This is a genomic window from Actinomadura sp. NPDC048955 (assembly GCF_040649435.1).
In the GTDB taxonomy this organism is placed as follows: domain Bacteria; phylum Actinomycetota; class Actinomycetes; order Streptosporangiales; family Streptosporangiaceae; genus Spirillospora; species Spirillospora luteofluorescens.
In genome coordinates this window covers 112,579-170,249 of record NZ_JBEZJI010000011.1, presented here as the reverse complement: position 1 = coordinate 170,249, position 57,671 = coordinate 112,579, and the positions used below count along the sequence as shown (strand labels likewise).

33 protein-coding genes (2 of these 33 only partly in view) are annotated in these 57,671 nt (G+C 73.7%); 10 read left to right on the top strand and 23 right to left on the bottom strand.

Features of this window, described 5'->3' with window-relative positions; translation table 11 throughout:
- Both AB0C84_RS14335 and AB0C84_RS14330 read left to right on the top strand, forming a co-directional pair.
- A protein-coding gene (locus AB0C84_RS14335; RefSeq protein ID WP_361065435.1) for a M28 family peptidase crosses the window boundary here: on the top strand, positions 1-245 show its 3' end. It extends 1,888 nt beyond the left edge of the window; 245 of the gene's 2,133 nt are visible here — the last part of the coding sequence; the start codon falls outside the window, past its left edge; its stop codon occupies positions 243-245.
- Between the two features lie 109 nt (positions 246-354).
- Positions 355-1,653: a serine hydrolase domain-containing protein gene (locus tag AB0C84_RS14330; protein ID WP_361065432.1), complete on the top strand. Its 1,299-nt coding sequence runs from the start codon at positions 355-357 to the stop codon at positions 1,651-1,653.
- A 75-nt stretch (positions 1,654-1,728) separates the two neighbouring features.
- On the opposite strand, the gene mtnA is transcribed toward AB0C84_RS14330, so the two are convergent.
- Complete coding sequence (mtnA, locus tag AB0C84_RS14325) at positions 1,729-2,850, bottom strand: S-methyl-5-thioribose-1-phosphate isomerase (protein WP_361065429.1); 1,122 nt, start codon at positions 2,848-2,850, stop codon at positions 1,729-1,731.
- Between the two features lie 145 nt (positions 2,851-2,995).
- Here mtnA and AB0C84_RS14320 point away from each other — a divergent pair, with 145 nt between their 5' ends.
- The 4 genes from AB0C84_RS14320 to AB0C84_RS14305 all read left to right on the top strand — a co-directional run bounded on the left by AB0C84_RS14320 (position 2,996) and on the right by AB0C84_RS14305 (position 10,766).
- Positions 2,996-3,778, top strand: coding sequence for a hypothetical protein (locus AB0C84_RS14320; protein WP_258943497.1), 783 nt, complete (start codon positions 2,996-2,998; stop codon positions 3,776-3,778).
- The gene (locus AB0C84_RS14315; protein ID WP_361065424.1) at positions 3,775-5,298 is read left to right on the top strand and encodes a DNA polymerase Y family protein; all 1,524 of its coding nucleotides are present in this window, start codon (positions 3,775-3,777) and stop codon (positions 5,296-5,298) included. Before AB0C84_RS14320 ends, AB0C84_RS14315 begins: the two co-directional genes overlap by 4 nt.
- Positions 5,299-5,331: 33 nt before the next feature.
- Complete coding sequence (locus tag AB0C84_RS14310) at positions 5,332-8,601, top strand: error-prone DNA polymerase (protein ID WP_361065421.1); 3,270 nt, start codon at positions 5,332-5,334, stop codon at positions 8,599-8,601.
- Between the two features lie 128 nt (positions 8,602-8,729).
- Positions 8,730-10,766, top strand: a complete 2,037-nt coding sequence (locus AB0C84_RS14305; RefSeq protein ID WP_361065418.1) for a protein kinase — start codon at positions 8,730-8,732, stop codon at positions 10,764-10,766.
- Positions 10,767-10,788: 22 nt separating this feature from the next.
- Here AB0C84_RS14305 and AB0C84_RS14300 read toward each other — a convergent pair whose 3' ends face one another.
- Complete coding sequence (locus AB0C84_RS14300) at positions 10,789-11,718, bottom strand: Ppx/GppA phosphatase family protein (RefSeq protein ID WP_258943501.1); 930 nt, start codon at positions 11,716-11,718, stop codon at positions 10,789-10,791.
- A gap of 65 nt (positions 11,719-11,783) precedes the next feature.
- On the opposite strand from AB0C84_RS14300, the gene AB0C84_RS14295 reads away from it, so the two are divergent.
- Positions 11,784-12,212, top strand: a complete 429-nt coding sequence (locus AB0C84_RS14295) for a PH domain-containing protein (RefSeq protein ID WP_361065414.1) — start codon at positions 11,784-11,786, stop codon at positions 12,210-12,212.
- Position 12,213: 1 nt separating this feature from the next.
- Here the strand turns inward: AB0C84_RS14295 and AB0C84_RS14290 are convergent, their stop codons facing one another.
- The 21 genes from AB0C84_RS14290 to AB0C84_RS14190 form a co-directional block, all read right to left on the bottom strand.
- A complete protein-coding gene (locus AB0C84_RS14290; RefSeq protein WP_361065411.1) occupies positions 12,214-13,098 on the bottom strand; it encodes a ribokinase in 885 nt (294 codons plus the stop codon).
- Between the two features lie 61 nt (positions 13,099-13,159).
- Entirely contained in the window at positions 13,160-13,378 is a 219-nt protein-coding gene (locus tag AB0C84_RS14285) for a hypothetical protein (protein WP_361065408.1), read from the bottom strand.
- Between the two features lie 79 nt (positions 13,379-13,457).
- Entirely contained in the window at positions 13,458-14,249 is a 792-nt protein-coding gene (locus AB0C84_RS14280) for an aldo/keto reductase (RefSeq protein WP_361065478.1), read from the bottom strand.
- Positions 14,250-14,433: 184 nt separating this feature from the next.
- The gene (locus tag AB0C84_RS14275; protein WP_361065405.1) at positions 14,434-17,628 is read right to left on the bottom strand and encodes a family 78 glycoside hydrolase catalytic domain; all 3,195 of its coding nucleotides are present in this window, start codon (positions 17,626-17,628) and stop codon (positions 14,434-14,436) included.
- Between the two features lie 43 nt (positions 17,629-17,671).
- The gene (locus tag AB0C84_RS14270) at positions 17,672-19,729 is read right to left on the bottom strand and encodes an alpha-L-rhamnosidase C-terminal domain-containing protein (RefSeq protein WP_361065402.1); all 2,058 of its coding nucleotides are present in this window, start codon (positions 19,727-19,729) and stop codon (positions 17,672-17,674) included.
- 93 nt (positions 19,730-19,822) lie between these two features.
- Positions 19,823-22,765: a glycosyl hydrolase gene (locus tag AB0C84_RS14265; protein ID WP_361065399.1), complete on the bottom strand. Its 2,943-nt coding sequence runs from the start codon at positions 22,763-22,765 to the stop codon at positions 19,823-19,825.
- Positions 22,762-25,947 (bottom strand): family 78 glycoside hydrolase catalytic domain, encoded by a 3,186-nt coding sequence (locus AB0C84_RS14260; RefSeq protein WP_361065396.1) that lies wholly within the window; start codon positions 25,945-25,947, stop codon positions 22,762-22,764. The genes AB0C84_RS14265 and AB0C84_RS14260 overlap by 4 nt, the downstream gene beginning before the upstream one ends.
- Positions 25,948-25,958: 11 nt before the next feature.
- A complete protein-coding gene (locus AB0C84_RS14255) occupies positions 25,959-28,673 on the bottom strand; it encodes a family 78 glycoside hydrolase catalytic domain (protein WP_361065393.1) in 2,715 nt (904 codons plus the stop codon).
- Positions 28,674-28,760: 87 nt separating this feature from the next.
- Positions 28,761-32,483 (bottom strand): glycosyl hydrolase, encoded by a 3,723-nt coding sequence (locus AB0C84_RS14250; protein WP_361065390.1) that lies wholly within the window; start codon positions 32,481-32,483, stop codon positions 28,761-28,763.
- Positions 32,480-36,442: a family 78 glycoside hydrolase catalytic domain gene (locus tag AB0C84_RS14245; protein WP_361065387.1), complete on the bottom strand. Its 3,963-nt coding sequence runs from the start codon at positions 36,440-36,442 to the stop codon at positions 32,480-32,482. Before AB0C84_RS14245 ends, AB0C84_RS14250 begins: the two co-directional genes overlap by 4 nt.
- 64 nt (positions 36,443-36,506) lie before the next feature.
- On the bottom strand, positions 36,507-37,925 hold the full coding sequence (locus tag AB0C84_RS14240; RefSeq protein WP_361065384.1) for an L-fucose/L-arabinose isomerase family protein: 1,419 nt from the start codon (positions 37,923-37,925) through the stop codon (positions 36,507-36,509).
- 13 nt (positions 37,926-37,938) lie between these two features.
- Complete coding sequence (locus AB0C84_RS14235) at positions 37,939-40,146, bottom strand: alpha-L-rhamnosidase C-terminal domain-containing protein (RefSeq protein WP_361065381.1); 2,208 nt, start codon at positions 40,144-40,146, stop codon at positions 37,939-37,941.
- A gap of 11 nt (positions 40,147-40,157) precedes the next feature.
- The gene (locus tag AB0C84_RS14230) at positions 40,158-42,698 is read right to left on the bottom strand and encodes an alpha-L-rhamnosidase C-terminal domain-containing protein (RefSeq protein WP_361065378.1); all 2,541 of its coding nucleotides are present in this window, start codon (positions 42,696-42,698) and stop codon (positions 40,158-40,160) included.
- A gap of 148 nt (positions 42,699-42,846) precedes the next feature.
- Positions 42,847-44,898 (bottom strand): bifunctional aldolase/short-chain dehydrogenase, encoded by a 2,052-nt coding sequence (locus AB0C84_RS14225; RefSeq protein ID WP_361065375.1) that lies wholly within the window; start codon positions 44,896-44,898, stop codon positions 42,847-42,849.
- 43 nt (positions 44,899-44,941) lie between these two features.
- Positions 44,942-48,178, bottom strand: a complete 3,237-nt coding sequence (locus tag AB0C84_RS14220; RefSeq protein ID WP_361065371.1) for a family 78 glycoside hydrolase catalytic domain — start codon at positions 48,176-48,178, stop codon at positions 44,942-44,944.
- On the bottom strand, positions 48,175-49,341 hold the full coding sequence (rhaI, locus tag AB0C84_RS14215; protein ID WP_361065368.1) for an L-rhamnose isomerase: 1,167 nt from the start codon (positions 49,339-49,341) through the stop codon (positions 48,175-48,177). Before rhaI ends, AB0C84_RS14220 begins: the two co-directional genes overlap by 4 nt.
- A gap of 28 nt (positions 49,342-49,369) precedes the next feature.
- The gene (locus AB0C84_RS14210; RefSeq protein ID WP_179847793.1) at positions 49,370-49,699 is read right to left on the bottom strand and encodes an L-rhamnose mutarotase; all 330 of its coding nucleotides are present in this window, start codon (positions 49,697-49,699) and stop codon (positions 49,370-49,372) included.
- 58 nt (positions 49,700-49,757) lie between these two features.
- On the bottom strand, positions 49,758-50,843 hold the full coding sequence (gene rhaS, locus AB0C84_RS14205; RefSeq protein ID WP_179847792.1) for a rhamnose ABC transporter substrate-binding protein: 1,086 nt from the start codon (positions 50,841-50,843) through the stop codon (positions 49,758-49,760).
- Between the two features lie 80 nt (positions 50,844-50,923).
- On the bottom strand, positions 50,924-51,913 hold the full coding sequence (locus AB0C84_RS14200) for an ABC transporter permease (RefSeq protein WP_339153922.1): 990 nt from the start codon (positions 51,911-51,913) through the stop codon (positions 50,924-50,926).
- Entirely contained in the window at positions 51,910-52,998 is a 1,089-nt protein-coding gene (locus AB0C84_RS14195; RefSeq protein ID WP_361065365.1) for an ABC transporter permease, read from the bottom strand. Before AB0C84_RS14195 ends, AB0C84_RS14200 begins: the two co-directional genes overlap by 4 nt.
- A 4-nt stretch (positions 52,999-53,002) precedes the next feature.
- Positions 53,003-54,541 carry a sugar ABC transporter ATP-binding protein gene (locus AB0C84_RS14190; RefSeq protein ID WP_179847789.1) on the bottom strand — a complete coding sequence of 513 codons (1,539 nt, stop codon included), beginning with the start codon at positions 54,539-54,541 and terminating at the stop codon, positions 53,003-53,005.
- Between the two features lie 302 nt (positions 54,542-54,843).
- Between AB0C84_RS14190 and AB0C84_RS14185 the strand changes: the two genes are divergently transcribed.
- The 3 genes from AB0C84_RS14185 to AB0C84_RS14175 all read left to right on the top strand — a co-directional run.
- The gene (locus AB0C84_RS14185; protein ID WP_258943520.1) at positions 54,844-55,926 is read left to right on the top strand and encodes a substrate-binding domain-containing protein; all 1,083 of its coding nucleotides are present in this window, start codon (positions 54,844-54,846) and stop codon (positions 55,924-55,926) included.
- Complete coding sequence (locus tag AB0C84_RS14180; protein ID WP_258943521.1) at positions 55,923-56,636, top strand: (Fe-S)-binding protein; 714 nt, start codon at positions 55,923-55,925, stop codon at positions 56,634-56,636. The genes AB0C84_RS14185 and AB0C84_RS14180 overlap by 4 nt, the downstream gene beginning before the upstream one ends.
- Before the next feature lie 83 nt (positions 56,637-56,719).
- Positions 56,720-57,671, top strand: the 5' portion of a protein-coding gene (locus AB0C84_RS14175) for a LutB/LldF family L-lactate oxidation iron-sulfur protein (protein WP_361065360.1). The gene runs 470 nt beyond the window's last position; only the first 952 of its 1,422 coding nucleotides appear in the window; it begins with the start codon at positions 56,720-56,722; its stop codon lies off the right edge, out of view.

Sequence of the window (57,671 nt, the reverse complement as noted above, 5' to 3'; positions counted from 1 at the left end):
GCCTCAACGACAAGATCATGCGGACGGAGCGGGACCTTCTGACCGCGGCCGGGCTGCCGGGCCGCCCCTGGTACCGGCACCAGATCTACGCGCCCGGGATCGACACCGGCTACGCCACGCAGCGGCTTCCCGGGCTGCACGACGCGCTGTTCTCGGACCGCGACGTCCGCGCCGCCAGGGCGCAGGAGGCCCGGCTGTTCGCGAGCCTGCGCGCGGCCGCCCGCACCCTCGCCCCGGAGGAGTGACCCGCGCGCGTTCCCGCCGGAAACCGGCCATATCGCCCCCAAGATCATGTTATTTTTCCCGCTCACCCCCATGTGGATCATGTGGGGAGGGTGATCGGGAGGGGACGCGATGGCGCAGGGGCTCAGCCGGCGGGACTTCGGCAGGCTGATGGGATCCGCGGGGCTCGGCCTCGCGGCGCCCGCACTCGCCGGCGGATGCGGGACGGCGTCCCGGAAGGCGGCGACGCGGGCCGGCACCCGGACGTGGCGGGTCTCCGGGACGGCGGGCGCCGGGCTCGGCGGCTTCGACACCGCCGTCAAGTCGCTGATGCAGGCCCGGAACATCCCGTGCGGTTCGCTCGCCGTCATGCGCAAGGGCAAGCTCGTGCTCGCGCGCGGATACACCTGGAGCGACGACGCGGCGCTGAGCGTCCAGCCGACGTCGCTGTTCCGGCTCGCCAGCCTCAGCAAGGCCGTCACGGCGACGGCGGTCACCCGGCTCGTCCAGGACGGCAGGCTCAGCCTGTCGGCGCGCGTGACGGACCTGCTGACGCTGACGCCGCCGCCCGGCCAGTCCGCCGACCCGCGCCTCGGCCAGGTGACGGTGCGGCGGCTGCTGCAGCACCTCGGCGGCTGGGACCGCGACATCTCCGGCGACCCCACCTACCGCGACCGCACCACCGCGAAACTGCTGGGCGTCCCGCTGCCGATCACCCGGGAGCACATGGTCCAGTACGGGACGGGCCTGAAACTCGACCACGACCCCGGCTCCACCTTCGCCTACAGCAACTACGGCTACCTGCTGCTCGGCCAGATCATCGCCAAGGCCGCGGGGACGAGCTACGAGCAGTACGTCCAGAAGAACGTGCTGGCCCCCATGGGGATCACCCGGATGCGGCCCGGCAGGTCGCTGGCGGCCGGCCGCGCGGCCGGGGAGGTGCCCTACTTCTCGCAGCGCACCGGCCCGTCGGTGTTCGACGAGGCAGGGACGACGCTCCCGGCCCCCTACGGCACGTTCAACGTGGAGAACCGCACCCCGATGGGCGGGTGGCTCGCCTCCGCAGTCGACTACGTCCGCTTCACCCAGATCCACGACGGCGGGACGAGCGTCCTGAACTCCTCCTCGATCGCCTCGATCTTCGCCAAGCCGGAGACCGGCCTGAACTCGGGCGGGTCCTACTACGGCTTCGGCTGGTACGTGCGCGACGTGACGGGAGGCCGGAACACCTGGCACTCCGGCGCCCTCGACGGGACCAGCACGATCGTGACGCGCCGCTACGACGGCGTGACCTGGGCGCTGCTGTTCGACCAGCGCGACGACCCGTCCGGGCTCACCTACGAGTACGACGACTTCAGCGCCCCGCTGCACAAGGTCGCGAACGCGCTGACGACCTGGCCGTCCACGAACCTGTTCAGCACGTACTTCTGACAGTACCGGCCCACTTCGCTCGCCTTGCGGCTCGCTACGTGACCGGCACTGGGCGAACGCGGCATCGCTTCGCGATCAGCCCGGCTCCGCTCGCCTCCGGCCTCGCTCCGCCGGGCAGCTCACGTGTTCGCGCTCATGGCCGAAGCCACTTCGAGACAGGCCCTGAACCCGGGTGGCGGCGGCTGCGGGCGTCGTGCCCGCCGCGACCTCCAGCACGCCCGTCTCGGTGACCAGGGCGGTCACGAGGCGGGCGGGCGTGACGTCGAAGGCGGGGTTGAACGCGCCCACCCGTTCCGGGGCGGTCCGCGCGCCGCCCCAGGACAGGATCTCCCCGGCGTCGCGCTCCTCGATCGGCACGCCCGCGCCGTCGGGGAGCGCGAGGTCGACGGTGCTCCACGGCGCGGCGACCACCAGCGGAACGCCGGCCTCCCGGCAGGCCAGCGCCACGCCGACCGAGCCGATCTTGTTGGCGGTGTCGCCGTTGGCGGCGATCCGGTCGGCGCCGATGACCGCGACGTCCACCAGGCCCCGCAGGATCGTGCTCGGCGCGGCCCCGTCCGCCTGCACCACGCAGGGGATGCCGGCCCGGTCGAGCTCCCACGCGGTGAGCCGCGCGCCCTGCAGCAGGGGGCGGGTCTCGTCCGCGTAGACGATCTCGACGCGCCCGCGTCCGTGCAGTTCCCGGACGACGCCGAGGGCCGTCCCCCAGCCGGCGGTGGCGAGCGATCCGGCGTTGCAGTGGGTCAGGACGCGCAGGGGCCGGTCCCCCGCCCGGGCGAGGATCCAGTCGGCGCCGTGGGCCCCGATGGTCCGGTTGCCGCGCACGTCCTCGTCCAGCAGGGCCTGCGCCTCGGCCGCGACCGCGTCGGCGCCCTTCACGACGAACGGCAGGACCCGGTCCACCCCGGCGGCGAGGTTCACCGCCGTCGGGCGGGCCTCCCGGACGCGGGCGATCGCGGCGTCGCGCCCGGCGCCGTCCCAGCCCTCGCGCTCGGCCTGGCGGACCGCGATGGCGACGCCGAAGGCGCCCGCCACGCCCAGCGCGGGGGCGCCCCGCACCACCAGCCGCCGGATCGCGTCCACGAGCGCGTCGACGTCCTGGACCGCGAGGAACTCCACCCGGTGGGGCAGGACGGTCTGGTCCAGCAGCCGCAGGGCATCGCCCGTCCAGGCGATGGTCGGCACATCGGTCGTCATCTCCCCATCATGCCCAAAAACGCCGTGAAGCCCGCCCCTATCGGGCTTTCGGCCCTGCCCGACTCCACCGTGTGACCTGCGACAACTTGACACAGGTCGAACTTGTGTTCGAGATTGTGCGGGAGGGTGTGAGAGGAGGGCGAGCGTGCCGGAGGCGGCCCTGCGGGATCTCGCGTCGGCGCTGGAGGCCGGACCCGGGACGGCCCCGCACGCGACGGTGCCGGTGCTGCCCGCGCTGCGGACCGTGGTCCCCGGCGGCGGGCTGCGTCCCGGCTCGGTCGTCGGGCTGGACGGCCCCGGCGCCGCCTCCCTCGGCCTCGCCCTCGCCGCGGGCGTGTCCCGGCACGGCGGCGAGGACGGCGCCGGCGGCTGGTGCGGCGTCGTCGGCCTCCCCGGCTTCGGCGTGGCCGCCGCGGCGGGCATGGGCGCCGAGCCCGAGCGGCTGCTGCTCGTCGACGAGCCCGGCGACCGCTGGCCGGACGTGGTCGCCGCCCTGGCCGAGGCCGTCGAGCTGGTCCTGCTGTGCCCGCCGGAGCGTCCCGGCGCCGCCGCGGTCCGCCGGCTGTCGGCACTGGCCCGCAAGCACGGCTGCGTCCTCACGCTGACCGGCGCGTTCGCCCGCGACTGGCCCGGCACCCGGCTCCGCCTCCGCGTGCAGGACCCGGTCTGGGAGGGGCTCGCCGACGGGCACGGCCGGCTCACCGGCCGGCGCGTCCAGGTCGTCGCCGAGGGGCGCGACGCCCCGGGTTCCGGCCGCCGCGCGAGCCTCTGGCTCCCCGCGCCCGACGGCGGCGTCCGTCCGGTGGAGACGGCGCGGCCGCCGCTGGAGCTGGTGCCCGGCGCCGTGGCCGCGGGCGCGCCCGTCCACCCGCGGCCGTCCGGCGTCCCGCCGCTCGTGCGGGTGCGGGCCGAGGAGGGGATCGCGTGACCAGGGTTCTCGCGGCCTGGTGCCCGGACTGGCCGGTCACCGCGGTCGGGATCGACGCGGCGGCACCGGGCGCCGTGGTCGTGCGGGGGCAGGTGGCCGCCTGCTCGGCGGCGGCGCGCGCCGAGGGGGTGCGGCGCGGGCAGCGGATCCGCGACGCCCAGCGGCGGTGTCCCGAGCTGGAGGTGCGCGAGCGCGACACCGACGCGGAAGGACGCCGCTTCGAGGCGGTCGCGCAGGCGGTCGCGGAGCTGACGCCGCGCGTGGAGGTGGTGCGGCCGGGGCTGTGCGCGATCCCGGCGCGCGGGCCCGCCCGGTTCTACGGGGGCGAGGACGCTCTGCGCGTCCTGGTGCAGGACACGGTCGTCGAGGCCGGCCACGACTGCGGGACGGGCGTCGCGGACGGGCTGTTCGCGGCCGAGCTGGCGGCGCGCGCGGGGCAGGGCGGCGTCGTGGTGCCGGAGGGCGGCGCGGCGGCGTTCCTGGCGCCGTACCCGCTGTCGGTGCTCGACCGCCCGGAGCTGGCCGACCTGCTGCGGCGGCTCGGCGTCAGGACCCTCGGCGACTTCGCGGCGCTGCCGTCCGGGCACGTCGCGGGGCGCTTCGGGACGGACGGGGCGCTCGCGCACCGGCTGGCGCGGGGCGAGGAGCCGCGCCCGCTCGCACCGGTCCGCGCCGCCGCCGACCTGTCGGTGCGCGGCGGCTTCGACCCGCCCGCCGAGCAGGCGGAGCGGGTCGTGTTCGCGGCGAAGCGGCTCGCGGCCGAGCTGCACGAGGGCCTCGCCGCGGGCGGGCTCGCGTGCGTCCGGCTGGAGGTCGCGGTCGGGTTCGCCGACGGGCACGTCCTGCGGCGGCTGTGGCGGCACGACGGGCTGTCGGCGCTGGCCGTCGCCGAGCGGGTGCGGTGGCAGCTGTCGGCCCACCGGCCGGCCGAGCGAGACGGGGACGGCGAGGACGTCTGGGGCGGCGTGACGTGGGTCGAGCTGGCGCCCGACCAGCTCGTCCCCGACCTCGGGCGGCAGGAGGGGCTCTGGGGGCGCACCACCGTCACCGACCGCGTCGCGCGGGCCGCCGACCGGATCCAGGCGCTCCTCGGCCACCACGGGATCGCGCGGCCCGTGCTGGTGGGCGGGCGCGGCCCGGGCGAGCGGGTGATCCGCGTCCCGGTCGGCGACCTGGCCCCCGCCGAGCCGCGGGAGGGGCCGTGGCCCGGGAGGGTGTCCGGGCCCGCGCCGTCGGTCGTCCCGGCGTCGCCGGCTCCCGCCGAGCTGGCCGACGCGTCCGGCGCGGCGGTCGTGGTGTCGGCGCGGTGCGAGGTGTCCGCGCCGCCCGCGACGCTCCGGGTGCGCGGGCGTCCCGCCGCCGTGACCGGCTGGACGGGCCCGTGGCCCGCCGACGAGCGCTGGTGGGACCCGGCCGCCGCGCGCCGCCGCGCCCGGTTCCAGGTCACCACCGACGACGGCGCCGCCTACCTGCTCGCCGTGGAGGGCGGGCGCTGGCACGTCGAGGCCGTCTATGACTGAGCGGCCGTCCATGACCGAGGAGGGCTCCCGCTGATGGGATGGCACAACCCGCCGATCCCGTGGCGCGAGTTCGAGGAGCGGCTCTCGTGGCGGCCCGGGGAGCGGGCGCCCGCGCCGCCGCCCGAGCCGGCCGGCGTCCCCCGCCGCGCCGAGGCGGCGGTGCCGTGGGCGGAGCTGCACGTCCACTCCTCGTTCAGCTTCCTGGACGGGGCGAGCGACCCCGGCTCGCTGGTCGCCGAGGCGGCCCGGCTCGGCGTGCGGGCGATGGCGGTCACCGACCACGACGGCATGTACGGGGCGGTGCAGTTCGCGCAGGCCGCGGGGGAGGCCGGGATCGGCACGGTGTTCGGCGCGGAACTGGGCCTCGGCCTGCCCGGGCCGCGGACCGGCGAGCCCGACCCGGCGGGCCGGCACCTGCTCGTCCTCGCCCGGGGCGCCCCCGGGTACGCGCGGCTCTGCTCGGCGATCACGTCCGCGCAGCTCGCGGGCGGCCGCAAGGGCCGTCCCGTGTACGACGCGGAAGCGCTGGCCGCCGCGCACGACGGCCGGTGGGCCGTCCTCACCGGCTGCCGGAAGGGCCCGGTCCCGGCCGCGCTGGAGGCCGGCGGCCCGGACGCGGCGGAACGGGAGCTGCGCGAGCTGATCGCCGCCTACGGCCGCGACAACGTGTTCGTCGAGCTGATCGACCACGACCAGCCCGACGACGACCTGCGCAACGACGCCCTCTTCACGCTGGCGCGCCGGGCCCGGGTGGACGTGGTGGCGTCCAACAACGTGCACTTCGCCGCGCCCGGAGCCGACGCGCGGCTCGCGCAGGCCATGGCCGCCGTCCGGGCCCGGCGCGGCCTGGACGACATGGCCGGCTGGCTCCCGGCGGGCGGCACCGCGCACATCCGCGGCGGCGCGGAGATGGAGAGACGGCTGGCACGGTTCCCCGGAGTCCGCGAGCGGACGGTCGCGCTGGCGGAGGAGTGCCGGTTCGACTTCGACGTGGTCGCGCCCCGGCTGCCCGACTGGCCCGTCCCGGACGGGCACGACGAGGCGAGCTGGCTGCGGCGCCTGGTGAAGGAGGGAGCGCTCCGGCGGTACGGGCCGCCCGAGCGGGAGCGGGTCACCGGGGCCCATGAGCAGATCGCCCGGGAGCTGGACGTGATCGAGCAGCTCCGCTTCCCCGGCTACTTCCTGATCGTGCACGACATCGTGGAGTTCTGCCGGAGCAAGGGGATCCTGTGCCAGGGGCGGGGGTCGGCGGCCAACTCGGCGGTCTGCTACGCGCTCGGCATCACCGGGGTCGACGCCGTCCGGCACGGCCTGCTGTTCGAGCGGTTCCTGTCGCCCGGGCGGGACGGCCCGCCCGACATCGACCTGGACATCGAGCACCGGCGCCGCGAGGAGGTCATCCAGTACGTCTACGGGAAGTACGGGCGGACGCACACGGCGCAGGTCGCCAACGTCATCAGCTACCGCCCGCGCATGGCCGTCCGGGACGCGGCGCGCGCGCTCGGCTTCTCCCCCGGCCAGCAGGACGCGTGGTCGAAGAGCATCGACCCGCGCGACCCCGTCGGGACGGAGACCGGCATCCCGGCGCCGGTGCGGGAGCTGGCGGGCCGGATGCTGACGCTCCCCCGCCACCTCGGCATCCACTCCGGCGGCATGGTCATCGCGGACCGGCCCGTCGGGGAGATCTGCCCGATCGAGTGGGCGACGATGCCGGGACGGACCGTCCTGCAGTGGGACAAGGACGACTGCGCGGCGGCGGGGCTCGTCAAGTTCGACCTGCTCGGCCTCGGGATGCTCGCGGCGCTGCACGACTGCTTCGACCTGGTGGCCGAGCACCACGGGCGCCGGCACGACCTCCAGTCGATCCCCCCGGACGACCCGCAGGTCTACGACATGCTGTGCGACGCCGACACGGTCGGGGTGTTCCAGGTCGAGTCGCGGGCGCAGATGGCGACGCTGCCCCGGCTGCGGCCCCGCGAGTTCTACGACCTGGTGGTGGAGGTGGCACTGATCAGGCCGGGCCCGATCCAGGGCGGGTCCGTGCACCCCTACCTGCGGCGGCGCAAGGGCCTGGAGCCCGCCGACTGCCCGCACCCGCTGATGGAGCCGGCGCTGTCCCGGACGCTCGGCGTCCCGCTGTTCCAGGAGCAGATGATGCAGCTCGCCGTCGACTGCGCGGGCTTCACGCCGGCCGAGGCCGACCAGCTCCGGCAGGCGATGGGCGCCAAGCGGGCCCCCGAGCGCGTCGAGCGGCTGAGGCGGCGGCTGCTCGACGGGATGGCCGAGCGCGGCATCCCGGCCCCCATCGCGGAGAGCGTGTACGAGAAGATCCTCGGCTTCACCGGGTTCGGGTTCCCCGAGTCGCACGCGCAGAGCTTCGCCCATCTGGTGTACGCGAGCGCCTGGCTGAAGCGCCACCACCCCGCCGCGTTCACCGCCGCCCTGGTGCGCAACCAGCCGATGGGGTTCTACAGCCCGCAGAGCCTCCTCGCCGACGCCCGGCGGCACGGTGTGGTGGTCCGGGGCGTGGACGTCAACGCCAGCGGCGTCCATCCCACCCTGGAGGAGCCCGTCGAGGTCGACTCCGCCCATCCCCACGCGCCCGCCGCGCCGCAGCCGGCGATACGGCTGGGGCTGTCGGGCATCCGCAACCTGGGCGACGACACCGCCGAGGCCGTCGCGGCCGGGCGCCCCTACACGGGCATGGAGGACCTCGCCCGCCGCGTGCCGCTGTCGGCCGGCGCCCTGGAGGCGCTCGCCACCGCGGGCGCGTTCGACCGGTTCGGCCTGTCGCGGCGCGAGGCCCTCTGGGCGGCGGGCGCGCTGGCGGGTTCGGGCCCGGGACGGATCGAGGGCGTCACGCCGGGCGCGTCCGCCCCGGCGCTCCCGGCCATGACGCCGATCGAGGAGACCCTCGCCGACCTGTGGGCGACCGGCGTCTCCCACACCCACCCGGTCGCGCACGTCCGGGAGGCGCTGGACGAGCTGGGCGCGCTGCCGTCCGCGCGGCTCGCGGCGACGCCGGGCGAGACCAACGTCGTCGTCGCGGGGCTCGTCACCCACCGGCAGCGCCCGCCGACGGCCGGCGGCATCGTGTTCATGACCCTGGAGGACGAGACCGGCATCATCAACGTGGTGTGCCCGCCGCAGGTGTTCCAGCGGCACCGCGCCCTCGCCGTCGACTCGCAGGCGCTGCTGGTCAGCGGCCGTCTGGAGCGCGTGGACGGGGTCACCAACGTGCGCGCGACCCGGCTGCGCCGGCTGCCGGTCCCCGGCCGGGTCCGGGCCCGGAACTTCCACTGAGACGAGATCGTGCGGCCCGCGCTAGAACCTCGCCGCCTCCTCTGTCATCGTATGGAGGCGTTGGGGCCGCGTGCCGCCGTGGGGCGGTCGCCAAGACGTGGCTCCGTGGGGGCGGAAGGTGAGACCTCATGGACGCGACCTCCCTGGGTGAGCTGCGCCCGGACGACCCCTCCCGGATCGGCCGGTACCGCATCGAGGCCAAGATCGGCGAGGGCGGGATGGGCGCCGTCTACCTCGGCCGCGACACCGGCGGGCGGGCCGTGGCCGTGAAGGTGGTCCGGGCCGAGCTGGCGGGCGACAGGACGTTCCTCGCGCGCTTCCACGACGAGGCCGCCAACGCCCAGCGCGTGGCGTCCTTCTGCACCGCGCAGGTCCTGGAGCACGGCGAGGACCTCGGGCTCGCCTACATGGTGACCGAGTACATCGACGGGCCGTCGCTGCTCCAGCACGTCAGCGCGAACGGGGCGCTGTCGCCGGGGATGCTGCACGGCGTCGCGGTCGGCGTGGCCGCCGCGCTCGTCGCCATCCACAGCGCGGGCCTGGTACACCGCGACCTGAAGCCGAGCAACGTGCTGCTGTCCATCTCCGGCCCGCGCGTGATCGACTTCGGGATCGCCCGTGCGCTGGACATGGCCTCCTCCCACACCCGGACCGGGCAGGTCGTCGGCACGCCCGGCTGGATCGCGCCCGAGCAGATCACCACGCAGCAGGTCACCCCGGCCGTGGACGTGTTCGCCTGGGGCTGCCTGGTGGCGTTCGCCGCCAGCGGGCGCAACCCGTTCGGGCAGGGCTCGTTCCAGATCATGGCGGCCCGCGCCGTGCACGCCGACCCCGAGATCGGCGACCTGCCGCCGTCGCTGGCCGGGCTCGTCCGGTCGTCGCTGCGCAAGGACCCCGCGCAGCGGCCGAGCGCCCGCGACCTGCTCCTGGCGCTGGTCGGCGGGTCCGGCGAGGCGGCCGTGACGACCGAGCTGGGCGAGATGTGGACCTCCCCGCCCGCGGGCGCCCCGGTGGTTCCGCACGCCGCGAACCCGTCGGCCACCTCCCAGGACGTTCCGGTCCCGCAACCTCGGCCCCAGCCCCAGCCTCAACATCAGCCGCAGCCTCAGCCGGAGCCGGAGCCGCGGACCGAACCCGTGTACGAGAGCCGCACCGACCCGCCCACCGCGCGGGAGTTCCCGGCGGCCCCGCCCCCGGCCCGGGGCCGGGGGCGGGGGCCGTCGCGGCGCGGCGTCCTCGCCGCGTCTACCGTGGCGGCCCTGCTGACCGCGGGGATCGTGGCGGGGGCCGTCTACCTGTCCGGCCGGGAGTCCGGCGGCGCGCGGAACGCGGCGGCGGGCTCGGCGGCGTTCCCGACCGCGCCGATGTTCGTCCGGATCGACACCGCGCCCGGCTGGCCGACGTCGTGCAACGCCGACATCGGCGTCTACAGGCCCGGCGACGCGTCCGCGAAGACGCTGGTGGGCGGGCCGAGCTGCGACGTCCTCCCCGAGCGTTCACCGGACGGCAGGCGCGTCGCGTTCACCAGGATGGGCGACAGGAGCGCCGAGGCCTGGGTGGCGAACGCCGACGGGTCCGGAGCCCGGAAGGTGACCGGCATCGTGCGCGGCACCCGCGTGACGTGGTCGCCCGACGGCACCCGGCTGGCCTACGTGGACGAGAGGGACGGCGTCCGGCAGATCTTCGCCGTGGCCGTGGCGGGCGGCCCGGCCACCCAGCTGACCACCGACGACTCCCTCAAGGACGACCCGATGTGGTCGTCCAAGGGCGGGCTCGTGTTCTGGAGCAAGCGCGACTCCGACGTGGAGCAGATCTACACCATGGACGCGGACCGGCCCGGCGGCGCCTGGACGCGGCTGTCCAAGGACGGTGTCCGCGCGGTCGACCCGGAGTGGTCGCCCGACGGCTCCAGGGTCGCCTACGTGCGGGGCCCAGCCACCGGGAGCGACATCTGGATCATGAACGCGGACGGGTCCGGCGCGCACGCGCTGACGTCCGGGGCCGCGCGCGACATGGACCCCGCGTGGTCGGGCGACGGCCGCTGGCTCGCGTACGTGCGCGGCACGGTCACCGACCCGGTGATCCGCGCCCTCCGCGCGGACGGCACCGGCGACCGGGCCGTCACGCCCGAGGGCCGGGTGCTCGGCCACCCGAACTGGTCGTAGCGGGCCGCACCGGCCCCGGCGCTCAGCCGGTGATCATGTCGAGGCGGCGGAGGATGACGCCCTCGCGCAGCGCCCACGGGCAGATCTCCAGCTCCGGCAGCTCGAACAGGTCCATCGCGGCGTCGGCGACGATCGCGCCCGCGAGCAGCTGCGGGGCGCGCCGCTCGGACACGCCGGGCAGCTCGGCGCGCTCGGCGGCGGGCATCGCGGCGAGCTTGTCGGTCCAGTCGGTGAGGTCCCCGCCTGCGAGCACGCGCCGCTGGAAAGGGCCGTCGGCCGTCGGGGCGGCGCCGCCGATCCGGGCGAGCTGCTTGAACGTCTTGGACGTGGCGACCGCGTGGTCGGCCGCCCCGTACCGGGCGACGTCCCCGACCCGCCGCGCGATCTCCGCGCGGACGTGCCGGCGCACGTTGCGGACCTCCTCGGCGGGCGGCGGGTCGGCGGTGAACCAGTCGCGGGTGAGGCGCCCGGCGCCGAGCGGCAGGGAGAACGCCGCGTCCGGCTCCTCGTCGATGCCGGAGGCGACCTCCAGCGAGCCGCCGCCGATGTCCACCACCAGCAGCCGTCCCGAGGACCAGCCGAACCAGCGCCGGACGGCGAGGAAGGTCAGCCTCGCCTCCTCCTCGCCCGACAGCGCCCGGATGTCGATCCGCTTGTCCTCGCGGACGCGCGCCAGCACGTCCTCGCCGTTGGAGGCGTCGCGGACGGCGGAGGTGGCGAACGCGACCAGGTCCTCCACGCCCTTGTCCTCGGCGACCTGCAGCGCCTCGTCGACGAAGTCGCGCAGCAGCGCCTCGCCCTCGTCGGAGAGCCGCTCGCCGTCCTCCAGATGATCGGCGAGCCGCAGGTCCGCCTTGTGGGAGTACGCGGGGAGGGGCCGCGCGCCCCGATGGGCGTCCACCACCAGGAGATGCACCGTGTTCGAACCCACATCCAGTACACCGAGTCGCATAATCCCGACGCTATCGGACCGATCCATGGCGCGGGCAGGCCCCGGCTGCGGCTATGGTCTGCGGCATGGAGCCGGGTCAGGAGCGGCGGTGGCGCGTACCGCCAGGTCACGTGGTGGTCAAGTGCGCCGCCGCGGCGGCCGTCACGGCGCTGCTCGTGCTGTACTCGCACGACCCCCAGTTCCTCTTCCTGGCGGGTGCGGCCGCGATCGGCCTGAACGTGCTCGCGCTGCGCGACCTGGTCGCCCCGGTCCGGCTCGCCGCCGACGGCGACGGCCTCACCGTCGTGACCGGCTACGCCAGGCGCCACCGCCTGAGCTGGGAGCAGGTGGTCTCCATCCGGGTCGACGAGCGGCGCCGGCTCCTGCTCCACACGCGGATCCTGGAGATCGAGACCGCCGACGACCTGTACCTGCTCAGCGCGTTCGACCTGGGCTCGGACGTGCACGACGCCGCCGACGAGCTGTACCGCCTCCGCGCCCGCACCGACCGGTGACTTACAGGGTGGGCAGTTCGGCCGGGGTGGGGAACGAGGTCTGGGCGCCGGGGCGGCGGACGGCGGCGGCGCCGGCGCGGGTGGCGTAGCGGGCCGCGTCCCGCAGGGAGTCGCCGCGCGCGAGGCGCAGGCACAGCGCGGCGGTGAAGGCGTCTCCGGCGCCCGTGGTATCGACCGCCTCCGACCGCGGCGACGGGATGGCGGCCGCGCCCCGGCCGTCGGCGACGACGACGCCGCCGGCGCCGACCGTGACCGCGACCGAGCGGGGCCCGGCCCCGGCGAGCTCCGCCGCCATCCGGCTCGGGTCGCCGTCGCCGCCGAGCAGGAACGCGGCCTCGTGCTCGTTGACGACGAGGGGGTCGCAGAGGGCGAGCAGCCCGTCCGGGACCGGCGCGGCCGGCGAGAGGTTCAGCACGACCCGGCGGCCCGCGCGGGCGGCGACGCCTGCGGCGGCCTCCACCGCGGGCAGCGGCACCTCCATCTGGAACGACACCACCGCGGCGTCCTCGATCAGCGCGCGGGCCGCCTCGACGTCGGCGGGGCCGAGCCTGGCGTTGGCGCCGGGCGAGACGATGATGCTGTTGTCGCCGTCCGGCCCGACCGTGATCAGCGCGACGCCGGTCGGGACGCCCGGCGTGGTCGCCAGGTGCGCCAGGTCCACCCCGTCGGCGGCCAGGGCCTCGCGCAGCAGGGCGCCGTGCCCGTCGTCGCCGACCCGGCCGACGATCGCGGCCCGGCCGCCGAGCCGCGCCGCCGCGACCGCCTGGTTGGCGCCCTTGCCGCCCGGATGCGTGGCCAGGTCGGACCCGAGCACGGTCTCCCCCGGCGCGGGCCGCCGCTCCACGCCCACCACGAGGTCGGCGTTGAGCGACCCCACCACGGCCACGTCACACCTGCGCTGTCCCACCTGTAACCGACTACACGCGCGGGGGCCGTCCGCGCAACCGCTACTCCGAGCGCAGTTCCGCCAGGTCGACGATCTCGGCGAGGTCCTCGACCGACGGGTAGTAACCGCGGCCGACGGGCACGCCGTCCCGCGTCACCAGCAGCGCGGTCGCCCCCCGCACGCCGGCGAAGTCCGCCCACACCGCGTGCGAGCCGGTCAGCCGCACCGCGGTCACCCGCAGTCCCCCGGGCCCCGTCCAGCTCCCCCGCCCCTCCCCCATGCACGGAACGTTACGCCTCGTGACTCCCGGTCATGATCTCGGGGGTGCCCGCACCGGGGCGAGCGGTTCGCGGGACTCGCTAGTCCGTCTCGAACGTCGCCGGGTCGGGGCCGAAGCGGACGCCCTTGTCCATCTCGCCGAGCGTCTTCATGTCGTCCGGCGTCAGCCGGAAGCCGAAGACGTCGATGTTCTCGGCGATCCGGGACGGCGTCGCCGACTTCGGGATGACCACGTTCCCGATCTCCAGGTGCCAGCGGAGCGCGATCTGCGCGGGGGTGCGGCCGTGGGCGCCGGCGATGCGGTCCAGGGCGGGGTCGTCCAGCAGCCCGTGGCCCTGCCCGAGCGGCGCCCACGCCTCGGTGCGGATGCCGTGGTCGCGGTGGAACGCGCGCATCCCGTCCTGCTGGAAGTAGGGGTGCAGCTCGATCTGGTTGACGGCGGGGACGACGTCGGCCTCGTCGAGGACGCGCCGCAGCGTCGGCACGGTGAAGTTGGAGACGCCGATCGACCGGACCCGGCCGTCGTGCTTGAGCCGCTCCAGCGCCCGCCAGGTCTCCACGTACATGTCGCGGCCCGGCATCGGCCAGTGGATCAGGTAGAGGTCCAGGTACTCCAGGCCGAGGCGGCGCAGGCTCGCCTCGTAGGCGCGCAAGGTGGCGTCGTAGCCCTGGTCGCTGTTCCACACCTTGCTGGTGATGAACAGCTCCTCGCGCGGCAACTCCGACGCGCGCAGGGCGCGCCCCACGCCCTCCTCGTTGCCGTAGACGCTGGCGGTGTCGATGCTGCGGTAGCCGTTGCGCAGGGCGACCGCGACGGCGCTCTCGGCCTCGTCTTCCCCCACCTGGAAGACCCCGAAGCCGAGCTGCGGCATCGCGGTCCCGTCGATGAGATCCACGTTGGGTACGGTCACGGTGTCCCTCCTTCCCGGCTGTGCGCCGTGTGCTTCTCCTGCCCAGCGACGTGCGGTCAAACATGGCCGAGTCGCGCGGGGCCCGCGGGCCGGGGCGTGGAGCCCCGGCCCGCGGGCCCGTGATCCGGCGGTGGTCATCCGGCCGTCATGACACGCTCCCCTCGAACGTCCAGTCGCCGGAGCCGACCTCGAAGACGGCGCGGCCGTTCTGGACGCCGATCCACCTGGCCTCCTGCGGTGCCTTCGGCCTCGCGGATCCGCCGAGGAGCGGGTACTCCACGCGGGCCCGCGTGTTCGGCGGGACGGTGACGTCCAGGCGGAGCTTCCTGCCGGCGCGGCGCCACGAGGACGCGGCGTGCCCGCGCGGCGTCTCGTAGGTCGCGGCCGCGCGGGTGACGTCGCCGACGATCGCCGGCCGGACGAGGAGGGTCGCGAACCCGATCGAGTCGTCGGTCTGGCCGAGGCCCGCGAGGCCCGCGTGGAACCACTCGTCGATCGCGCCGAGCATGAAGTGGTTCTGCGAGGCGCCCGAGGTGGGGCCGTCCCAGTTCTCGGTGAGCGAGGTCGCGCCGTGCACGACCTGGTAGCCGTAGCTGGGGTTGCCGGTCTGCGTCGCGACCGCGTGGATGACGTCGTCGCGCCCGGCGGCGGACAGCACGTGGAACACCGACGGCAGCGCGATCTCGCCGACCGTCAGGTGGTAGCCCTTCGCCTCGATGCTCTTCACCAGGTGGGCGAGGACGGCCGCCTTCCTGTCCGCCGGGACGACGCCCATGTCGAGGGCGAGCGCGTCGCACGCCTGGCTGCCGGACCCGTAGGTGTCGCCGGTGGCGTACTCGGCGTTGAACGCCGAGCCGATCTCGTCCGCGAGCGCCTCGTACCGCGCGGCGTCGGCTCCCTTCCCGACGACCTGGGCGATCCGCGCGAGGGCGGTGACGGCGCGGTGGTAGCCGAAGGTGGCGGTCACCCCCTTCGGGGTGCTGTTGTCGAAGGTGATCCAGTCGCCGAGGCCGTAGTCGAGCAGGTTCCCCTTCGCCTTCGCGGACAGGTAGTCCACGTAGCGGACCATGTTCGGGTAGTAGGTGCGCAGCGTCGCCTCGTCGCCGTACGCGCGGTACATCTGCCAGGGCGCGAACACGATGACGTTGCCCCAGTTGGGGTCGTCCCTGAACCCGCCGGAGAACACCGTGAACTCGGGCGCGATGTCGGGGACGAGGCCGTCCTCGGTCTGGGCCTCGGCGATGTCGCGGACGAGTTCGCCGTAGTAGGCGGTGACGTCGTAGTTGCGGGCGACGGCGGGGAACACCAGGTTGGCCTGCTCCAGCCAGCCGAGCTTCTCGCGGTGCGGGCAGTCGGTGAGGACGGAGTACATGTTGCTCTGCACGGCCCGGTCGATGATCTTGTGGATGTCGTTGAGGAGGCCGTGCGAGCTGGTGAACGAGCCCGCCCTGGCGTTGTCCGCGCGCAGGACGATCCCGGTGACCGTGCCGTCGTCCGGCTCCCCCGGCAGCCCTTCGAGCTGCAGGTAGCGGAAGCCGTGGTAGCAGAACCGGGGATGCCACGTCTCGGTGCCGTCGCCGGAGAGGGTGTAGGTGTCCCAGATGGGCGAGCCGGTGGTGTGCTGGCTGACGGTCCCGTCGGCGTCGAGCAGCTCGCCGGGGCGCATCGTCACCTTCGTCCCGGCCGGGCCGCTGACGCGCAGCAGCGGCCAGCCCGCGAAATTGACGCCGAGGTCCACGACGTGGACGCCGGCCTTCGGGCTCGTGATCTTCTTGGTGCGCAGGGTCTCGACCGGGACGATCGGCGGCGCCATGCGGGCGGCGAGCCGGTCGGTCGGCGCCGCGACGCGCACCGCCGCCGTCCAGTCCCGCCGGGTGCGGCGCGCGTCGTGGTCCTCGCCGCCGTACCAGTTGGTGAAGGTGGTCGCGCCGAGGGCCGTGCGCCACGAGGTGTCGGACGCGACGACCTCGCGCGACCCGTCGGTGTAGGTGATCTCCAGCTGGCCGAGGAACGCGGGCTTGCCGTCCGAGCGGGTCAGCTTCTCGTAGCGGCCGGGCGTCGGCGGCACGTGCGCCATGCCGGTGCCCAGCTCCACCTCCACGGTGTTGCCGCCGCGGTGGAGGAGCCTGGTCACGTCGTAGGTGGTGTAGACGATCCGCTCCTTGTACTTGCTGTAGGGCGGTTCGAGGACGGCGTCGCTGACGGGCCGCCCGTTCACGGTGACGTCCAGGACGCCCAGGGCCGTGGCGTAGAGGCGGGCCGTGCGGACGCGCCTGCCGATCGTGAACTCGCGCCTGAGGACGGGCAGGGCCTCGGGCTGGCGGCGCAGCGGCGGCGGCGCCTCCTGGCCCTTGACCGCGGCGGCCGTGTCGAACGCCGTGCCGTCTCCGGAGGTCTGGACGGTGAAGTCCTCCGGGAAGTTGGGGGTCCTGCCGTCGTCGGTCGTCTCGTCGGTGCGCGGGTAGAGCCGGATCCGGTCGAACCGCTGCTCCCTGCCGAGGTCGATCTGGATCCAGATGGGCGCGGCGAGGTCCTGGTCCTTGCGCTCCAGGCTCGTGTAGCCGAAGGGCGCGGCGTCGCTGGTGAGGTTGCCGTCGGTGACGGCCTTCGGCTCCCACTGGCCGCCGACGGTGTAGCTCTCCGACGCGGTGACCGGCGCCTTCGCCGCCAGGTTCGGGCCGGACGCGCCGTCGAGCACCTGGATCTCGGCGAGCTGGAGCCGCGACACCTTGTAGGGCCAGCCCTCCTTGATCGGCAGCCCGAGCCGGGTCACGTTCAGCCGGACGTACCGGGCGGTGCGGGCGGCGAACGCGACCGTCGCGGGCGCGGGTTCCGGGTCGGCCGACCACACCGCGTTCCCGATCCACCCGGCCGTCCAGTCGGCGGGGGCGAGCAGGCCCATCTCGAAGTGCGACGGTTCGCTCCACGCGGACGCGCTGCCCTGCCCGTCCCACACGCGGACCTGCCACGAGGCCCGCTGCCGGGACTTCAGCGCGCGTCCCGCGTACACGGCCGAGACGGCGCCCCCGGCGACCTTGCCGGAGTCCCACAGGTCGGGGCGGTCGAGGCGGGCGTCCGTGCTCGCCACCCGCACCTGGTAGGCGCTCTGGACGGCGTCGCGCGGCCCGGCGGCGAACCGCCAGCCGAGCGTCGGCGCCGTGTCGTCGATGCCGAGCGGGGACGGCAGATGGTCGACCCGCAGGTCGGTGGGGCGCAGCTCCCGGTGCGGGGCGGCGGCGGGCGCGGCGAGGGCGGGAGCGGCGACCGCGCCGCTCGCCGTGACCGCCGCGGCGGCGATCCCGCCGGCCTGGACGAACCTTCTCCGCGACAACTCGTTCATGCCGTGCTCCTCAGGGGGTGGGTGGAGCGGGTTGATGGGGCGGTCATGCGCGGTCGCTCCGCAGGCGGTGCGAGCCGCGCAGACCGTCGATGTACACGTATTCGCCGTCGCTGTGGACGCCCAGTTCCAGGCCGGCCGCGCCCCGTGCGCGGGCGCCGTCCCAGACGAGGCGCCCGTCGACGCGGACCTCGACCCGGGCGCCGAACGTCGGCACGCCCGCGCGGCCGACGGTGGTGCCCGGAGCCTTCAGGTGCGCGGTGTAGGTTCCGCCGGCGACCTTCCAGGAGGCGTCGACCGCCCCGGCCGGCGTGGTGATCCTGCCCTGCGCGAACGTGAGGTCGGCCGGGTGCGGGACGAAGTCGAACGACCGTCCGCCCGTCCCGGTGGGGTTAAGGCCGAGGACGGAGAACGTGAGCGCCGGGGTCGGGCCCGTCGCCCAGGCGTGCGCGAGGCTGACGTAGGAACTGCAGAAGACGCACCCGTCCCCCGGGTTGCGGAATGACTCCCAGAAGGTGCTGCCGGTCCCCTCCGGGTGGTCCAGCATGTAGCCCCACTGGCGGCGGATGATGTCCACTCCGGCCTGGTCGGCGGCCTGGCCGCCGGCGGCGAAGTGGGCGTTCACCTCCATCGATCCTGAGAAGACTCCCGGGTTGCCCTTGTTCTCGGGGGCGGTCGAGGTGATCGCGTTCCAGTTGCCCTTGAGGGACGCGCTGATGCGGCGCGCCTGCGTCTGGTCGGCGAGGCCGTACCAGACGGCCAGGGAGTTGTCCGCCTGCGGGTGGATCGTCGAGTTCGGGTAGAACTTATACGCGCCGGCGGCCTCGTCCCAGAAGTTCGTGTTGATGGCGGTGCGGAGCGCGGCGGCCCGCTCGGCGTAGGACGCGGCCAGGGCGTCGTCGCCCTGCGCCTTGGCGAGCCGCGAGCCGGTGTCGAGGACGCGCCACATCAGCACGTTCGCGATGAGGTTCTCGCCCTTGGCCAGGATGCGGACGGAGTCGGACGTCCCGGTGATGGACACCAGGCCCTTGTCGTCCATCTTCCGCGTGATGAAGTCGACGCCCTTGCGGTACCGGTCCCAGACGCCCGACAGCCAGCGCGCGTCGCCGGTGTAGCGGTAGTAGTCCCAGCTCGCCGCGAGGGTCCACAGGTGGTAGGTGTCCGAGCCGTACTTGTTCAGCTCGGGCCCGGCGTAGGGCAGCTCGCCGGTGTCGCGCTGGTGCTGGTACACGGTGGTGAGCGCGTTGCGGGCGGACTCGGTGTCGTTGAACGCCGCGTAGGCGCTCGGGATCTCGATGCCGAGGTCGCCGGGCCAGACCGTCCGGTCGCGCTTGGCGCCGTCCACGAGGATGGTGTCGCCGACGCCGATGTCGCCGGTGCTGTTCCACAGCGCCGCCGGGGGCTCCCAGACCCGGCCGGTCTTCGGGGAGATCGTGTTGAGCTGGACGGTGTAGGCGCCCGCGTACCAGACGCGGTTGAGCAGGTCGTCGCTCGAATAGAAGTAGTTGGCGTACTTCGACGGGTCCTTCATCGTCGGCGCGGGGGTGTAGTACAGCGACACCTTGTCCAGGTCGACCCGGCCGCCGGAGGACAGGAAGATCGTCAGGTAGCGGAAGCCGCCGCGGAGCAGTTCGGCGGGCGTGGTGTAGGACGTGGCGCCGTCGACGTCCACGGACAGGGCGCCGTCGCGGCTGCGGGGCCCTCCGGTGGACGCGTCGCTCGTCGTGTCCACGTACGTGGACGACTCGGAGAACGCGACGCCGACCTTCTGCGGGCCGTCCGACCCGGCGAAGTGCAGCGTGGTGAGTCCGCTGACCTCCTTGCCGAAGTCCAGCGTGACGGACGATCCGGCCCCGGTCAGGCTGGTCGTGCCGCCTTTCAGGACGGCGCCCGGGTCGGCCACGGAGCCGCTGGATCTGAAGACGGACACCGGGTGCAGCGTCCGCGACGACGGGGAGAAGTTGTACCGCTCCCACGGGGCGGGACCGCGGCCCGGCTGGGCGTAGGCGGTGGCGAGCGGGGCCGCCTGGGCGGCGGTCAGGGCGGACAGTCCGAGAGCGACGGCGACTACGCCGCGGCGGCGCCTGGATACGCTGGTGCGCATGGATTCCTCGCGTTTTCCGGTCTTGAGCAGGACGTGGGATGAGGGGTCCACCGTGCGGGAGGGCGGGCCAACGCCCTCCCGCACGTTCGGGGTTCAGCGGGTGGAGACCACCGCCTCGCCGTAGGGGACGAGCCGGACGGGCCCGATCAGCCCGTACCGCTGGCGGGACGCGCCGCCGTACACGCCGGGGTCGCAGACGCGGAGCCGGTTGTTCAGCGTCGTGGCGACCTCGACCTCGATCGTGTTGTTGCCGCGCCGCAGCCACGGGCCGATGTCCACGACCGGGACGATCACGCTGACCGGGAGCCGGTGGCCGTTGACGGTGACGCGGCAGGTGTCGAGGACCTCGCCGAGCTCCAGCAGGGCGCCGCCGCCCGTCCAGTCCACGGTGGTGGTGTAGGTGCCGATGCCGGAGACGTCCGCGAGTTCGGGGATGTCCGGCCACGCCTTGAGGCCGTCGAGTTCCAGGTCGTGCCGCTTCACGCCGTCCGGCGTCATGTCCTCCACCTGGAGCCGCCAGGAGGTGAGGGTGCGCGCCTCGGGCACGGCACCGATCTCCGTCCGCACGGTGCGTCCGCCGGGCAGCGTGGTCGTGTAGGTGCCGGCGGAGGTCGCGCGGGCGACCAGGCGCTGCCGGTCGACGCGGAGCCCGGCCTGCGACGCGGTGGCGGACGGGGCGTGCCCGCCGCGCGCCAGGATGATCACGGTGGCCTCGGACGGCTGCAGCGCCACCCGGAGCGTGACCGTGTCGCCCTCCTCGCGGTACACGGCGATCCGCTCGGTCTCGCCCGTCCACAGGTTCAGCCGGTACGGGACGGCCTCGCGGTCGGACCGGGTGAAGGTGACGTCGTGGTCGATCGCGGCGACCGGCGGCTTGACGGTCTCGGCGTGCTTGCCGTTGCACAGGTAGAAGTAGTCGGCGCGGCCGTCCCGCCGGTGGGCGGTGAGCAGCGTGGACGCCTCCGCGTTGGAGACCGCCGGGCGCAGGCCCAGGTCGGCCAGCGCCCCGGGCACGTCGGCCTCCGCGGCGACGACCCGGACGCGCGGCTGCGCGAACAGCTGCTTCAGGACGGCGCGCAGCCGCTCGTTCTCGCCATCGCGCGCGAGGCCCGGAACGGTCGCGGCCGACCAGTCGCCCAGGAACACCAGCGGCAGGCCCGCCTTCGTCAGCTTCAGCATGGTGCGGGCCGTCCCGAGGGGCAGCGTGCACTCGTTGCCGCCGAAACGGTCGCCCTCGACGAACACGACCTTGTAGGCGGGGCCGCCGGGGGCGAGCCGCCCCCCGGACACGGTCGCGGACGGCAGGTCGAGCAGCGGCGCGCTGATGAGCTGGTGCGTCCAGCCCAGCGGGACGCCGCTCTTGGTGAACCATCCGGCGCCGATCCCGGTCTTGGTGTAGCCCTTCTGGCGGAACACGGCCACGTCGATGCGGCTCTTGCCGGCCTGCATGGCCAGGTGGACGCGCGACAGATAGCCGGCCACGTCGGGGACGTGCCGCCACGTCGGCTGGCGCGGTCCCCACGACTCGGAGAACCCGACGCCGCCGTTGTAGGGCGTGAACGCCGCGAATCCCGGCCACGCCGCTCCCGGCGCGATGGCGTAGGAGAAGCCGTGCAGGACGGTCTGGTTGAGCCCGGCCGCGTAGGCGCCGCCCATGGTGCGGAGGAACTTGCCCCAGGTGGTGTTGTAGGCGCCGCCCTGGTAGGCGCCTGCCTCGCAGGAGAGGATCGTCCGGCCGCCCATGTCGCGGCCTCCGGCGAGAGCGCGGTAGTCGTCCAGGTTCTTGAACCCGAGCGACTCGCCCTCCGGGACGTCCAGGATCGCGGCGGTGTGGATGGCGTCGGTCTCCAGCCCGTACGGCTGCGCGCGGTACTCCAGCCCGAGCGAGTGCGCCCACTTCGCGAGCGCCGCGAAGTGGAACTCGTTGAACAGGTCGGAGACCGTCTGCCAGAAGTCGTGCCGCACGTGCGAGGTGGTCGCCGCGTCGTAGGCGAACTTCGTGTTCTCCTTGAGGCGGACGATCACCGGCAGGTACGGCATCAGGTCGTAGCCGCGGCGCCGCCTGAACTCGGCGGGCAGGTCGGGCGTCCAGTTGAGCGCGTCCGTCTCCAGCTCGATCGAGTCCTCGAACAGCGTCGCGCCCGCCCGCTTGATCAGCCCGCGGACGTCGCGGGTGAGCAGGCGCGCCTCCCAGAACGCGGTGACGGCGCGCGTCCCGGCGCGGCTGAAGTGGTCGACGACGCAGTTGTCCGGGGAGGAGTGCGGGCCGGACTCTGGCCGCTGCCCGCTGCCGCGCCGCCAGTAGGAGAACAGCAGCCAGTCGCCGCCCTCCGGGGCCGTCCAGGTGATCCGCTCCCCCTCGGCCTTCGAGGTCAGGTCGGTGAACGACGCGGGGTCGAGGCCGGTCTCCTTGCGGGTGGTGTTCGCGGCGTCGAGCCGGACGGCGTGGACGGCGACGAGGTGGCGCTTCGTCACGCCGTCCTCGGGCGCGGCGACCGGCTCGGGGACCGGGCCGTCGTGGGTGGCGCCGCCCGCGACGGCCGCCGTCCCGTACGCGAGTTCCTGGACGGCGGCCTCGTCGTCCGGCGTGATGGTCGGGACGGCGGCGGGCCAGGCCGGGCCGATCGTCAGGTCGACGGTCACGCCGCGCCGGGCCGCCTGGTCGAGCGCGGCCTCGACGCCGGCGTTCCAGGCCGGGGTCCCCCAGCCGTGCCCCGCCGGGTCCAGGACGGACTTGTCGCGGATGCTGTGGTGCACGGCGACGATCTCCGCGCCGCCGAACCCGGCGTCCGCGATCTGGTCGATCTCGCGCCGGATCTCCGCCGGGTCGACCAGGCCGTCCGGCCACCACCAGCGCAGCCGCGGCCGCACCGCCGCGCCGGGCCGGGCGAACCCGCCCGGTCCCGCCTGCGGCGCGGCCTGGGCGGCCGCCTCGCCTCCGAGGACCGGGACCGCGCCCGCCGCGACGGCGGCAGCCGTGCCCATCTGGAGCACGCGCCTGCGCGTGTACCCCTGCCCCGTGCGTTCGTCGTTCACTGTCTTCTCCTGATCACTGTGATGCGGCCGGAGCCGACCGGGCCGAGGGTGAGGAGCCGGCCGGTCGCGTCCCGGCCCGTGGCGCGGGGGGCGCGGGCATGGGGTCCGGTGACGCGGAACGCGCGCGGATCGTCGTCGCCGAGCTCGACGACCAGGCGCGCGGACATGCCGGGCGGCACGTCCGCGTCCAGGCGGTACCCCTCGCGGCGGTCGAGCGCGACGGAGACGGGGCCGCGGATCGTCGGGACCCGCCCGGAGATCCGGGTCAGGTCGCCGGGGCGCGGCCGGATCTCGATCTCGGCGGCTCCCGGCGCGGTGATCCGCACACCGAGGACGTGGCGCGGGATGACGTTCGCGGGCGCCGACCCCCAGGCGTGCGAGAACGTCATGTTGGGCTTGAGGGACGGGTCCCACGCCTCGGCCACGATGGTCGCGCCCAGGTCGTCCATCATGTGCAGCCAGGAGCTCATGCCGGTGGCCGTCATCAGCCCGATCGCGGCCTTGGCCTGGCCGGTGGCGAACAGGGCGTCCAGCAGGAACTGCGCCCCGTAGACGCTGACCTTCATGCCACCGTCCGCGAGGGTCTCGCCCAATGCGCGGACGACGGAGTCGGGAACCGTGCCGGGCCCCGCTACGCCGAGCGCGACCGGGTACACGGTGGCGTGCTGCGCGCTGTGGGTGGTGCCCGCTCCGTCGAAGAACCGCCCGTTGGGCGCGTCGAGCAGCTTCTCCCGCATCGCCTTGGCCAGCGTGCCGGCGCGGCCCCGCCAGGTCTTCGCGTCGGCGGTCTTGCCCAGGGCGTCCGCGATGTCGGCCATGGCGGTGAACGCGGCGTACTGGCAGGCGTTCACGACCGTGTTGACGTCGGTGAACACGTACCCGTCACGATTCGACGTGGGCCAGTCGACCAGGTCCTGGGTCGGTGAAGCGGGGCTCTTGTGGACGAGCCCGTCGTCGCCGAGGTGCGCCGTCAGGTGCTTGGAGACGAGGAGGGCGTAGTCCGCGGCGAGCTGCTCCGGGTCGCCGGTGTGCAGGTAGTCCTGCCAGGCCGACATGACGTTCATCAGCCGGTACTCGGTCGGCCAGGTGGGGTTGCGGGTGAGGTAGACGTCGGAGGCGCGGGCCAGCGCGAACGAGCGCTGCACCGCGTACTCGGACGCCTGGTTGATGAGCGCGTCGCCCTCGTAGGGGCCGCGTTCGCGTGTCGGCGTGTCGGTGTAGAGGTCGCCGCGCGTCGCCTCGATCGAGTACCGGCACATCTCGTACACGCGGTCGAGGTCGGGGTCGGAACTGGAGAACGACGCGTCGGAGTCGCGCCAGGCGGCCCGCCAGGCGCGCCCGGTGGCGGCCTGCGAGAGGTCGAGGTCGTCGTCGCAGTTGAGCTGCGCGTAGCGGAACCCTCGGTAGCCCCAGTGCTCGATGGTCTGCGGTCCGTCGCGGAGCGTCCAGACCTCCTTGTAGGTGACGCCGGCGCGCAGCGCGTACCTGACGGTCCCGTCGCCGTTCAGCTCCTCGCCGAGCCGGACCTCGACGGTCTGCCCGGCCTTGCCGCGCACGGACAGGCGCAGACCGCCCGCGATCTCCCGTCCGAGGTCGACGAGCCAGGTGCCGGGCGACACCTTCCGCACGGACGCGGGTTCGGCGTCGTACAGTCCGACCGGTTCGACGAGCGCGGGCTCCAGCCCGGCGATGGCCGCCTTCACCACCGCCGGTTCCCAGCCGGAGTCGTCGAAGCCGGGGCTCGTCCACCCGGCCGGTTCCTGCCGCATGTCCCAGTACTCCTGGGGGCCGGTGTAGAAGCCGGAGCCGATCGTCCCGGCGTCGCGCAGCAGCCCCGCCTGGCGTCGCGTCCTCCACGCCGAGCCGCTCGCGACGGTGGTGGTCGTTCCGTCGGCGTAGGTGACGACGAGTTCGGCGAGGAAGCGCTTGTCCTCGGGGGTGAACGCCAGAGCGGCGAGCGCGTTGCGCCGGCCCGGCTCCAGCGCCTTGGTCACGTCGAAGGAGTGGTACTTCGGCGCCCCCGCCCCGCCCCGCATGGAGGCGAAGCCGGCCACCTTCCCGTTCACCCAGATCTTGGCCGGGTACTGGCGGATGGACGCCGGGGACTGGGCGGCGACGTGGAGCACGGCGGCCGCGATCGGCTTGCGCTCCGGTACGAACTCGGTGCGCAGCAGCGCCCAGGAGTCGTCGGGCGACCCGGCCGAGGACAGCGTCGACTGTCCCTTGGCGAGGGTCAGGGCGCCGCCGGCGACCGTGCCGGCGCCGAAGGTGCCGCGGCCGTCGGTGAAGTCCTCGTCGATGACCGCTTCGCCGTCCGGGCCGGTGAAGGTGACGTGGTCCCACACGTTCGCCTCGGTGGAGCCGTTGCGCATCCCGACCGTGCCCGTCCGGTACGTGGCGTCGGTGGCGGTGTCGACCTCGGCGCCGTCGATCGACGTCCGGAAGGTCGAGCCCTCCATCTCGACCGCCACGTCGTACCAGCGGCCCGTCTCGATGGGGAACGGCAGCCGCTTCTCCTCCAGCACCTGGTAGGCGCCGTTCACGCAGACGTGCTTCTTCAGGACGCCCGGAGCTCCGGCGCGCAGCTGCCACAGGTAGTTGGCGCTCGTGCCGGACGCCCGGAACCAGAGGCTCGCCGCGACCGAGGTGATCTGGAGCCGGGCCTTGAGGACGCCGTCGCCGGGCGCCCGCGCGGCCGTCGTCCAGATCGGCTCGGCGGACCACCCGCCGACGCCCGTGGCCAGCAGGGCGGGCTCGGACCAGCGGGAGGGCTTGGGCCCGTCGAACGTCCGGACCCGCCACCAGTACGCCGTCCGCGGCGACAGCGCCGGGCCGCCGTACGGCACCGCGACGGACGCCGCCGACGCGGCCCTCCCGCTGTCCCACGCGTGCGGGCCGTGCTCCAGGCGGGCCGGCGTGGTGGCGAACTGCACCTGGTAGTGCGTCTGCCTCGTCCCCGGGCCGAGGTCGGCGACCTGCCAGCTCAGCCTCGGCCGGGCGCCGACGCCGAGGCCGTCCGGCATCAGGGAGGTCAGCAGCCCGGACGGCGTCCGTGCCGCCGGGGGCGCGGGGGCCGCCGACGCGGTGCCCCCGGCGGAGCCGAGGACGACCGTGCCCGCCACCCCCGCCGCCGACGCCCCGAGGAAGTGGCGCCTGCTCATCCCGCTGGATCGTTCGGTCATCTCCGTGCTCCTCAGAGGTGGTCGGATCGGAAGGTGAGGTGCCCGGAGCCGGCTTCGAACACGGCGTAGCCGTCCTTCATCCCGGTGAAGCGGGCGCCGCCCGGTCCGGAGACGTGGACGTCACCGGCCGAACGCGCCGGGACGTGGATCTCGGCGCGGACGTTGACCGGGATGTCCGCGTCGAGGGAGAAGCCACGGCCGGCGCGCTTCCACGTGACGCCGACGTCTCCGCGCTGCAGCGGGACGGTCCCGGACGCGCGGTCCAGCCCGGTCAGCGGCGGCCTGATGCGGACGGCGGCCGAGGCCGGGGCGGTCACGGTGACGCCGAGGAGGGTCTGCTGCACCTCGACCAGCGACGTCGCGCCCCAGGGGTGGGAGAAGCTCTGCCCGGTCTCGGGGGCGTCCCACGACTCCCAGGTGAAGGTGCCGCCGCGCGCGAGGATGTTGCCCCAGCCCGGCCCCTTCGTGTCGGTGAGGCGGGTGACGACGTCCGCGGGACGGCCGCCGAGCGCCTCCAGCAGCCGGTGCGCGGTCATCGGCCCCATCTGCATGCCGAGCCCGGCGATGTACGACTCGACCTTCTCCCGCCCGTCGGCGGGGGCGACGCCGTAGGCGAGCGCGTAGGCGTTGGCGATCTGCGAGGCGTGCGTGCTCTGGGCGCCGTCGCTCTTCAGGCCGTCGATGTAGACGCCGTCGGGACGGCGGAGCTTGGCGTTGATGTTGCCGGTGAGCGTCCCGGCGTCCTTGCGCAGCGCCTCCGCGTCACCGTTCCTGCCGAGCGCGTCGGCGGCGCGGGCGGTGGCGTTCAGGACGTCCACGCCGAGCACGTTGATGACCGTGCGGGCGGCGGTGTCCATGTCGTGCCCGTAGCGCATGGTCGCGGGCCAGTCGATGATGCCGTACCTGTACTGCCCGGACCCTCCTTCGAGGTTGGTGACCAGGCCCGTCCCCTCCGCGATGTAGCGGCGGACGTAGCCGGCGACCGCGCTCATCACGGGGTATGCCTCCGCCAGGGTGGACGCGTCGCCGGACTGCTCGTAGTAGTCCCAGATCCAGCCGGGGAACATCTCGGTGTAGTCGGGGATGTCGCGCTTGCCGTCGCCGTTCGGGTAGACCGCGTTGAGGCGTCCGTCCGGCCAGTACCGCGCCTGCGACGCGATGAACTCGCGGATCGCCTGCCGGGTCAGCCGCCGCTCCCCGTAGGCGCCCATCATGGCGAGCGAGGTGTCGACCGAGTCGCCGAGGAACTGCCCCTTCTCCCGGGTCGGCGTGTCGAGGAACTGGGACTGCGACCCGTACAGCGCCGACCGCGCCATCAGGTCGTAGGCCGCGTTCACTCCCGCGTCGGACGTGCGGAGCCGGCCGCCGCGGGTCACCTCGTCGTGCTGGAGGACGGCGGAGACGTCGCCGGCCTCGGCTCCGGCGTCCGGCGCGATCTCCAGGTAGCGGAAGCCGACATAGGTGAGGGGCCGGAAGGTCTGGTCGCCTGCGCGCTGGGTGTAGCCGTAGCTGAGGTCGGTGTCCTGGTTGTCGTCCTTGGAGCGGGAGACCGTCCCGTCGTCGTTGAGGACGTAGGAGGCGTGCATGTCGACGTGACGTCCGGCGACGCCGTCGCGGAACCGCACCACCGGCACGGCCGGGATCACCTTCCCGAAGTCGGCGACCAGCGCGCCCGAGTCCAGCCGCGTGACCTTCACGGGCCGGACGGCCTGGTACGAGAGCGCGGTCTCCTGCCCGTGCAGGTGCTTGAACCCGGACGCGGGATGGACCCCGACGACCTGGGGGTCCTGCCAGGCGGACGTGTCGTGCCCCGGCTCGTCCCAGCCGAGCGGGGCGGCGGTGCCGTCGATGTCCTCGACGTAGTCGCCAGCGTCTCCGTTGCGCTTCGGCGCCTTCTTCCAGGGGGCGCGCGTGACCTTCCACGTCCCGTCGGTGACGACGACCTGCCGGGTCCCGTCGGCGTGGTCGATGACCAGCCGGACGAGCAGGCCGGGCTCGCCCTTCGGACGCCCCTGCCCCGACCCGTACCAGTGGTAGAGCGCGCCGATCGTGGCGGGCCGCCCGGCCTTCACCTTCGAGGTGACGTCGACGGTCTTGTAGAAGCCGTCGTCGGCGTACTCGAAGGCCGGGCCGCGGTCGACGGTCTCGCCGTTCAGGTGCAGTGCGTACTGCTGGCCGGCCGCGATGTGCACGCGGGCCCGCACGACCTTCGACGCGCCGACCGTGAAGTCCTTGCGGGCGAGTGTGTAGTCGTCGGCCTCCGCGGTGGTGCGCCGGATCCAGGTGGCCTGCCAGTCCCGGTCGGAGAGCCCGGTGTCGAACGCGGCGGGCCGCGCCCACGGAGAGCGCTTTCCGGAGGAGTCCCAGGTCCGGACGGTCCACGTGTAGGACGTTTCCGGCGCGAGCGACGGCCCGGCGTACCGCACGTACTCCTGGCTCCCCGACCGGACCCGGCCGCTGTCCCAGACCGCCGTGCCGGACGGCCCCCGCACGATGATCTCGTACGCGCTCTGCACCTCCCCGGGGTCGCGGTCACGGGGCGTCCACCCGAACAGCGGCGCGCCCTCCACGCTCAGCGGGCGGGCCTGGTCCCCCACGGTCAGCCCGGCCGGCGCCTGCGGCGCGTGCCCGGCCTTCAAAGCCGCCTGCGCGGTCCCGGGAAGCGCCACCACGGCGGCCGAGAGCCCGGCCGCGGCGGCGACGCGGAACGTCTTGGAACGGATCATGAGGAGTGGTCCTCCAGTTCGTTGCTGCGGCTTGGGGTCATCCGCCGGACGGGGCCGGGGGCGCCCTCGCGCCCCCGGCCCTCCGGCCTACGGCCTTACGGAGAACCCGCTCATCTGCACGTTCGCGGCGATGCCGTCCCAGCTCCTGGTGATGTCCAGGCGCACGTAGCGGGCGCTGACCTTGGCGAAGGCCGTCGTCCCGCCCTCCTTGGGCGTGTCCGTGGCGGTGGCCACGGTGCGCCAGTTCCGGCCGTCCGAGGAGACCTGGACGCCGTAGTCGCGCGGCCCGTAGTTGGAGCGCCCGCCCACGACGACCGAGCCGAACTCGACCGGCGCGCCGAAGTCGACGCCGTAGCGGACCGGGTCCGTGGGGGTCGGTCCCTGGCCCGCGGCGCGGCCCCACGACACCCAGAACGTGCTCGGTGACCCGTCCACGGCGAGCTTGGCCGGGTACCGGTCCTGTCCGGCATCGGCGACCACCCGCGGGAACGGCGTGCCGCCCGGGTTGAGGGCGAGGTCACCGGAGTGCCGCAGGGTCACCGCCGTGACGGCGGACGGTCCGGCGTCGCTGCGCGCGGTCACCTTCAGGGTGCTCGCGCCGGACGCGACGCCCTTGCCGCGCAGCCCGACGGGCACCGTCACCGAGCCGCCGGCGGGCACCGCCACGCGGCCCCGCTCCGGCTCGGCGCTGATCCCCTCGGCCGCGGACGCGGTGACCGTCACGTTCGCCGCGCGCCCGGAGGCGTTGGTGACCAGCACGTTCGCGCGGTTGTAGCCGCCGTCCGCCAGCGGCAGCTCCGGTTCGAGCGCCTCGGCGGTCAGCACCGGCCGGTCGCCACCGGACGGGGTGAGGACGGCGGGGCCGAACAGCCCGTAGTCCATCGGCGCCCGGGACGAGGCCCCGGTGCCGGGCGCGGAGCGGACCGCGTTGAGCAGCGTGGAGGCGACCCGCACGGTGATCGTGTTGTTCCCGGGCCGCAGGTACCGGCCCACCTGGACGTGCCGCAGGTCGGCCTGGTTCAGCGGCGGGAGGTCGTGGCCGTTGACGTTCACCCGGACGGTGTCCACCGGTGTCCCGAGGTCGAGCGCGGCCGAGTCGATGCCCTTCCAGCCGTCGTCCAGGGCGACGTTCGCGGTGTAGGTGCCCACGCCCGAGACGTCCGCGAGGTCCACGGGGTGGCCGTTGGCCTTGGTGATCGCCGACCAGGCGGGCAGCGCGCCGCCCTCCCCGGCCTTCACCGTGACCGGCCCGAGCGTCGTGTGCGCGGTGTCGCCGGGCCGTCCGGAGGGCCCGGGGCCCCAGGAGTCCACCGACAGCGACCACTCGTCGAGCTTCACCGGCGGCGGAACGGCCGCCGTGCTCTGCCCGCCCTGCGGGCGGGCGGTCTGCGGGCGGCCGGTGAAGGTGGCGTCGTGCCGCGGCGTGACCGCGATGACCGCGGCGTCGTTCGCGGCCAGCCGGACCGGGACGGTGACGGTGCCGTGCCCGGACGTGTAGCCGCTGATCGGGGTGATCTTCCCGGTCCAGGTGTCCAGCCGGTAGGGGACGCCGTCGCCGGTCAGGGTGACCTTCTGCGCGGTCGCGGTGTTCGTCTGGTTGTACAGGTAGTAGTAGTCGGTGGAGCCCGCCTGGCGGCGCACGTCGAGGATCGCGCCCGAGCCGTCGTGCGGCGTGGCGGCGGGCGTGACGTTCAGGCGCCGCAGCGCGTCCGGCGCGTCCGCCTCGCTCGCCACCCGCACCACGCCGCGCTGCTTGAGGAGTTCGGAGACGGCCGACTTCAGCCGCGCGTCCTGCCGTGCGGTGTCACCGTTGCCGGGCACGGTGCTCGGAACGTCCCCGACGATGACGACGGGCAGCCCCTGCCGCGCGAGCCGGAGCAGCTTCTCCGCGGCGTCGACCGGCATCGTCTTCTGGTCGTTCAGCAGCACCGCGTGGTAGGCGGAGCGGTCGCCGAACAGGGCGCCGCGGGAGAAGGAGGCGTCCTTGCGCCGCAGCAGTCCCGGGCTGAGGTACTCGTAGGTGTATCCGGCCGACGCCAGCGCCGAGGAGCTCTGGATCAGCTTGTTCGACCCGCTCCCGGTGGTGCCGGTGCCGTTCATCCCGAAGTCCTGCCAGTACACGGCCAGGTCGAACCGGGGCTTGCCCTGCCGCAGCACGAGCTGCATCCGGGCCAGGCTGTCATTGACCGCCCGGTAGTCGGCCCAGTTCGGGCCGCCCTTGTCGCCGAACGCCTCCGAGTAGGAGGTGTTGCCGCCGTAGGTCATGCCGGGCCAGGCCGACTGCGGGCCGGCGCCCGCGGGCCCCCTGCTCAGGTACGGGAAGCCGTGCCAGACGACCTGGTTGACGCCGCCGGCGAAGCCCCGGTAGACCGCCTGGAGGTTCGAGGCGTCCGTTCCGGCGCCGGCCGTCGAGCCCCACACCGAGCCGGAGAAGGCGCAGCACTCGTCCGACACCACCGGCCGCCCGGACACGTGCGCGCCCGTGGCGACGACCCGGTAGTCCTGCACGTTGCTGTAGGCCCCGACCGACTGCCCGAACGCGAGGGACTCGCCCTCGGGGACGTCGACGTGCGAGGCGGCCTCCGGGACGTCCACCGGGATGCCGTAGGGCTGGATGCGGGTGCTGATGTGGTGCTTGTGGGCCCACTCGCGCAGCACGTCGAGCCGGTTGCGGATGTAGAGGTCGCTGAGGGTCTGCCGGTAGTCGGTGCGGACCCGGGCGCCGGCGCCGCCGCCGAAGTCGAAGAACGGCCGGTCGGTGATGCCCTGGTCACCGGCGCCGGCGAGGGCGGGGAGCACCTCGACCGGCGAGTAGCCGCGCAGCTTCGTCCACTCGCCGACCAGCTCGGACGTCCACTTCTGGGTGGTGCCGAGTTCGAGCGAGTCCTCGAACAGGTCGCTCTCGCCCATCTGGGCGAGCAGCTTCCGCACGTCGGGGGTGAGGATGTGCTCGTCGTAGAAGTCCGTGGTCGCCTTCGCGCCGGCCTTGCTGAACGGGTCGAGGGCGTAGTTGGTGCCGGTCGCGGTGTAGCCGGACAGGGACTGCCCGCTGGGCGTCTGGTAGAAGGCGATCAGCGCGTAGGTGCTCTCGCCGTCGCCGGGGAAGTCGACCGCGAGGCCGCCCTGGGCGTCCACCTTGGAGGTGACGTCGGTGACGCTCGCGCGGTCCAGCATCCGCGGGCCGCCGGCGGAGGCGCAGCCCGCGTCGGCGCACTTGGCGACGAGAGCCGCGATGAGCGTCTTCTTCGCGCCGGCGGGCGGCGCGACGTTGAAGTTCGCCGGCAGCGCACCGGACCTGCCCGTGCCGCCCTTGTGGAACTCATGGGAGAAGACGACCTGCTGCTGCGCGCTCGGATCGTTGACGTCGTTCACGGTGGGAACCGTCGCGGGCCAGCGCGGGCCGATGGTGAAGTCCAGGCCGAGGCCGTTGGCCTTGGCGGCGGCCAGCATCGTCCGGGTCTTCTGCGCCCACAGCGGGGTGCCCCACCCGTAGGTCTTCAGGAACTCCGGGGAGTTGTTGCCGGCGCCCTCCACGCTGAACGGGGCGACCTCGGCTCCCCCGCCGCCCGCCTTCCTGATCTGTTCGAGCTCCGCGGCCAGTTCCCTGTCGTCGGTGTGGGCCAGGGGCTGCCACCAGCGGTACTTGGGCCGCACGGACGCCGGAGGGTCGGCGAAGGTCGCGCGGGTCAGGGCCGGGACGCCCGGACCGGACGGCGGGGCGGCCTCCGCGGCCCCGGCGACCGCGAGGCCGGACAGGGCCACGAGCGCGGCCGCGGGGACCGCGAGCAGCCGGGCCTTGGAACGGGTCATGAGGTGTAGCCCTCCAGCTCGATGACGCGGCTGTAGTTGTGGTCGTTGGAGTCGTGGACGAGGAGCCGGAGCGCCGACGCCTCGACGGGCGCGAAGGTCTTCTCGACCGTCCCGGCGGTGCTGCCGGTGACGGTGCCGACCGTCGTCCACGTCCCGTCCACGCGTGCCTGGACGTCGAAGTCGCGGATGCCGGTCTTGGCGGCCGGATGCGCCGGGTCGTCGAGCGTGAGGACCTTCACGCGGCCGACGCGGCGCGGCTCGTCCCAGGTGGCGGTGAGGGTGTCGGGGAAGTCCCCGGCGGTGTCGTCGTTCCATCCGCCGACGCCGTTGAGCCAGACGCCGGAGTCGGTGCCGCCGTCGTTGGCCCACGCGGGCGACGAGCCGCTGTGGGTGCTGGAGGCCGACATCTCGGCGACGCGCACGAGGTTCCCGGTGACGCGCACCGGTGCCCGCACGCTCTCGTCGTCGACGGTGAGGGTGACGGTCCCGTCCGTCGCGGCGCCGGTGCGCCCGATCGTGACCGGGACCTCGGTGGAGCCGCCCGCGGGGATCGTGACCCGTCCCGCGGCCCCGGCCGTGAAGCCGTCCGACGCGGCGGCCTTCACCGGGACGGTGACGGCGCGGCGTTCGAGGTTGGTGACGCGGAACCGGGCCTTCGAGGACTCGCCCTCGATGACGGGGACGTCGACGCCGAACGGGGGTTCGACGGCGAGCTGGGTCCGGTCCTGCCGCACGGAGCCGGGGGTGCGGACGGTGAACGTCCAGGACCCGGATCCGACCTCGTAGACGGCTCGCCCGTCCTGGACGCCGAGGGCCTTGGCGCCGGCCGGGGCCTGGGCACCGGACGCGCCGAGCAGCGGCACCTCCACGCGCGCGGGGGCGCCCGGCGGGACGGTCACGTCGAGCCGCAGGTCGTGCCCGGACCGGCGCCACGCGCTGGAGACGGCGCCGCGCGGCGTGCGGTAGGTGGAGGCGGCGCGGGTCAGGTCGCCGACGACGGCGGGCCGGACCACGAGCCTGCCGAACGCGACCGAGTCGGCGGCCTGGCCGATCCCGGCGAGCCCGGCGCCGAACCACTCGTCGATGGCGCCCAGCATGAAGTGGTTCTGGGAGCCGTAGCCGGTCGGGCCGTCCCAGTACTCGGTGAGCGCGGTCGCGCCGTGCACGACCTGGTAGCCGTAGCTGGGGTCGGTGACCTGCTGCGCGACGGTGAGGATGACGTCGTCGCGCCCGGCCGCCGACAGCACCCGGAACAGCGCGGGCAGCGCGATCTCACCGACCGTGAGGTGGTACCCCTTGGCCTTGACGGAGGCGACGAGGTGGTCGAGGACGGGCTGCCGCTGCGTCTCCGGGACGATGCCGAGGTCGAGCGCGAACGCGTCCCCGGCCTGGCTGCCGGAGCCGTAGGTGTGCCGGGCCTCGTCCAGGTACTCGGCGTTGAAGGCGCTCGCGATGTCGCCGGCGAGCTTGCGGTAGCGGGCGGCGTCGTCGTCCTTGCCGAGCAGCCCGGCGACGGAGGCGAGCGCGGCGGCGCTGCGCTGGTAGCCGTACGTGGCGGCGATCCCGCGCGGCGTGGTCTTGTCGACGGCGGCCCAGTCGCCGAGGCCGTAGTCGAGCAGGTTCCCCTTCGCCTTGGAGGTCAGGTAGTCCAGGTAGCGCCGCATGTTCGGGTAGAAGTCGCGCAGCGGGCGGGTGTCGCCGTAGGTGCGGTAGTGCTGCCAGGCCGCCAGGATGATGGCGCTGCCCCAGTTCGGGTCGTCGCGGACGCCGCCGGAGAACTGGACGTACTCGGGCGCGATGTCGGGGACGAGCCCGTCGGAGGTCTGCGCCTCGGCCATGTTGCGCAGCAGCGCCGGGTAGTAGGCGGCGACGTCGTAGTTGCGGGTGACCGACCCCTGGACGAGCTGGGTCTCCTCCAGCCAGCCGAGCTTCTCCCGGTCGGGGCAGTCGGTCAGGATGCTGTACATGTTGCCCTGGATCGACCGGTCGATGATCGTGTGGATGCCGTTCAGCAGCAGGTCGGAGCTCTCGAACGATCCGGCGGAGGCGTTGCCCGCGCGCAGCACGACGGCCGACACGGCGTCCGCGTCCGGCGCGGACGGCAGGCCCGTCACCTGGAGGTAGCGGAAGCCGTGGTAGACGAAGCGGGGGTGCCAGGTCTCCGTGCCCTTCCCGGCGAGGGTGTAGTGGTCCTCGACCGGGGGACGCCGCGCACCGCCGGCGATCATCGTGCCCTGCTCGACGAGGCCGTCCGCGCCGAGCCGCTCCCCCGGCTTGAGCGTCAGTTCCGTCCCGCGCGGGCCACCGACCCGGATCTGCGGCCAGCCCGCGATGTTCTCGCCGAGGTCGAAGACGTAGGTGCCCTTCTCGGGCTGCGTGACCTTCACGGTCCGGCGGCGGCCGACGGGCACGATCGCGGGTGACATGCGCGAGGTGAGCGCGATGCCGGGGTCGGGGGCCTCGGCGGCCGGGCGCCAGGACGCCAGGTCCGCCGACGGCTCGTCCCAGCCGTCGCGCGCGAGGCGGGCGTCCTCGTCCTCACCGCCGTACCAGTGCGTGAACGTGGTCGGGCCCAGGTCGGTGCGCCATGACCGGTCGGTGGCGACCCGGGCGGTCGTCCCGTCCGCGAGCGTGACCTCCAGCTGGGCGAGCAGCTTCGGCGCGCCCTGCGCCCCGACGTACTTGGTGTAGCGGTCGCTGGTGGAGGTGACGTTGTAGGTGCCGTTGCCGAGCCGGACGCCGATCGCGTTGCCGCCGCGCCGCAGCAGCTTCGTGACGTCGTAGGCCGCGTACTCGGCGCGCTTGCGGTAGTCGGTGTTCGGCGGTTCCAGGACGGCGTCGCTCACCGGTCGGCCGTTGACGGTGGCGTCGTAGATGCCGAGCGCGGTGATGTAGAGCCGCGCGGACCGCACCTTGTCCTTCAGCGAGAACTGCCGCGCGAGGAGGGGCAGCCGCGGCAGGTCCGTCTGGTAGGCGGGCGGTGGCTCCTGGCCGGTGACGGTCTTGGCGGTGGCGAACGGGCCGTCCGCCGAGTCGGAGGTCTGCAGCGTGTAGTCGACGGGGAAGTTCGGCGTCTTGCCGTCGGCCGTCATCAGGTCGGTGCGCGGGTACAGCTTGACCGACGCGAGGTCCTTGACGGCGCCGAGGTCGAGCTGGAGCCAGATGTGGTGGCCGGGGTCCTGCGAGCCGTAGGCGGGGCTCGTGTACCCGAACGGGGCCTTCTGCGTGGTGAGGGATCCGTCGGTGACGAACTCCGGCATCCACTTGCCGGGGTATTCGCGGACCTCCGACGCGGTGACCTTCGCGCCCTTCGCCACGTCGGCCCCGGACGGGTCGAGCGCCTCGATCTCGGCGAGCTGGAGCCGCGACAGAAGCGAACCGCCCTCCTTGACCGGCAGGCCCAGCTTCGTCACGTCCAGCCGCAGGTGGCGGGCCCTGGTCCCGGCGGGCAGCGCGACGGTGGCGGGGGTGGGCTCCCGGTTCAGCCAGCGCTCGTCGCCGATCCACTTGGCGGACCAGTCGTCCTTGGCGAGCAGGCCCGTCTCGAACCGGGCCGGGGTGCTCCAGTCCGACGCGCGCCCCGAACCGTCCCAGACCCGGACCCGCCACCACACCTGGCGGCGGGAGGTGAGCGCCGTGCCCCGGTAGACGGCGTCGGCGGCGCCTGAGGAGACCTTGCCGGAGTCCCACAGGTCGGCGCTGCCGAGCCGGCCCCGGGACGTCGCCGCGACCACCTGGTAGGCGGCCTGCGCGGAGCCGCGGCCCGGGGCGGACAGGCGCCAGCTCAGGGTGGGCGTCGTGTCGTCGATGCCGAGGGGGTCGTCGAGCGCGTCGGTCCGCAGCCCGGTGGCGCGCAGCCCTGGGGCGTCCGCGCGGGCGGGCAGTGCGGTGACGGCGGTGAGCGTGAGGCAGAGGGCGACGCCGCAGACGGCACCGCGTGGTAGGGGGATTTCGGGCATGACGGAACATCCTTCGGACCTGCGCGGGGGTGGGGGGTGACGGCGTCGCGCCGTAAGGGTGTCGTCAGGGGTTCACATGGACCAGTTCGATCTCCAGGAGGTCGGCGAGGGCCTTGAGTTCGGCGACGCGGTGGCCCGTCCCGAGGGCCCAGTGGTGGGAGATCCCGGTGGCCGACCACGCGTCGGTCCACTCGCCGGGGTCGCAGCCGAAGTCGACGCGGGAGGTGGTGTTGCCGATCTTCAGCAGCGGCCCGTCCACGGTCTCGCCCTCGGACGCGGCGAGCGCGAACCGGCCGTCGCGGCGCTGGATGACCCCGATCGCGGTGACCGGGCCGTGCCTGACGTCGAACTCGACGGACACGCCGTAACCGCGCTTGCCGTGGTAGACGCCGAGTCCGCGCAGCAGCGGGCGGCGGGCGCTGATCGCCAGGTGCGCGGGCCCGTCGTGGCCCATCTCGACGTGGCCGCGGTGGAAGTCGAGCGCCTGCAGCTCGGTGAAGGAGCCGCCCGCGCCGAGCCGGTCGGCGATCAGCATCGCCAGGGAGGTGCGCAGCTCGTACTCCCCCGCCGCCGGGATCCCGCGCGCGGTCAGCAGCGACGCGCCGAGGATCATCCCGGCGCCGAGCCGCTCGTGCACCTCGCCGTCCAGGCCGCGGTGGTAGTAGGCGAGGCTGTCCAGCTCGAAGTCCTCGACGAGGCGGTCGAGGCCGACCGAGACGCGCGCCGCCCAGGTCAGGTCGTCGTCGTCGACGGACGCGTCCAGCTCGAAGATCTTCTCCGCCTCGGCCCGCTTGGCGGCCGTCTCGGCCTCGGTGACCTTCTCGACCCGGACCCGCAGGTCGTCGAACTCCAGCACCTCGACGTGCCCGCCGAAGTTGGCGCTCACGAGCGTGAGGTCGGTGGAGACGTCGAGCATGCCCGGGTACAGGTGGCCCATCAGCCCGTGCCTGCCCCGCCGCAGCGCCGCGCGGACCCCGGCGGCGCGCACCCAGCGGCCGATCCTCGCCCAGGCGCGCTCGTCCTCCAGGTAGCCCGACACCGAGCGGAACGGGACGCCGCAGCGCGCGAACGCGTTCGCCATCTCCGGCAGCGGGCAGGCGCCGCAGTAGGCGAGCCACTGCCCGGTGTCGAAGGTGGCGTGGTCCATCGACTCGGTGGGCTGCAGGTTGATCAGCAGGACGGGCGCGTCCGCCCGCTGCGCCACCGGGACCAGCATCGTCGCGGTCATGTAGGTGGTGAGGAAGCCGACGATGATGTCGCAGCCCGCGGCCCGCAGCCGCTCGGCCGCCGCCGCGCCCTCCTGCGCGTCGGAGATGAACCCGACGTCGACGACCTCGGCGCCGAGCCCGCGCATCCGCTCCGAGACGCGCTCGGCGGACCGCTGGAGCTGCGGCAGCAGGTCGGGGAACTGCGGCCAGTAGGCGCCGAGCCCCCCGGCGACGAGGCCGACCTTCACCGGCGGCGGCGCTGTGGTGTCTGCCATTGGTTGTCCTTTCCTAACGGGCCGTGAGGGTGTGGCGCCCGGCGGACGCCCCGTCCACGTAGACGTGGCCGCCGTCTCCGGACACGCCCGGCGCGGTGGCCTTCCCGCCGGCCCAGACCGTCCGGCCGTCGAGGGTGACCCGCCGGGTGGACGGGGTGATCGGGACGCCGAGCCGGCCGTGCGTGCCGCGCGGCGCGGTGACCGTCAGCCGGAGGCCGCCGCCGCTCCTGCGCCAGGACGCGGCGAGGTCGCCGTGCGGGGTCGGGACCGTGCCCTCGGCCCAGGTCAGGTCCCCGGTGAAGGGGACCACGGACCAGGATTCGTACCCGGGGGCGGCGGCGCGCACCCCGAGCACCCTGGTGCTGAGGGTGACGGTCGGCTGCGCGGCCCAGCCGTGCGCCAGGCTGGAGAACTGCTTGAGGTTGGGCGTGCCGTCCGGCTGCATGTGCTCCCAGAACGTGGAGCCGGGGTCCTGCCTGAGCTGGTGGCCCCAGAAGCGGCGGATCAGCTCCAGGCCGGACGCGTCGCCGGTCTCCAGCCGGGCGTCGGCCTCGAACCCGCTCGGCAGCGGCGCGTAGAACGGCGGGAGGCTCGCGTTGGGGGTGGACTGGGAGACGGTGAGCGAGCCGATGTCCGTCCAGTTGCGGGCGCGCAGGTAGGCGAGGGCCCGCTTGGCGCGGTCGCCCCCGGCGATGCCGGTGAGGACGGCGGTGACGTTGCCGTCCTGCGGGTAGGCGCCGGGGATCTCCCGGGACAGGCGGTACGCGCCGGTCGTCTCGTCCCACAGCTGGTCGTTGACGGCCCGCTTCACCGAGGCGGCCCGTCCGGCGTAGGCGGTGGCGGCGGACGCGTCGCCGCGCGCCTTCGCCATCGCGGCCATCTGGTCGAGGTTGCGGGCGTAGAGGGCGTTGACGTAGGTCTCGTGGCCGCAGTCCGAGTACCCGTAGTGGCCGCACGAGCCGGAGTCCTTGAAGCCGATCAGGCCGCCGTCGTCCGCGGCGCGGACCGACTCCAGCCAGGCGGTCGCCCGGGTGAGCTGGGGCCACCACCGGTCCAGGTAGGCGCGGTCGCCGGTGTACCACCAGTGCTCGTACATGTTGGACACGAACCAGGTGACGTACTCGCCGTAGGTGCGCAGCTCGTTCTGGTTGTGCTGCCCGACGAGGCTCGCGGCGGGCATGTAGCCGTCCGGGAGCTGCTGGGCGGCGAGCGACGACAGCGAGTTGGCGACCGAGCCCAGGTCGTAGGTGCTGACGTAGGCGACGGGCGCCTGGACGGCGAGGTCGCCCTGCCAGACGATCCGGTCGCGCTTGCCGCCGTCGTAGATCACGGAGGTGCGCGGGTCGGCGTGCGGGACCTGCGCGTCGGCGTGGTCGCCCTCCCCCGGCTGGTAGGGCCACTTCTTCGCCGTGTTCGAGGCGCCGGTGTTGATCTGCACGGTGTAGGCGCCCGCATACCAGATCTTGTTCAGCTCGTCGTCACTGGAGAGGAAGTGGCCGCGGTAGCCGTCCAGGTCGCGCTGGTCCGGCGCGGCGGTGAAGTCGAGGGAGATCTCGTCGACGTCGACGTGCCCCGGGCCGTCCAGGAAGAGGGTCGCGTAACGGAAGCCGCCGCGCAGCTCCTTGTCGCGGACGGTGCCGGGCACGCTCACCCCGTCCAGCGGGAGGGCGTGGCTGTCGGTGTCCTGGGTGTAGGGCTGGCCGGGGAACCCGTTCCAGATGTTGGCGGTGTCGCAGCCCGGTGCGATCTTCCCTTGGCCGTCGTTGGCGTCCGGGGCGAGCGCCATGTACTCGACCGATTCGGAGAAGCAGGCGCGCAGCCCGGGCCGGTCCGCGGAGGCGCCGTTCACCCGGACCTTGAGGTGCCCGGCGACCTCCTTGCCGAAGTCGACGATCAGCAGCGGGGAGCCCGCCCGGTCGGCGGCGCCCGTGAGGCGGACCGCGTCGCCTCCCCGCCGCAGCGCGCGGCGCGGGTCGCCGTCGATCGCGCCCTGGCGCGGGTCGGCCTTGAACACCCTGGCCGGCGAGACGTCCCGGCCGGAGGGGGCCAGGACGTACGGCCGCCACTGGCCGGGGCGCGGCGTGTAGGAGGCGTCCTGCCAGGGCCCCTTCGCGGGAGGCGAGGCGACGGCGGGGACGGCGAGCGCGAGGGTGCTCGTGACCGAGAGGGCGGCGGCCGCGGCCGCGCGGGCGAGGGAGCGCCGGGCAGTGGGGGTAGCCATGATCACTCCAGTCAGCGGGACGCGGTCAGGATGGACGTGCCGGTGAGGCCGGGCACCTGGACGAGGCCGTCCCGGACGGTGACGCCGGGTTTCACGGCGGCGCCGTGCCGCCAGACGACCGTCCCGCCGGCGCGGACCTCGGACGCGCCCCGGGCGGGGACGCCGACCGTCGCGGTGGTCCCGCGCGGCGCGTCGACGCGCAGCGTGAACGTCCCGCCGTCGCGCTTCCAGGCGGCGGTGATGTCGCCGTGCGGCGTCGGCACCCGCCCCTGGGCCCAGCGCAGCCCGCTCGCCGGGTGCGGCAGGACGGTGAACGTCCGGAAGCCGCCGGAGGCCGGGGCGACGCCGAGCACCTGGTTGGTCAGGAACGAGGTCGGCGCGGCGGCCCACCCGTGCGACAGGCTCGTGTACGAGCCGAGCTGCGGCGCGCCCGCCCGGCTGACGTTCTCCCAGAGCGTCCCGGGCTGCGCCTTGCCGAGCATCGGGTACCAGGTGCGGCGCAGCAGCGACATCGCGCCGGCCGTGTCGCCCTGGGAGGAGTGGGCGAGCAGGGCCTGCGCGGACACGAAAGGGCTGATGTACTGCGGGACGGCGCCGCCCGCCCTGTCCACGGTGAGGTCGCCGTGCGGGTCGGCGAGCCTGTCGCCGAAGAATTTCAGCACCGACGCCGCGCGGTCGCCCGTGGCGACGCCCGCGACGACCGCCATGGCGTTGCCGTCCTGGGGGTGGTTCCCGTCGGACGGGCTGACCTTGTAGGCGCCCGCGGCCGGGTCCCACAGGCGGTCGTTCACCGCCTTGGCGGTACGGGCCGCGCGCTCGCGGTAGGTACCGGCGAGCCCGGTGTCGCCCTTGGCCTCGGCGGCCTGCGCGGCCTGGCCGAGCACCTTGACGTACAGGGACGACACGTAGGTGCCGCCAGCCTCGTTGCCGTAGCCCCAGGTGCCGCCGGCGCCCTTCATGCTGAGGAGGCCGTCGTCGCCCGCGTTCGACTCCAGCCACGCGACGTTCTTCTTCATCGCGTCGTACCACTTGTCGAAGAACGCCTGGTCGCCGGTGTAGAGGTAGTGCGTCCAGTAGTTGTGGACCCACCAGGCCGCGTACTCGCCCCAGCCCATGTTGTAGCCGAACTTGTCGGTCAGGTAGAGGCCGGGGATCTGTCCGTCGGCGGCCTGGCCCTTGGCCATGAACCCGACGGCGCCGGCCGCCGGACCGGCCTGCCCGGTCGACAGGTAGGCCACCGGGTCGGCGACCGCGTTGTCCCCGCCCCAGATCATGCGGTCGCGCTTGGCGCCGTCGCTGATGACGCTGTCGCCCTCGCCGACGATGGCGTCGTTGCGGACCGGGCCCTCCTGGCCCGGGTAGGGGCGCCCGGTGGCCGGATCGATCGTCGACATCTGGACGGTGTAGGCGCCCGCGTACCAGAGCCGGTTCAGGGTGTCGTCGCTGGACAGGAACGCGCCCTTGTAGCCGTCCAGGTCGGGGTTGGCGGGGTCGGCGGTGAACTTCAGCCGCAGGTCGGACAGCCGCACCTCGCCGGGGCCGTCGAGGAAGACCATGAGGTAGCGGAACCCGCCGCGGATGACGGGGTCGGTGAGCGCGGAACGCCCGTTCTTGTCGTGAGATGGCGACCGGGTTTCCAGGTAGTGGGTCTCGGTGGCGAGGCCGACCGGGTCCTGGCTGTAGTCGGAGGCGGTCGTGAGGTATTGCGCGCTCTCGCTGAACGCCAGGCCGATCCTGGGCGAGCCCTTGCGAGCTTCGGCGGTGACCTGGATCTGCCCGCCGACCTCCTGCCCGAAGTCGTAGACGACGTAGGGGCGGCCGTACTCGTTGGAACCGAGCGTGGTCGTGCCGTTCCGGAAGGCGCCGGACGGGTTCCGCACCGTCCCGCCGTAGGGCGCCGCGGGGGCCTGGCCGTCCTTGTACAACGTCCACACGGCGTGGACGCGGGCGCCGGGGCCCGGCTTGCCGGTGTTGCGGAACGTGACCCGCATGTCCTTGGACGAACCCACGAGCTGCGCCGGGACGGCCACGTCGTAGTGGACGAGGCCCGCCTTGTCGCCGCTCCACACGCCGGCCTGGGCCGGGTCCGGTGCGCGCTCGTGGACGACCGTCCCGTTCACGAGCACCTCGTAGTGCGCCGTGGCGCTGCCGGCCTCCTCGACCCGCAGCGTGACCGCGCGCCCGGGCGTGACCCGCAGCCGGTAGCCGAACGCCGCGCCTGCTTCGCCGCCCGTCTGGCGGGTCATGACGCCGTCGGCCTTGGCGGCGGTGGAGGACCCGGCGTCGAGGTCGTGGCCCTTCTCGGACGTGCCGGAGGCGGCGGTCACGTGGTCGCCGTTGACCCCGTACGCCTCCGCGGCCCGCACGGGGCGGACGTTGCGGCCGGAGGGGGCGAGGACGTAGCGGTCGGCGCGGGTGAGGGACGGAAGGCCGAGTCCTTTCGGGGAGGCGGACGCGGCGGCGGGCGGGAGGGCGACCAGGGCGGCGGCGCCCAGGGCCAGGAAGGTGACGGCGGACACGTGGGAGCGCGCGAACTTCTCAGCCGGCGGCATCGTTATCCCTTCGGGTTCACTTGGTCGAGCGGGCCCAGCAGGGACGGCCGGCGGCCCGGTGGGGACGGCGCGGACGCGGCGGGGTGAGCGCCGCGGCCGCGCGGTCCGGGCCGCCGGCCGGCCTTCTTCCAACGGGGCGGTTCCTCCCTCAGCGCAGGAACGCGGCGGCGACGCCGGCGTCCACGGGGACGTGCAGTCCGGTGGTGTGGGTCAGGTCCCCGCCGGTGAGGGCGAAGACGGCGGCGGCGACGTGCTCGGGCAGCACCTCGCGCTTGAGCAGCGTCCGCTGGGCGTAGAACTCGCCGAGCCTCTCCTCCTCGACGCCGTACACGGCGGCGCGCTTGGCGCCCCAGCCGCCGGCGAAGATCCCCGAACCGCGCACGACCCCGTCCGGGTTGACCCCGTTGACGCGGATGCCGTGCTCGCCGAGCTCGGCGGCCAGCAGCCGCACCTGGTGCGCCTGGTCGGCCTTGGTCGCGCCGTAGGCGATGTTGTTCGGACCGGCGAACACCCCGTTCTTGGACGAGATGTAGACGATGTCGCCGCCCATGCCCTGCTCGACCATGACGCGGGCGGTCTCGCGGGACACCAGGAACGAGCCGCGCGCCATGACGTCGTGCTGGAGGTCCCAGTCGGCGGCGGTCGTCTCCAGCAGCGGCTTGGAGATGGACAGGCCGGCGTTGTTGACGACGAGGTCGACGCCGCCGAACGCCAGGACCGCCTCCCGGACGGCCGCGGTGATCTCGTCCTCGGAGGTCACGTCCGCGCCGACGGCGATCGCGACGTCCGGGGCGCGCAGCGCGGTGGCGCCGATCTCCGCGGCGACCTTCTCGGCCGCCCCGAGGTCCCGGTCGGCGACGACGACGCAGGCGCCCTCGGCGGCGAGGCGGCGGGCCGTGGCCGCGCCGATGCCGGAGCCGCCGCCGGTGACGAGCGCGACGCGCGAGGCGAGGGGCTTGCTCGCCGGCATCCGGCGCAGCTTGGCCTCCTCCAGCTCCCAGTACTCGATGCGGAACTTCTCCGCCTCGTCGATCGGCGCGTACGCCGACAGCGCCTCCGCGCCGCGCATCACGTTGATCGCGTTGACGTAGAACTCGCCGGCGACCCGCGCGGTCTGCTTGTTCGCCCCGAAGGAGAACATGCCGACGCCCGGCACCAGCACGATCGCCGGGTCCGCGCCGCGCATCGGCGGCGAGTCCGGGCCGGCGTGCCGGTCGTAGTAGGCGGCGTACTCCTCGCGGTAGGCGGCGTGCAGTTCCCCGAGCCGCGTCCTGACGTCGTCGAGCGGCGCGTCCGGCGGCAGGTCCAGCACCATCGGCGCGACCTTGGTGCGCAGGAAGTGGTCCGGGCACGACGTGCCGAGCGCGGCGAGCCGGGGGTGCTCGGCGCGGGACACGAAGTCCAGCACCGCCTCGCTGTCGGTGTAGTGCCCGACCTGCGGCCGGTCCGTGGACGCCAGGCCCCGCACGAGTGGGAACAGCGCGGCGGCGCGGGCGTGCCGCTCGTCCTCGGGCAGCACCGGGTGGACGATCTCGCCGAACGGGTCGGGCCTGCCGTGCTCGGCGATGTAGGCCTCGGCGGTGCGGATGATGTCGAGGGAGTTGGCCTCGCACTCCTCGCTCGTCCCGCCCCACGCGGTGATGCCGTGCCCGCCGAGGACCACCCCGATGGCGCCCGGGTTGGCGCGCTTGATCTCGGCGATGTCCAGGCCGAGCTGGAAGCCGGGGCGCCGCCACGGCACCCACGCCACCCGGTCCCCGAAGATCCGGCGCGTCAGCTCCTCGCCGTCTGCGGCCGTCGCGATCGCGATGCCGGAGTCGGGGTGCAGGTGGTCGACGTGCGCGGCCTCCACGAGGCCGTGCATGGCGGTGTCGATGGACGGCGCGGCGCCGCCCTTGCCGTGCAGGCAGTAGTCGAACGCCGCGACCATCTCGTCCTCGCGCTCGACGCCCGGGTAGACGTCCACGAGGGCGCGCATCCGGTCCAGCCGCAGGACGGCCAGGCCCTTCTCGGTGAGGGTGCCGAGGTCGCCGCCCGAGCCCTTCACCCACATCAGCTCGATGTCGCGGGCCGTCACGGGGTCGGTGACCGTGGCCTTCGCGGACGCGTTGCCGCCCGCGTAGTTGGTGTTGCGCGGGTCCGAGCCGAGGGTGTTGGCGCGTTCCAGCAGGCGCTCCACCTCGGGTGGAGTGGCGGTCATCGGATGTCTCCTCGTGTGCGTGGCTTCATGGACGTGCGTGGCTTCATGGACGTGCGTGGAAGGTGTAGGAGCCGGACGCGGCCTCCACCCGGACGACGCTCCCGCCCGCGCCCTGGCCGGTGCCGAGGACGCGCACGCCCCGGGCGGCCGTCAGCGGCCGTCCGCTCTCGCTGACCCGGTCCGCGGCCGCGGCGGGCAGTTCGATCTCGGCGGTGGCGCCGACGGGGACGCTCACCCGCAGTTCGAACCCGGAGCCGGACTTCGTCCAGCGGACCGCGACCGGGCCGTGCGGCGTGGCCGTGGAGCCGTTCACCGAGGTCAGGTCGCCGACCGGCTGCGGCGCGATCCGCACCCGGTCGAATCCGGGCGCGGCCGGCGTGATCCCGGCGAGGTCCTCGGTGAACCACTCGCCGATGGCGCCGCCGAGGAAGACGTGGTCGCGGGACCGCGAGTCCAGGTCCCAGCGCTCCCACAGGGTGGTGGCGCCGTTCGCGGTCCAGTACCCCCAGCCCGGATAGGTGCGCTGGTCGGCGACGCGGTAGGCGAGGTCGCCGTGGCCGCGCCTGGTCAGCTCGGTCAGCAGGTACTTGGTGCCGAGCGCCCCGGTGTTGAGGTGGTCGCCGCGCTCCTGGACGTCCCGGACGAGCCGGTCGGTGACGGCCTTCTGCGACTCCTGCGGCGCGAGGCCGAGGGCCAGGGCGAGCAGCGCGTTGGTCTGCCGGTAGCCGGGGTCGGACTTGGTGACGTAGGCGTCGCCGCGCAGGAACGCCTTGTTGAAGGCGTCCTTGGCGCGGGCGGCGGCGGCCCGGTAGCGGGCTGCGTCGTCGCCGTGGCCGAGGACCTCCGCCACGTCCGCGATGATCGTCGCGTTGGAGTAGGTGTAGGCGGTGCCGTGCAGGCGCCCGTCCTCGGGGGTGTTGCCGTTGTACCCGGGGGCGAGGTAGTCGTTGAGGCTGCTCGGGTAGAGCCCCGCCCCGTCGGCGCGCTTGAGCCATCCGTCCAGGTACGCCCGCATCGCCGGGTAGGTCGCGGTGAGGACGTCGCGGTCGCCGTACCGCTGGTACATCTGCCAGGGGATCTCGGTGAGGGAGGCGTGCCACGGCGGCGCCTGCCCGTAGTAGCCGAGGCCCCAGCCGTTGTCGGGCACGATGCCCGGGACGGTCCCGTCGGGGCCCTGGCTGTCGCGGTGGTCGGTCATCCACTTGGCGAACAGCCGGCGCAGGTCGAAGCGGCCCATCTCCATCTCGGCCATGAGCTGCGCGTCGCCCGTCCACCCGTTCTTCTCGTACATGGGGGTGTCGGTCGGGATGCCGTGCCAGTTGTTGACGACGGTCTGCCGGGTGACGGTCTCCAGCGTGTTGAACAGGTCGTTGGAGCTGCGGAACGAGCCGTTCGAGCGCAGGTCGCTGTGCACCTCGCGGCCGTCGAGGTCGTCGGCGGTGGGCGGCTCCCCCGGCCAGCCCGTCACCTGGACGTACTGGAAGCCCTTGTAGCTGTAGCGGGCCTCCCACGTCTCGGTCGTCCCGCGCCCGGCCAGGACGTACTCGTCGGTCTGGAAGCGGCCGGTGACCAGGCCGTTGCCCGCCTGGACGGTGCCGTCGGAGTTGAGCCGCTCGCCGTACTTGAGGCTGACGGTCGCGCCCTTCGGGCCGCTGGTCCTGATACGGGCCCACCCGGCGGTGTTGTGGGGCATCTTGAACACGTAGACGCCGGAGGCGGGGTTGGTGACCGCGACGGGCCGCAGGGTGCGGGCGACCTTGATCGGCTCGTGCTCCTCGGGCACCACGGTCGCGGCCGGGGCCGTGACCGTCGCCGCCTGCCGCCAGGAGGAGGCGTCGAAGCCGGGACGGTCCCAGCCGGGCTTCTCCTCGCGGGCGTCGTAGGTCTCCCCGCCGTAGAGGGAGTCGTAGCGGACGGGGCCCTCGGCGTAGCGCCACTGCCCGTCGGTCGCGATCGTCTGGGTGCCGCCGTCGTCGTAGGTGACGACGAGCTGGGCCAGCAGACGCGGCTCACCGGTCCACGGGGCGGCGTTCCAGTTCCAGGCGTTCTTCTGGGTCATGCCGTAGAAGCCGCGCCCGAGACGCGCCCCGATCACGTTGCCGCCGTGCCGCAGCATGCGGGTCACGTCGCGGGTGACGTACTCGACGCGCTTGTCGTAGCGGACGAACCCGGGCTGGAGGACCTCGTCGCCGACGCGCCTGCCGTTCAGGCTCAGCTCGGCGTAGCCGCCCGCCGCCGCGTACAGCCGCGCCTTGGCGATCTTCTTGCCGGGGACGGTGAAGTCGCGGCGCAGGAGCGGCTCGGGGAGGGTGGGCTTCTCGGGGTTCACCTCGCCCCAGGGGGCGCCGCCCCAGGCCGCCAGCACCTTCGCCTCGGGCCAGGCCGCGTCGTCGTAGCCGGCGGCCTTCCAGTCTCCGGCGGGCTCCTCGTTCGCGGCCCGCCAAGCCGCGCCGGTGTCGACCTGCTTCGGGTCCTGCCCCGGCAGTTCGAGGCGGCCGAGCAGCCCGGCGGGGCTGGCCTTGCCGTTGGTCGCCTTGACGGCGACGACGTTGCGGCCCGCCCGCAGGTGGGCGGTGACGTCGACGACGATGGGGCGCCGCCAGTTCTCCGCCACCGGGTCGGGGTCGCGTCCGCCGACCTCGGCGCCGTTCACCCAGGCGGTGAAGCCGTCGTCGGCGGTCATGACGAGGCGGGCGCCCTGCGGGACCGCGGCCAGGTCGAACGCGCCGCGGAAGTAGCGCGAGCCGGCGGGCGCCTGCGTCTTGGGGTCGCCCTCGGGGTACCAGATCCAGCTGGTGCCGCGCAGGTCGGGCGTGGACGCGGCGCTCTCGGGGGCGCCGATCCAGGAGCCGCGCCAGCCGTCCGCGCCGAGCGCGGTCTCGAACCAGGTCGGCGCGCTCCAGCGCGTCCAGTGCCCGCGGGCGTCGGCGACCTTGACCCGCCAGGTGTAGCGGGTGGCCGCCTTGAGCGCCGGGCCGCCGTAGCGCACGTCGTAGCCGCGGGCCGACGCGACCGCGCCCGAGTCCCAGACGGCGCGGTCCCCGTCTGCGGTGGCGACGGACACGCGGTAGGCCGTCTGCCGCTGGCCGCGCTCCCCCGCGCTCAGCACCCATCCGAAGCGCGGCTTCGCGGCCGAGACGGCGTTCGGGGTCGTGGCGTGCTCGGTCTCCAGGCCGCCGACGCGCAGGGCGGCGGTCTCCACCGCGTGCGCGGGGACGGCCACGGCCAGGACGAGCCCGGCGGCGGCGACGAGGGCGACGGGGCGGCGCGGCATGCTCATGCGCCCCAACCGGCCGCCTGGCCGTCCTTGCGCTCCTCGGTGATCCGCTCGTAGTAGCCGGACGCCTTGTAGGCGGCGACCGGGTCCGGGTGCAGGCCCATCTCCTCGCGCAGCTCGGCGAGCAGCGGCCGGACGTCGGTGTTGTAGGCGTCCATGAACACGGCGTTCGCCTCCAGGACGTCACCGGACCGCTGCGCCGACCGCAGGGCGTCGGCGTCCAGCAGCAGCGCCTTGGCGGTGGCCTCCTGGACGTTCATCACCGAGCGGATCTGGCCCTGGATCTTCGGCTCGATGTTGTGGCACTGGTCGAGCATGAACGCCACGCCCGTCTCGGCGTCGTAGCCACCGCCGCGCATTACCTCGTACATGATCCGGAACAGCTGGAACGGGTCGGCGGCGCCCACCATCAGGTCGTCGTCGGCGTAGAAGCGGGAGTTGAAGTCGAACCCGCCGAGCTTCCCCTCGCGCAGCAGGAACGCCACGATGAACTCGATGTTGGTGCCGGGCGCGTGGTGGCCGGTGTCGACCACGACCTGCGCCTTCGGGCCGAGCTTCAGGCAGTGCGCGTACGAGGTGCCCCAGTCCGGCAGGTCGGTCGTGTAGAACGCCGGCTCGAACAGCTTGTACTCCAGCAGGAACCGCTGGTCGTCGCCGAGCCGCTCGTAGACGGCGGCGAGGGCCTCGGCCATCCGGTCCTGCCGGTCGCGGATGTCGTCCTGCCCCGGGTAGTTCGTGCCGTCGGAGAACCACAGCTTCAGGTCGCGGGACCCGGTGGCGTCCATGATGTCGACGGCTTCGAGCAGCTGGTCGAGGGCCTTGCGGCGGACGGCGGGGTCGGGGTTGGTGACGCTGCCGAGCATGTAGTCGTCGTCCTGGAAGACGTTGGTGTTCACCGCCCCGATCCGCACGCCCCGCTCCTTCGCGTGGGCGGCCAGCGCGGCGTAGTCGTCGACCCGGTCCCAGGGGATGTGGATCGCCACGCTGGGGGCGACGCCGGTGAACCGGTGCACCTGCGCGGCGTCGTCGATCTTCTCCCGCGGGGTGCGCGGCACGCCCGGCTGGGCGAAGACCTTGAAGCGGGTGCCCGAGTTCCCGTACGCCCACGAGGGGGTCTCGATCTGCTGGCGGCGCAGGGCGTCCTTCACCGCGCTGGTGTCGTTCACGCTTGCCTCTCTTCTCTCCGTCACCTGGTCAGTCCAGGTGGAAGACCTCGGGGAGCGTCCGCATCCCCTCGTCGGGGCGGCCGTCGAGGTCCTCGAAAAACGGCGCCATCTCCGCCTGCCACCGCGCGTTCACCTCGGTGCGGGCCATCGCCTCCTGCGCGGCCTCGAAGTCGTCGGTCTCCAGGTAGCCGACGAGGAGGCCGTCCTCGCGCAGGAACAGCGAGTAGTTGTGCCAGCCGGTGTCGCGCAGAGCGCTGAGCATGTCGGGCCAGACCGCCTGGTGGCGCAGCTTGTACTCCTCCAGGCGGTCCTGCCTGACCTTCAGCAGGAAGCAGACGCGCTTCGTGCTTCCGGACATCTCTGTCTCCTTGTGGGGGGACGACCCCCCACGCCCCCCGGGGTCGCTTCGCTCAGATTCAGAAGTGGTACTGGTCGATGTTCTTCGCGTCGAACACCGTCGGCGGGCCGAGGATCACTTCGCCGTTGGCGCCGATCGAGCGCTCGCCGAGCTTGCCGGCCTTGAACTTCTCGCCCTGCGCGCCGGTGATCTGGCCGGACGACAGCGCCGCCGCCGCGAACGCGGCGAGGTAGCCGAGGTTCTTCGGGTCCCAGAGCTCGAAGCCCTTGACCGTGCCGTCCTTGACGAACTTGCGCATCTGGTCGGGGGTGCCGAGGCCGGTCAGCGCGACCTTGCCCTTGTACTTGGAGCCGGAGATGTAGCGGGCCGCGGCGGCGATGCCGACCGTGGTGGGCGAGATGATGCCCTTGAGGTTCGGGTACGCCTGGAGCAGGCCCTGGGTCTGCTGGAACGACTTCTGGTCGTCGTCGTCGCCGTAGGCCACCTTGACGAGCTTCATCTTGGAGTACTCGGGCTTCTTGAGCTCGTCCTGCATGAACTTGATCCAGGTGTTCTGGTTCGTGGCGTTCGCGGTCGCCGACAGGATCGCGATCTCGCCCTCGCTCCCGATCTGCTCGGCGAGCAGCTTGACCTCGCTGCGGCCGATCTCCTCCGAGGAGGCCTGGTTGATGAACACGTCCCGGCAGGCGGGGTTGGTGTCGGAGTCGTAAGCGACGATCTTGATGTTCTTGGACATCGCCTGCTTGAGCGGCCCGCACACGGCGTTCTCGTCGTTGGCGGCGATGAGGATCGCGTCGTGCCGCTGCTGGATCAGCGTGTTGATGTAGGAGACCTGCGAGGACGCGGAGGCGTCGGACGGGCCGACCTCCTTGGCCTCGCCGCCGAACTCCTTGGCCGCCGCGATGCCGGCGTTGTCGACGATCGTCTCGTAGGGGTTGTTGACCTGCTTGGGCAGGAAAGCCAGCTTCAGGCCCTTCTTCAGCGGCGCGTTCGGGTCGGCGGAGGCCTTGCCCCCGGCCTTGGCGTCCCCCGAGCCGGACGCGGAGTCCTTGGTGGTCCCGCCGCAGGCGGCCAGGCTGAGGGCCAGAGCGCCCGCCGTGGCGGCGGCCACCAGCCGGCGCGGGGCGCGCAAACGAATGGTCATCAGGGTGCCTTTCACAGTTCCGGGTCGTGCTTCGGGGTGGGTGGACGTGCGGCGGGGGGCGGTGGGTCGTGCGGTGGGGATCAGGGTGCGGCGGCGGGGACCGCGGGTCTCGCGCCCCGCCGCCGGCCTCGGGCCTCGCGCGCCACGGCGATCAGCCGCGGCGTGAGGACGCTGATGATGAGCAGCAGGCCCGTGACGATCGACTGGACCTCGGTGGAGACGTCGTTGAGCATCAGCAGGTTGCGGAGCAGGCCGATGAGCAGCACGGCCGCGATGACGCCGCCGAGGGTGCCCTTGCCGCCGTCGAAGTCGACGCCGCCGAGCAGCACCGCCGCGATGACGGCGAGCTCCAGGCCGATGCCGTTGTCGGCGCGGGCGCTGCCGTAGCGGAGCGTGTAGACGACGCCGGCGAACCCGGCGACGAGGCCGGACACCGCGAAAAGGATCAGCTTGATGCGCTTGACCCGGATGCCCGCGAAGTAGGCGGCGTCCTCCTGCGCGCCGATCGCGAACAGCGACCGCCCGATGCCGGTGGCGTGCAGGACTACGCCGGTGACGGCGGCGAGCAGGACGAACAGCGCGACCGGGTACGGGATCGGCGTGCCCGGGATGGAGGAGGTCGCCAGATCGGTGTAGGCGGTGGGGAACTCCGAGATCGCCCCCGTGCCGAGCGTCACGTACGCCAGGCCCCGGTAGAGGGTCAGCGTGCCGATCGTCACCGCGAGGGACGGCAGCCCCAGCCTGGTCACCAGCAGGCCGTTGACCAGCCCGCACACGACGCCGACGACCAGCACCAGCGGGATGATCATCTCGATGGCCATGCCGCCGTCCCACAGCTTGCCGGTGAGGGCGCTGCACAGGCCGAGGATCGAGGCGACCGACAGGTCCACCTGCCCGCACACGACCAGCAGCGTCATCGGCAGCGCGATCAGCGCGATCTCGCTGAGGTCGTCCAGCGCGAACGACAGGTTGTCGTTGTTCGCGAAGTCCGGCGAGAATCCGGCGCCGCCCGCGAAGACCACGACCAGCAGCGCGGTGACGGCGGTCTCCCACCGCATCAGGCGGCTCATGCCCGTCCCTCCTTGCTCTGCGGCGCGGCGGCGCGGTGCGCGGCCGACGCCAGGGACCGCTGTTTCAGCGCCCGGGTGACGCGCAGCGCCAGCAGCCGGTCGACGCTGATGGCCAGCAGCAGCAGGACACCGGTGATCGCGTCCTGCCAGAACGAGTTGACCTTGAGCACCACCAGCACGCTGCCGATGGTGGTGAGCAGCAGCGCGCCGAGCGCCGCCCCGTACACGGTGCCGACGCCTCCGGTGATGGCGACGCCGCCGACGACGACGGCGCTGACGACCTTCAGCTCCCAGCCGTGCGCGGCGTCGGCGACGACGGTGCCGAACCGGGCGAGCCACAGCACCCCGGCGAGCCCGGCGAGGGCGCCGCTGAGCAGGTAGGCGGTGAGGACGCGGCGGCGGATCGGCACGCCGGCGAGCATCGCGGCCTCCGGGCTGGACCCGATCGCGTAGTACTCGCGCCCGGAGGAGTAGGACCGCAGGTAGTAGCCGACCCCCAGCATCACCACCACGGTGATGATCGGCAGGTAGGGCACGCCGAGGATCCCGTCGTTGCCGAGGCTCAGCAGCGAGGACGGCAGGTCGGCGGCGCCGATCTGGTCGCCGTGCGCGATGCGGTAGTCCAGGCCCTGGATCACGTACAGCGTGCCGAGGGTGACGACGAGGGCGGGCACGCGGCAGAAGCTGACCAGCAGCCCGTTCACGAGCCCGCAGACCAGGCCGATCCCGACGCCGACCAGCACGACCAGCACGACGTTGCGGTCCCCGCCGGAGGCGAACTTCCCGGCGCTGAACGCGACGAGCCCGACGACGGACCCGACCGACAGGTCGATGTTGCGGGTGACGACGACCATGCTCTGCCCGACGGCGAGCAGCACCAGGATCGAGGCGTTGAGGAAGATGTCCTTGACGCCCTGGCCGGACAGGAACCGCGGGTTGGCGATCGTCGTGCCGAGCACGAGCAGGACCAGCGCGCCGAGGATGCTCAGCTCGCGGGCGCGCAGCACCATCTCGACGAGGCGGCGCCCGCCGCCCGGCGGGCCGCCCGACTCCGGCCTGGCCGGGGACTGGGTGAGGACGGTCATCGGCTCAGGCCGCCTTTCCGGTGCCGGGGCGGCCGGTCGCGGCGGCCATCACGCTCTCCTCGGTCGCGTCCGCGCGCGCGATCTGCGCGGTCAGCCGCCCCTCGTGCATGACGAGGATCCGGTCGGCCATGCCGAGCACCTCCGGCAGGTCGGAGGAGATCATCAGCACCGCCAGGTCCTGCGCGGCCAGCTCCGACAGCAGCCGGTGCACCTCGGCCTTGGTGCCGACGTCGATGCCGCGGGTCGGCTCGTCCACGATCAGCACGGCCGGCTCGGTGGCCAGCCACTTGGCGAGCACGACCTTCTGCTGGTTGCCGCCCGACAGGACGCCGACGGCGTCGCTGAGCCGCGAGTACTTCAGCTGGAGGCGCAGGCCCCAGTCGGCGGCGCGGTCCCGCTCCACCTTCCGGGAGATCAGGCCACCGCGCCCGGTCTCGCGGCGCAGCGTCCGCAGCTGGGTCAGCCCCATGTTCCGCTCGATCGACATGTCCATGACCAGGCCCTGCTGGCGGCGGTCCTCGGGGACGAGCGCCAGCCCGGCCGACATCGCGGCCGTGGGGCTGCCCGCCGGGAGCGCGCGCCCGCCGACCTCGACGGTCCCGGCGTCCCAGCGGTCCACGCCGAAGACGGCGCGGGCGACCTCGCTGCGGCCGGCGCCGACCAGCCCGGCAAGCGCGACGATCTCGCCGCGGCGGACCTCGAAGGAGACGTCGGTGAAGGCGCCCTCGCGGGTCAGCCGGCTCACCTTCAGCGCGACCTCGCCCGGCGTGACGTCCTGCTTGGGGTAGAGCGCGTCGAGGTCGCGGCCGACCATCCGGCGGACGAGGTCGTCGGGGGTGATGTCGGCGACCATGTCGGTGCCGACGTAGGCGCCGTCGCGCAGCGTCGTCACCCGGCGGCAGATCTCGAAGATCTCCTCCAGCCGGTGCGAGATGAACAGCACCGCGCAGCCGTGCTCCTGGAGGCCGCGGGTCACGGCGAACAGGCGGGCGACCTCCTGGCCGGTGAGGGCCGCGGTCGGCTCGTCCATGATGAGCACCCGCGCGTCCCGGGAGATGGCCTTGGCGATCTCGACGACCTGCTGGTCGGCGATCGACAGGCCGCGGGCGGGCTGCTGCGGGTCCAGCGCGACGCCGAGCCGCTCGAACAGCCGCGCCGTCTCGGCGTGCATGGCGCGGCGGTCGATGCGGCCGAGCGCGCCGCGCGGCTGGCGGCCCATGAAGATGTTCTCCGCGACCGACAGGTCGGGGAACAGCGTGGGCTCCTGGTAGATGACCGCGACTCCGGCGGCCTGCGCGTCGGCGGGGCCGTGGAAGGCCACCGGCTCGCCGTCCACCCTGACCTCGCCCGCGTCGGGGCGATGGACGCCTGCGAACGTTTTTACGACGGTGGACTTGCCGGCGCCGTTCTCCCCGGCGAGGGCGTGGACCTCGCCCGCGTGCAGCTCCAGGGTGACGCCCTGCAGCGCGCGGACCGCGCCGAACGACTTACTCACGTTGACCAGTGCCAATGTCGGCGGCGCCGAGCGGCCCGGTGCACCCATCGCGGCCCTCCTCGCGGGGGTCGTCTGTGACGTACGGATGAAAAACGTTTTAACTAGATGTTGCGGAGGACGCTAGATGTGACCCGGAGCACCCGTCAAGAGGGGAACTTTCCGCCGTCCCCGTCCGGGGCTGCGGAAAGCCCGTCCTCGCAAGGGCCGGTGGCGTTCGGAAATCCCTCGCGGCCGGGACCGGCCGCGCGGGTTTCGCACCCACTGGACCCCGGCAGCGGGTTGACACGTTTTAATCAGATGACCCAAAGTGAGCGGCGACACACCAGCGGACGGACTCGGGGGCACACAGATTGGGCGCAGACGACACCGGCCGCTCCGCGCCGCCGGGCGGGACGGTCGGCATCAAGCAGGTCGCGGCGCACGCCGGCGTCTCGCCGGGCACCGTGTCCAACGTGCTCAACCGGCCCGAACGCGTCGCCGAGGCCACCCGCACCCGCGTCGAGCAGGCCATCCGCGACCTCGGCTTCGTCCGCAACGGCTCGGCGTCCACGCTGCGCGCCGGGCACAGCAGCACGATCGGGCTGATGGTCCTCGACCTCGCCAACCCGTTCTTCACCGACGTGGCGCGCGGCGTGGAGGACATCGCCAGCGAGCGCGGCTACGCGGTGATCCTCTCGTCCTCGGGCGAGTCGGACGAGCGGGAGTTGCGCAACCTGCGGGTGTTCGCCGAGCAGCGCGTCCGGGGGGTCCTGCTGACCCCGGTCGGCGACGACGGCGAGGCCGCCGACCGGCTGCGCGAGCGGGGCGTCCCCGTGGTGCTGCTCGACCATCCGACGCCGCGCGCCAACCAGTGCTCGGTCGCCGTGGACGACGTCGCGGGCGGCGAGCTCGCGGCCCGCGAGCTGCTGGACGCGGGCGCCCGGACGCTCGCGCTGGTCACCGGGCCGGCCGTGCTGCGCCAGTGCGTCGACCGGCGCAAGGGCGCGCTGCGGGCGCTGCGCGCCGCCGGGCTCGGCCGGGACGCGATGCGCGAGGTCGCCGTCGGGGCGATGAACGCGCGGTCCGGGCAGGAGGCGGCCCGGCGGCTGCTGGAGGCGGGCCCCCCGCTGCCCGACGCCATCTTCTGCGCGAACGACCTGCTCGCGCTCGGCGTGCTGCGCGTCCTGCTCCAGGCCGGGATCAAGGTGCCGGATGACGTCGCGCTGATCGGGTACGACGACATCGAGTTCTCCGCCGCGGCCGCCGTCCCGCTCAGCTCGGTGCGGCAGCCCACCTACCAGCTCGGCCGGATCGCGACCGAGCTGCTGCTGGAGGAGTGCGACGAGACGGGCGGGCACGCCCACCAGCAGGTGATGTTCCAGCCCGAGCTGGTCGTCCGCGAGTCCAGCCGCTCCGCCCTGGGCGGCCCCGCCCTCGGGAGGCAGGCACTGTGAGAGTCGCGCTGTTCCTCACCTGCGTCAACGACACGATGTTCCCGGGAACGGGCCAGGCGGTGGTGCGGCTGCTGAGGCGCCTCGGCCACGACGTCGAGTTCCCCGAGTCGCAGACCTGCTGCGGGCAGATGCACCTCAACACCGGCTACCGGCGGCAGGCGCTCCCCCTCGTCAAGGGGTTCGCGGAGACGTTCGAGCCCTACGACGCCGTCGTGACGCCGTCCGCCTCCTGCGGGGCGATGATCCGCGACTGGCACCCCCGGCTCGCGCCGCGCGCCGCCGGGGTCGCCTCCCGCGTGTACGAGCTGACGGAGTTCCTCGTGGACGTCCTCGGCGTCACCGACGTCGGCGCGTACTACCCGCACCGCGTCACCTACCACCCCACCTGCCACTCGCTGCGGATGCTGCACGTCGGCGACCGCCCGCTGCGGCTGCTGCGCGAGGTCCGCGGCATCGACCTGGTCGAGCTCCCGGACGCCGCCGAGTGCTGCGGGTTCGGCGGGACGTTCGCGCTGAAGAACGCCGAGGTGTCGGCCGCGATGTGCGCGGACAAGGTCACCGCCGTCCGGGCGACCGGGGCCGAGACGCTGTGCGCGGCGGACAACTCCTGCCTGATGCACATCGGCGGCGCCCTCACCCGCACCCGCGCCGGAGTGCGGACCGTCCACCTGGCCGAGATCCTCGCCTCGACGGAAGAGGAGCCCGCATGACCCCGCAGGCGCGTACCCCGTGGGGAGACGACCCCCCACACCCCCCGGTTCGCTCCGCTCAGGCAATGCCTACCTATGTCGGGATGCCATCGTTTCCGGACGCGGCGCGGCGTGCGGTGGCGGACCCGCGGCTGCGCGGGAACCTCGCGCACGCCACCACCACGATCCGGGGGCGCCGCGCCGCCGCGGTGGCCGAGCTGGACGACTGGCCCGCGCTCCGCGAGGCGGGCAAGCAGATCAAGGACCACGTCCTGGCGAACCTCGGCCACTACCTGCGGCTGCTGGAGGAGAAGGTCGCCGAGGCCGGCGGGACGGTGCACTGGGCCCGCGACGCGGCCGAGGCGAACCGCATCGTCGCCGACCTGGTGAAGGCGACCGGCGAGACCGAGGTCGTCAAGGTCAAGTCGATGGCGACGCAGGAGATCGGCCTCAACGAGTTCCTCGCCGAGGAGGGGATCACCGCCTACGAGACCGACCTGGCGGAGCTGATCGTCCAGCTCGGGGACGACCGGCCGTCGCACATCCTCGTCCCGGCGATCCACCGCAACCGCTCCGACATCCGCGACATCTTCCTGCGCGCGATGGAGGACGCGCCGGAGGGGCTGACCGACGCGCCCGCCGAGCTGGCCGAGGCGGCCCGGCGGCACCTGCGCGCCAAGTTCCTGTCGGCCAAGGTCGGGGTGTCGGGCGTGAACTTCGCCGTCGCCGACACCGGCACGCTGGTCGTGCTGGAGTCGGAGGGCAACGGCCGGATGTGCCTGACGCTCCCCGAGACGCTCATCTCGGTGATGGGCGTGGAGAAGATCGTGCCGAGCTGGCGGGACCTGGAGGTGTTCCTGCAGTTGCTGCCCCGCTCGTCCACCGCCGAGCGGATGAACCCCTACACCTCGACCTGGACGGGCGTGTCCCCCGGCGACGGCCCGCGCGACTTCCACCTCGTCCTGCTGGACAACGGCCGCACCGCCACCCTGGCCGACGAGGTGGGCCGGCAGGCGCTGCGCTGCATCCGCTGCTCGGCGTGCCTGAACGTGTGCC

What these genes read in the sequence shown, in the direction of transcription:
- AB0C84_RS14275 (WP_361065405.1), bottom strand. Translation starts at nt 17,628, where the DNA reads ATGAACGAGTTGTCGCGGAGAAGGTTCGTCCAGGCCGGCGGGATCGCC.
- AB0C84_RS14305 (WP_361065418.1), top strand. Translation starts at nt 8,730, where the DNA reads ATGGACGCGACCTCCCTGGGTGAGCTGCGCCCGGACGACCCCTCCCGG.
- AB0C84_RS14195 (WP_361065365.1), bottom strand. Translation starts at nt 52,998, where the DNA reads ATGACCGTCCTCACCCAGTCCCCGGCCAGGCCGGAGTCGGGCGGCCCG.
- AB0C84_RS14200 (WP_339153922.1), bottom strand. Translation starts at nt 51,913, where the DNA reads ATGAGCCGCCTGATGCGGTGGGAGACCGCCGTCACCGCGCTGCTGGTC.
- AB0C84_RS14240 (WP_361065384.1), bottom strand. Translation starts at nt 37,925, where the DNA reads ATGGCAGACACCACAGCGCCGCCGCCGGTGAAGGTCGGCCTCGTCGCC.
- AB0C84_RS14210 (WP_179847793.1), bottom strand. Translation starts at nt 49,699, where the DNA reads ATGTCCGGAAGCACGAAGCGCGTCTGCTTCCTGCTGAAGGTCAGGCAG.
- AB0C84_RS14260 (WP_361065396.1), bottom strand. Translation starts at nt 25,947, where the DNA reads ATGACCGAACGATCCAGCGGGATGAGCAGGCGCCACTTCCTCGGGGCG.
- AB0C84_RS14250 (WP_361065390.1), bottom strand. Translation starts at nt 32,483, where the DNA reads ATGACCCGTTCCAAGGCCCGGCTGCTCGCGGTCCCCGCGGCCGCGCTC.
- AB0C84_RS14225 (WP_361065375.1), bottom strand. Translation starts at nt 44,898, where the DNA reads ATGACCGCCACTCCACCCGAGGTGGAGCGCCTGCTGGAACGCGCCAAC.
- AB0C84_RS14330 (WP_361065432.1), top strand. Translation starts at nt 355, where the DNA reads ATGGCGCAGGGGCTCAGCCGGCGGGACTTCGGCAGGCTGATGGGATCC.
- AB0C84_RS14285 (WP_361065408.1), bottom strand. Translation starts at nt 13,378, where the DNA reads ATGGGGGAGGGGCGGGGGAGCTGGACGGGGCCCGGGGGACTGCGGGTG.
- AB0C84_RS14270 (WP_361065402.1), bottom strand. Translation starts at nt 19,729, where the DNA reads ATGCGCACCAGCGTATCCAGGCGCCGCCGCGGCGTAGTCGCCGTCGCT.
- AB0C84_RS14190 (WP_179847789.1), bottom strand. Translation starts at nt 54,541, where the DNA reads ATGGGTGCACCGGGCCGCTCGGCGCCGCCGACATTGGCACTGGTCAAC.
- AB0C84_RS14295 (WP_361065414.1), top strand. Translation starts at nt 11,784, where the DNA reads ATGGAGCCGGGTCAGGAGCGGCGGTGGCGCGTACCGCCAGGTCACGTG.
- AB0C84_RS14230 (WP_361065378.1), bottom strand. Translation starts at nt 42,698, where the DNA reads ATGCCGCCGGCTGAGAAGTTCGCGCGCTCCCACGTGTCCGCCGTCACC.
- AB0C84_RS14255 (WP_361065393.1), bottom strand. Translation starts at nt 28,673, where the DNA reads ATGATCCGTTCCAAGACGTTCCGCGTCGCCGCCGCGGCCGGGCTCTCG.
- rhaS (WP_179847792.1), bottom strand. Translation starts at nt 50,843, where the DNA reads ATGACCATTCGTTTGCGCGCCCCGCGCCGGCTGGTGGCCGCCGCCACG.
- AB0C84_RS14245 (WP_361065387.1), bottom strand. Translation starts at nt 36,442, where the DNA reads ATGCCCGAAATCCCCCTACCACGCGGTGCCGTCTGCGGCGTCGCCCTC.
- AB0C84_RS14235 (WP_361065381.1), bottom strand. Translation starts at nt 40,146, where the DNA reads ATGGCTACCCCCACTGCCCGGCGCTCCCTCGCCCGCGCGGCCGCGGCC.
- mtnA (WP_361065429.1), bottom strand. Translation starts at nt 2,850, where the DNA reads ATGACGACCGATGTGCCGACCATCGCCTGGACGGGCGATGCCCTGCGG.
- AB0C84_RS14310 (WP_361065421.1), top strand. Translation starts at nt 5,332, where the DNA reads ATGGGATGGCACAACCCGCCGATCCCGTGGCGCGAGTTCGAGGAGCGG.
- AB0C84_RS14220 (WP_361065371.1), bottom strand. Translation starts at nt 48,178, where the DNA reads ATGAGCATGCCGCGCCGCCCCGTCGCCCTCGTCGCCGCCGCCGGGCTC.
- AB0C84_RS14300 (WP_258943501.1), bottom strand. Translation starts at nt 11,718, where the DNA reads ATGCGACTCGGTGTACTGGATGTGGGTTCGAACACGGTGCATCTCCTG.
- AB0C84_RS14280 (WP_361065478.1), bottom strand. Translation starts at nt 14,249, where the DNA reads ATGCCGCAGCTCGGCTTCGGGGTCTTCCAGGTGGGGGAAGACGAGGCC.